We start from the raw sequence: 57,671 nt of genomic DNA, 5'->3' as shown, positions 1-57,671 counted from the left end.
ACAGCAAAATAAAGATATCGCTTTAACTATCAGTAGGATAGTAGACGAAGAGATTAGAGCATTAACGATTAAGGGTTTATCTTTAGCAGCAAATTTAGATATGGATATTACCATCTCGCCGGATTTAAGTGTATGTAGAATAGGAAATCATCAAGCTGTAAACTACGTTTCAGTCATAGCAAGTGTAGCTAGAGAAAAGGACAACATAAAATCAACAAATACTCAAAGTATTCCATTGCAAGTAAATAGCGATTTGTTGGTTGCGTTTAATGATTGGAAAACTACAGATTTTCAATTGAACATGGTTCCTTTTTAAAATACGTTACGGGGATGCGACGTTACTGATCACTCGTCACTGATCACTTGTACTTTTGTAGTCAAATTCGGTAAAGGAATTCATTTATGGTTCACTGGTTCAAAGATTGCATTTAGCACAAAAAAATATTCATTACCCGGTGAGGACTCGGTATTTTAAGTGTAATATGGCCAGATCGACCGCCGGTTCATATGTCGGTATGGTATCACGTAATGTCTAAATAGTATTAGTCGTTGCTATCAGTTCTATTTTAAATTTGGCTTGAATTGATAATTTATTGAAAATAGACAAACAATAATCCTGATTTTTGATAGCTAAATTGATAATCATTATGCGAGGAATGCAGTTCAAATTATTTTTTACTCACCGGGTAACGGATATTTTTAATGACAATATCGATATTCATATTATACTGAGTAATGACGATGTATATGTTGCTACTTTGTTTACGTTAAAAAACATTGACATGTTGATGCGGCGTGATGATGCTTCCTATTTCTGGGCTTCCGATATGATTATTGTGCCGGATTTATCCCATTTGACGATCCGTAAAGCTATTCAAGAGGCATTGGATGACGGGTATTTTGAAAATGCCTGCTCAAAAATAGGCACAGTTAAAACAGTGTTTGATTATGAAGGATGGCAATCCTATTCCAACGTTGATAAAACTTATATATAACTGAATGATTTTAAAGCAAGACATAATCATAGCACTCAGCAAAAGGTTGTCTCTGCCTTACACAGGGACAGAGCAGGATTGGGATATCGAAATGGCAGACTCCTCGCGGATAAATGAATTTATTGATTTGTATCATGAATATGATTTAGCATTTGAGGAAAGGATGACATTAATGTCTCTGATTGTTGCATCCTATGATGATTATCTAAATGAGTATGACGTATCTGTAGATTATAGATGGGATAAAATTAGAGCGATGTTATCAAAGGATAAAAGATATTTTGTCGAACTGATAGATTATTGGTCATTGGATAATGAACACGATGAAGATCACATTTTTAAAATAACACCCCTTATGAGAACTGTCTAATCAATATGGATGGCATTAAATTAAATGAAGAGTTTGGAGACTTATTCGCTTACAATCTAAATGTGAATTTTCAAAACAAGGTCACGGAAATATATTATGGTGAGTATATCACAGAAAATGCAGCGCCAATTAAGAAGATGATCTTTGAAAATGTTGTCTGGCAGGAGTTTTCAGAGTTTGATTTTGTCAATATCTTCAATGTAATAGAAGTCGAAAATAGCTTTGAAGTATTTTTGAATAGCCATTTGCGCTATTTTAATCGCATGAAAAATTATATTGCTGAGGATAAAATAAATGCAATGAAAATGCCAGACTTGTTTTATTACACCTTTCGTCAAACGAGTGGTTTCAACTGCTTCATAATTACCAAAACAGCATTGAGAATCGAATTTCTATAATGCGATTATCCTAGCATATTGGAACATAAAATTCTTGTCATCCTCAATATCTAAATTCTTGAATAGAATACCAATTGCATTGGTGTTTTCTAGTTCTAAACCCATTGAATTCGACAGGTTTAAAATTAGGGGCAGTACAGGGAAATAACATTCATTCCTCATCTGAACGTTGGGCATCGGATATGAGCGGCGTGCTCGGACACCCTGTTGAAATGCTTAGGTCTAAAAGCGGTTTATAATTGTTTTCTGGAAATATATTATGCTAAAAAAATCATTAAAAATTTTCTATTTTCGCATTTGGAATTTAATCCGAAATCTAAGTTAAACTATACCCCCTGAACATATAAATTTATGAGATTAGCATTTCTCACTTTAGCCTTGCTATTAAGTGGACAATTGTTGTATGGACAACAAAATTATTTTACTATTGAAGGAAAGCTGGCCAAGAAAACGGCCTATAAATATATTTATCTCAACTATGAAAGTACGGAAGGTTTTAAACAGGATTCATCACTTATCAAAAATGGAGTCTTCTATTTTAAAGGCGTTCCCGTGTATGGAACACATGCCTATATTCAGCTAAAACATGCAGGTACAGCGGATCCGGATGATGGAAATCAGTTCGATTTTATGATTGAGCCCGCTAATATTAAAATTCATGTGGATGGAAATTTTAATGAGTCCCGTATTGATGGATCGCAGATCAATAACGATTTCCGAGAACTTAAACAGGTATTAAAACCAGCAGAGCTAGCACGATCAAAATGGTACGAGAGATATGATCAATTCAAAATGACAGCGAATCCCGATAGTAACGAATTGAATAAGTTTAGCATTGAATATCAAAAAATCCAACAGGAAGAAAGAGATTTGGGAATTGAATATATAAGCAAACATCCCGGAAGCTTCTCCAGTTTAATGGCATTAGAATATTTTATCCGTCGATTCACATTAAGACAAATAGAAGACTTATGGGACAGTCTGGATGAGCCTCTCAGACAAACACCTTTAGGCAAAAAGTTTCACACACAGGTCGATCGTATGAACGCGGTTCAAATTGGAAAAATAGCACCTGATTTTAGTGCTAGGGATACATCCGGAAATTTGGTATCTCTGAGCAGTTTAAAAGGAAAATATCTGCTGTTGGACTTTTGGGCAAGCTGGTGCGGACCCTGTAGAGAGGAAAATCCTTATGTGGTAAAAGCCTATCAAAAATTCAAAGCTAAAAATTTTGAAATTTTAGGGGTTTCTTTGGATGATGAAACTACAAAAGAAAAATGGCTTAAAGCCATTAAAGAAGATCAATTAGTGTGGAAACAGGTTTCCGATCTTAAAGGCTGGCAAAGTGAGGTAGCTGAATTATATCATGTGAGAGGAATTCCCCAAAATTTTCTTTTGGATCCGAATGGCGTGATTATAGCCACTAATCTTAGGGAAGAGGAGCTTTTAAAAACATTGGAAGGTATTTTAGGGAAATAACTGAATGCATTAAGAAAGCTATTACTTTGGTGGGAAGGCTCATGTTACTTTCCGTTATGCATTTTTCTAGGCGGCTATAAATAACATAAAAAATAGGTATAAATAGCTGTCTGTCCTAGGGTGATTTTTTAATTTCTGCTGAACAAAAGGTCTATAAACGATACTGTTTTAACATGGATGAGTTTCTGAAGAGTACAGCAGATACTTTATTGAACTTTCGCTAGATCTTAATTTCATTATCATCCAAATTCCTATACCTATTCGGTGTAACACCTGTTTTTTGTTTGAAAAGACGGGTAAAATGCTGCTGATATTTAAAGCCGAGCTCACTGGCGATTTCGTTAATGCTTTTTGACCTATCAAATATGCGTTCTTTTGCTTCATCTATGAGTTTTGATTGGATGTAATCCAATGCTGTACTGCCAGTTTCCTTTTTGATGAGGTCGCCAAAGTAATTAGGTGAAAGATGCAGTTCATCGGCGCAATAAGCTACGGATGGAAGTCCTAGCACAAACGCTTTATCTGATTTAAAATAATCATTCAATAATTTTTCAAACCGTACCAAAATATCGCCATTGACATTACTACGTGTAATAAACTGCCGGTCATAAAAGCGCTGGCAATAATTTAACAAAAGTTCAATATTGGAAACAATCAGCGTTTTGCTATGCTTGTCAAGATTTTGGGCAATCTCTTCCGCTATTTTTTCAATATAGTCCACAATGGTCTTGCGTTCCTTTTTGGATAAATGCAGGGCTTCATTCACCTCATAAGAAAGAAAAGTATAATTTTTTATATTCTTTCCCAAGTTGGTTCCCTTTATGAAGTCGGGGTGAAACACCAGCCCATATCCAGATGGTTTTATGGCGATACCTTTACTGTCAATCCCATAAATTTGCCCAGGTGACACGAATACGAGTGTTCCATCCTCATAGTCATAAGGTTGACATCCATACCGCATGTCACCGCATTTAATATTCTTCAAAAATACGGCGTAAATGCCCATAAAACGCCTGAAATTTTGAACCGTTGGTATTTCATTGAAATTTACCACACTGACAAGGGGATGCAAGGTGTCCACCCCCATACTATCATTGTACTGCTTGACCGTATCATATCTTTCGACCTGTTTCATAACACAACAAATTGGAATTCAAATCTACTAAACCTGAATCTGTTTTTACCATGATGAGGCTGAATCTGTAAAAGTGGTAAATAAATCCGTATCCTGTATAAAAGATCAATCTGGTTAAAAGCTGAAATTTGTATAACCATCTTGGAAGTAAACTCTCCCTCCTTATAATGGTGTTTATTTTAATTACATTAATACATGAAATCAAACGTCACAGACATTTTTCAGCGGTTACGAAATGGAGAAACTATATTGTCCAATGATCCGCAAGCCTATAAGATGCGTGAAGCCGCGCATGCGACAAAAGAGCTACTCATTCAGATGAACAACAGCACTGATCCTGCGGAAGTTAGAAGTTTTCTAAGCCAGATAACGGGCAGAAAGATCGATGAAAGCGTTACCCTCTTTACTCCACTCTATATCAATTATGGTAAAAATACCCGCATCGGTAAAAACGTATTTATCAATTTTGACTGCACCTTCCTGGATTTGGGAGGTATCACGATTGAAGATAATGTGCTCATTGCCCCTAAAGTCAGTATATTATCGGAAGGGCACCCCACAGCAGCGGAGCATAGGCAATCCCTTGTCCCGGGGCATGTCCATATTAAAAAGAACGCTTGGATCGGTGCAAATGTAAGTATTCTGCCGGGCGTAACCATCGGCGAAAATGCGATAGTGGCCGCAGGTGCGGTAGTCGTAAAAGATGTTCCCGACAATACGATAGTGGGCGGAGTACCGGCAAAAACTATTAAATCAATCTAAGATAAATGAAACAAAATGAGACAAAGTTTGTGAAAGATTATCACTACTATTATCGCATAGCAATAAGGTTCCATGGGCGTTACCTTAATTTAACTGGAGCATATATAGCAACAAATGCATTATCGTTTATGAATATGCGAATATTAACCTATAGCAAAAAGATATGAGAAGATCCCTTTTGGCAATTCTATTGTTGATTTCGGTACTGTGTGGCAGTGCAACTTCTTGTGATAAAAGCGGTGATAAGGTTCACCACACAGACAGCGATAATATTACCAATGATAAAATGGCAGACAATAAAATAAATATAAAAGTTGGTTCGGAAGTCTTTGTAGCAACACTTTCAGACAATAATACCGCAAAAATATTTAAGGAAATGTTGCCCTTAACGATCAATATGACAGAGTTGAATGGCAATGAGAAATATACTGAATTACCGAAAAATCTTCCGACAAATTCATCCAATCCCGGGACAATAAAAAACGGTGATTTGATGTTGTATGGCTCCAGTACGTTGGTGCTGTTTTACAAGACTTTTTCGACATCTTACAGCTATACAAAGCTGGGCACGGTCAATGATGCAAAATCTTTGGCTTCTGCATTGGGAGCGGACAATGTAACCGTTACTTTTGAATTGGCTAAATGAAACATCTTATCCTAACAATTGTTGTACTGTTTGCTTGTACACAGGCATTCAGTTAGATAAAATCAAATGGAGACTACTGTACCAAAAATCAGTGATTTCCCAACGGGAGAAGAAAACACAGGCTATGCTATTTCCCCAATAAAAAGATATTAAATAGATCGTGATATGACTAAGATTACTTTTCAATACCGTATTTCGGTGAGACGCGCGTTTCAGGTTTTACTTGTAATGGCAACATTTTTTTGCATGACAAACATTGCTCAGGGACAACAGAACGAAATCATGGTAAGGATTTCAGAAATTGAAATACATCCTGAGCATTTGGAGAAGTATAAGGAGATACTTAAAGTGGAGGCCGAGGCATCAGTAAGGCTTGAAGCAGGTGTTATTGCTATCTTCCCGATGTTCCAAAAGGACAGCCCAACACAGGTAAGGATACTAGAAATGTACAAAGACAAGCAAGCCTATCAGGCACATTTGAAAACCGAACATTTCGAAAAGTATAAGACTGGTACGCTACACATGGTCAAATCATTGAAACTTGTGGATATGGAAGCGTTGGATATGGAAACAGCAAGTCAGATTTTTAGAAAACTGAAAAATTAGCGATCTGTTACTCTCTTGAATTAAGGTTTACAAATCCAGAATTGTTTACTTGTAAACAGGCACTTAGTCAGATAAAATCAAATCAAATAAAATGGATACAACAGTACCAAAAATCACTGGTTTCCCAACGGGAGATGAAAACACAGGCTATGCACAATATTTTAGTGGAAAATCGTGGAACGCACCGCTTACGCATAACAAGGACCTGAATGTTCCAATGAACAATATTACGTTTGAACCCGGTTGCCGGAATAATTGGCATAAGCACACAGGTGGTCAGATACTTATTTGTGTAGGTGGTGTAGGGTATTATCAGGAGCGAGGAAAAGAAGCCCGCCGATTAAATCCCGGAGATGTAGTGGAGATAGCGCCGAATGTAGTGCATTGGCATGGAGCAGCACCCGATAGCTGGTTTTCACATATCGGTGTAGCCTGTAATCCGCACATAAACGAGAATATTTGGCTGGAACCAGTTACTGACGAAGAATATTTGGAAGTCGTGAAATGATCGGTTGAGTGAATTCTGTGATAATGGTAGAAATATCAGTGATATGTATAAAAATAAAAAGCAGGTTCTTAGTATCTTTAATCAAATGATAAACCAATAGAACTCTTTGGGTAAGCTTTAGATTTAATATACATACATTTAAGATAAATGATTAAGATTATACTACCATTAAGTATGCTTTTGTTTGGAATGAACTGGAGAATATAATTCAGGACGTTACAGTACAGTATATGGGGTTACTACTTCTCCATTTGCTGTTTTTGGTTCGAGTGCTACAGCTCATGTTTGGAAATGGTTCTCAATTGAGGCCGGTGTCAACAATTTATTTGACCGTAATTATGCTCTTGTTGAAGGCTATCCGGAAGCCGGTAGAAATTTCTTCGCTAATTTGATTTATCGTCTTTAATGAATAGATTGAAATATATCTTTTGCCTGATTATTCTAGGTAGTGTATTGATAGCATTAAATGCTGCGGTGTCGATTGATTTTTTCAAACCCGAGCCGTATCAACTGACCTATCCTAACTATTTTGGTAATCGTTACCTGATACCAAATGATAATCCCACTACGGTTGAAGGTGTGAGCCTTGGAAGGATGCTGTTTTATGAAAAGGCATTATCTGCAGGAAACAAAATATCCTGTGGCAGCTGCCATAGGCAGGAACTGGCGTTTACCGATGGCAAAGACTTTAGCCAAGGCGCCAACGGTACGCCACAGCCACGCAATACGATGGCATTGGTGAATCTCTTGTGGACAAGAAATCTCTTCTGGGATGGAAGAGCAAAATTATTGGAGGTACAGGTGAAAGAACCCCTTTCAAATATTCACGAAATGAATCAACCGATAGCCACTTCAATCCGTAAACTTGAAGCCTTAGGCATCTACAGCGAAAAATTCGGGAGGGCCTTTGGAGATACAAAGATTACGGAAGACAGAATCGCTAAAGCCCTGGCACAATTTGAGCGTACGCTGATTTCAGCTGATTCAAAATACGATCGGTATCTTCAGGGGAAATATCAACCTACAGCTTCCGAAGTAAATGGCATCGCCTTATTCTATGGACGTCCCAATGCGCAGGGAAACATCCGCAGTGCGGCCTGCAGCCATTGTCATGGCGGTCCTCAGACCTATAGTGAATTGTATATGAATAACGGTTTGGATAGCGTTTATAAGGATCCTGGACGTGAAGCGATTACAGGTCAGGACTATGACAAAGGAAGATTTCGAACCGTTACACTCCGCAATATTGCACTCACGGCACCTTATATGCACGATGCGCGATTTAAAACCTTAGAAGAGGTTGTCGATCACTACAGTGATCATCTGGTTAAGAGCAAATATTTAAGTCCCTTTTTACAGAATTTATCTGGAGGGACAGCAAATAATCAAATGAATTTGACAATAAACGAAAAGAAGGATTTGATTGCATTCCTGCACATGCTTACAGATTCGACTTTTATTCAAGACAGAAGGTTTTCTGACCCTTTTGAAAAGGGAAGCAATTATAAAAAAGTTAACTTTAACTAATGAAAAAAATTGGAACACTACTGGCTGCTTTGTTATTAACCACAAGCATCTATGCACAACAGGCTTTTAAATTAAAGGTTTCGGGTGAAGTCGGTACACCACTCGAACTTTCGCTTCAGGATCTAACAAAATTACCTCGGAAAAATGCCGCATTGACGGATCGAGACGGGAAAGTTCATCAATATACGGGAGTTCCGGTGTATGCAATTCTTCAAAAGGCAGGAGTCACATTGGGTGGAGAATTACGCGGAGCAAACCTTTCAAAATATCTGCTGGTGAAATGTGCTGACGGTTATGAAGTTTTGCTTTCACTGGCAGAAATTGACAACGGTTTCACAGACAGGGAGGTTATTCTCGCGGATACGATTGAACAGCAGCCGTTGGAAGCCACAAAAGGACCATTGAGACTTATTGTTCCTGGTGAGAAAAAACCGGCACGAAGCTGTTTTCAGGTCATCGAGATGGTTGTAGGTTATGGTAAAGAATGACCTGATTTATATATTTGCTTATTATCATCTGTTTATATAAGACCTGTATCCGGATAGGGTAGGCATGGGATAAAGCGCTATGTACGATAATCCCTATACTTTTGAAGGTGAATATATACATTTGTAATAATTTGGATTTACTTGTTTCGCATCAACTTTAGCCTGTTGAAACAGAATCAATGCTGCATCAATAAATATTAAATAAATGGACAGTATAAACTCAAACTTTATCTATCTTGATTATAATGCGACCACCCCGGTAGATGAGCGTGTTTTAAATGAAATGCTTCCATTTTTTAGGACGGAGTATGCCAATCCAAGTGGTTCACATCTATTTAGTTTAACCATACAGGATGCTATGGATCAGGCGAGCGAAGACATCGCTGATAAACTGGTTACACAGCCAAAAAATATCATTTTCACTTCGGGGGCCACAGAATCAATTAACTTGGTCCTAAAAGGACTCCAATTTTCATCCAAGAAACATATCATCAGTATTTCCACAGAGCACCGAGCTGTTTTAGATAGCTGTGCTTTTATGGAGCGATTGGGATTTGAAGTTTCCTATCTAAAGGTAGATCCTCAAGGCATGCTCGATCTCAGATTGCTTAAGGAAAGTATTCGCGAAGATACGCTGTTAATTTGTACCATGCTGGTGAATAATGAAACGGGTATTATCTTACCGATAAAGCAGATCAGTGAAATAGCGCATCAGGGCCATGCACTTGTTCTATGTGATGCAACACAGGCGATTGGGAAAATGGACATAAGCCTCCAGCATCTTGATGTTGATTTTATGGCTTTTTCAGCACACAAATTTTATGGACCGAAAGGGATCGGGGGACTATATATCGCCAGTCGAATTAAAGATCAATTGATACCTCAAATCCATGGCGGCGGACAGCAACAGGGCTGGCGCAGCGGAACTGTCAATACAACCGGCATCATTGGGATGGCTGCAGCTTTGCGAATTGCGCTCGAAGATTTAAAAATAGATCAAGCCCGTGTAGAACAGCTCCGAGATTATCTTGAAAGCGAACTTCTCGCCATACCAGATACATTTATAAATGGAAGTAAAACCCATAGACTTTTCAACACGACGAATATCTGTTTTACAGGCGTGCTGTCAGAGCAGCTGATTACCCAGTTAGGAACAATTTCGGTATCCAGCGGTTCGGCCTGTTCAGCAGTGACCTCAAGGCCCTCACATGTACTCAAGGCCATGGGGTTATCAGATTTGGATGCCTTATCGTCCATTCGATTTAGCCTGGGCCGATTTACGCGTGAAGTGGAAATCAGCCAGACCATTTTGCGGATCAAACAGCTTGTCGAAAAGCTGAGGACCTAATGTCCAACGTTTTCCCGCACTTGAAAGACATGCAGCACCTGTGGAAATAATGCGCCTATACTTTCGCGTACACCATTCGGTGATCCGGGCAGGGTAAGCACCAACATGCGATCGACAAATCCTGAAATACCTCGTGACAACATCGCTGTTTTAACACGCAGCTGTCCGTATTGTCTTGCCGTTTCCATAATTCCGGGAATATTTTTGGTAATATATGGCGCCACAGCATCTGGTGTAATATCTCTGTCCGAGAGTCCTGTACCTCCCGTGAATACCAGAAGATCTATACCAGCTTGCCCATAGTGTTCCAGACGTTCTTGTACTGCGCTGGTTTCGTCAGCAATTACCGCATAGGCAATATCGTGCAAGCCTTGCTGTTCCAAAAGATCGCACAGAAGCCTGCCTGAGATATCTTCTTTTTCTCCTCGGGCTACCGAATCGCTACAAACTACGACTGCAGCTTTAAGCGCTGCGACCCAAGGCAAGGATTCATTGCTCTTACCACCTTTTTTCTCAAGTAATCGGATACCACCTATCTCCACCTGTTTGTCTATGGGCTTTAGCATATCATAAATAACCAGCGCTGCAACGGAGGCGCCGTGCATGGCTTCAACCTCCACACCGGTTTTATAGATCGTATGTACTTCAACCTCAATATGAATTTGCAATCCCGCTACGGTATACCGGATCGCTGCATATTCTACTGGCAAAGGGTGACAATCAGGGATCATATCGCCGGTTTTCTTGATCGCCAGTAAGGCGGAAGCACGTGCAAACTCAAATATATCACCTTTTGGAACCTGTCGCTGTTCAATAATCTTGACGGTATTTTCAGAAGAAACAAGTACCGTGGCCATTGCGATTGCTTTCCTCAAAGTCGCACTTTTATGTGTAATATCAACCATATTATCTATTAATTTTCCATTGATGCGTATCGTCTTCAAATAGTTCTTTCCCCCAGATGGGCATTTCTTTTTTTATGCGTTCAACAAGTTCGTCACAAGCATCCATCGCTGCACGTCTATGTGCTGACGATGTGAATACAAAGAAGCAAATTTCGCCAACCCGTACTTCACCTTCACTATGATAAACATGCATACAGGCTAATGGGTACTTATCAAATATTGCTTCGCGGATCTCCTCCATTTTTAGCAAGGCCAGTTCCCGGTTTGTCGTATAATCAATAGCCTTTACGATTTTTCCATCGATCTGATCAGCCCTGATCTGTCCCAGGAAGATGCTATGTGCACCAATTTCAGGTTTATTATGGTGCTTTGAGATAGCTTCCGCAACCAAAGTAGCCGGAATCGGTCCTTGAAAAAATATGTCGTTTTTTTGTTTAGTCATTTAAATAGTTTTCTAAGGCGATCATGCCGCCGTCCAAATGGAATATTTGTTGTCCAGCATCTGTCTGCTCGTAAAAATACTGGGCAGCTATCAGGCTCCTTTTTCCGCTCTGACAGATAAAAATAACCCGTGTGTTATGTATATTTTTAATTTGTGCTGGTAATGTTGAAAGCGGAATGGATAGATGCGGCTGTGACAGACGCGGAAGTTCATTTGGATCGCGTACATCGACAAGGACAACATCCGCTGCAGACCATATTTCAACAAATTCTTTTGCAGCTATGGCCTGTATAAATTGGCTCTCCGAAGCACAATATTGCTCATAATTAAACGCACTCAACTCAGCTAAAGTTTGTGGGTAAATGGTTTCTGCGGATGTCGTTAAGGGGATTTCAAAGATATAACTGCTATTGTCAAGCATATTGACCGTCATTAATTTATTAATCAAAGCGGTACCAATACCAGTTAATAACTTGATGGCTTCGGTTGCTTGTAATATTCCGATCATACCGGGCAATACCCCTAATACCCCTGCCACATTACAATCTGGCGCTTCCAAGGACGTGGGAGGTGTCGGGAACAAATGCCGATAATTTGTCTTTATCCCTTCTTTGTCGGCTACATTGAATGCAGCTATTTGTCCTTCATATTGGTAGATTGCAGCAAAAACCAAGGGTTTATCCAATAAACGGCAAGCATCGCAAAGCAGATATCTTGCAGCAAAATTATCTGTACAATCCATGATGAGGTCGTACGAACGGATCAAATCTGCGACATTGTTCGAATGCAATTGTTCCACCCAATAGTGGATCTCAATTTCAGGATTCTGCTGCTTGAGCTTACCTGCTGCTACCTCAGCTTTAGCTCGGCCGATATCGTTAGTATCATACAGCACCTGGCGGTGCAGATTGCTCAAATCGACATGATCATGGTCTATGATACCAAGAGTTCCGACCCCTGCAGCAGTCAGATATTGGAGTACAGGGCAGCCAAGCCCGCCGGCGCCAACGACGAGCACGCGTGCAGCTTGCAGCTTTTGTTGGCCTAACTCACCAAAACCAGGGAGGGCATAATGCCTCGAATACCGCTCATTCCGCATTGCTTATCCTCCTGAATAAGGTGGCATTAAGGCAACAATATCATTTTCCTGAAATGTTACCGCTGTCTTAATAATGGTATTGTTCACGGCTATCAATAGGCTACGCTGTGCCAATTCGGCGTGGTCGCGCGATAATGTTGCCAATAACTCTGTCGTATCGTTAGCTGTTATATAAAACTCCTTTGCCAATATATCGGTCAGGGAGCCAAAGGTCTTTACTTGAACTTTCATTTTTTATTCATTTTTTGTCAAAGTTTCGCCTCTTTTTATCCTACTTTGTTCATCTCACAATTGAAAGATGTGTTCGTTTTCTTTATGTTATCCGATTTGGATAAATAGATCAGTCCTATTTTTTTGAAATTTATTAAGCTGATGTAAACAATAATTTATAGGCTGCAACCAAAAGAACTGTAGCGAGTACATACTTTAGTGCATCCTGTTTTAATTTTTTTGATCCAAGATAGGCTCCGAGTAGGCCTCCAAGGAAAGCTACCACAACGTATCCCCACATATGAGCATTGAACGAAATACCTTTTGTGAGCATACCCCCAAGTCCCGACAATGAATTTACAAAAATAAATGCAGCACTAATAGCCGCAGTTTGTTTTTGATCGGTCCATTTAAGTAGGATCAGAAAAGGGGAGAGGATAATTCCACCACCAATACCGATCATGCCTGACAACAACCCGACAACCCCACCGATTGCCAAGGCGCCAAAACTATTATAAGGTTTGAGCTCATCTTCGGCAGGACTCTTAAAAAAGAAAAATCGAAAAATAGGAAAGAGTAACAGTAGTCCCAGCAACCTCTTGTACAAATGATCTTCCAAGGTAATCATGCCGCCTATAAAAGCCATGGGAACAGAGGCGATGGCGACCATCAAAAACAGATTCCTTTTGAAATAATGGCCCCTATAGTACTGTATAAAGGATGTTAAAGAAACAAAGAGGTTAAGCACCAGTGCTGTAGGTTTCATTTCCTGTGGTGCAATTCCATAGATTGCCATCAATGCCAGATAACCACTTGCACCACCGTGCCCAACTGACGCGTAAAGAAAAGCCAGCATAAAAAGGAAAAAATAAAAAAGCTCAAATTGCATGGCTCGATCAGGTTAAAAGATGGATATAGACTTCGTCGCCAGCGGCACAGCCATTGCTATCCTCTTCGAGAATCAGCAGGCAATTGGCTTGTGCGTACGATTGGAGGCGATAAGATTCTTGCGCGTGTAAGGGTTCAACAGCATGTCCGTCGTATCGTGCCTTAAGGAAATGAGTCAAACCGGGCTTTTTACTATAAGCATGTGTCGTATGGGTTTTGATGGAACGTATTCGTTGAGGAAGCTCCATCATACGTTCCAATGCGGGGGCCACATAGAGGTAAAAACAGGTTAGGGCAGAGGACGGATTGCCGGGGAGCCCAAAGACCAGTTTTTCATTTTGTGTGCCGAAAAAGAGGGGTTTTCCCGGTTTTTGGCGGATACGATGAAAACGCTGTTTAATACCGCAGGTCTTAGCCACATCCACGACATAGTCATAGTCACCTACGCTGACACCACCAACTAAAAGAACAATATCCGCTTCATCCAATGCATTTTCCAAAGTTGCCCGGAGCTGGCTCCTGTCATCCGGCACATGCCGACTTTCAACATGCAGTATGCCTTGCTGCCGCAGCGCAGCTTTTAGCTGGTAGGAGTTAGACTCATAAACTTCCCCATAGCCAAGTGTCGTACCAATAGGTTTCAGTTCGTCTCCGGTGAGAATAAGTTGTATTCGTGGTGGCGCGGTAACAAGAACATCCCTGCATCCGATGCCTGCGAGATAGCCAATAGCAGCCGGAGTCAATGTTGTTCCTGTGAGCATGGCGATACTTTCTGCCCTAACTTCTGACCCTTCGGGACGTACATTGTCTCCCAATTGGAGAGCTTCATCGCGAATCTGGATTGTATCTGCATCGCTCAAATCTACTTTTTCCTGCATCACTACTGTATCTGCGCCTTGAGGCAGAGGGGCTCCAGTATAAATGCGCATTGCCTGTCCTTCTGTCAATATTTTTTCGACCGTGGTGCCTGCAGGAATTTTGTCCACGACAGGAAGTTCCCGCTCTTTGTCGCTATATCGAATGGCATAGCCATCCATCGATGACTGGGGAAAAGCAGGAATTGACTGCTTCGCAATAACAGTTTGGGCCAGCGTGTAGCCCAAGGCTTCCTCGAGGGGAAGCCGTATCTGTTTTGGTGCAGGCAGATAATGATGGATGATATCTTTGGCCTGTTGAACACGGATAAACTGATGGGGGAGATTGAAATAATCGTCTTGTGTATCGATATCATACTTTGCGTCCTCATAGGAGAATATGACCCGATCCTCCGAAAATTGTTCGGCTACTTTTTTTGCTCCCTGTTGTCCCTCCAAGCACATCAGATGCTCAAAATATTTTCTGTCAAATAGTACCGGAGCACCCCATATTCCTGAAAAACCGGTTGCTACAATACCTTTATCGGTACTATCGGCCAATTGGATAAGCTGCTGAAAGACATGTCGGTCAACGAAAGGTTGATCGCATAGACTGATTATACAACGATCCAGATGGGGATGATGTTTTAATAAATCCCTTAAGCCCACAACAATAGAGGTAGACATTCCGGTTGCCCAATGCGGATTGCTTACTACAGAGACGGTACTGTCCTTTAACGCCGAGTTGATGGGGTCAGGATAAGCACCTATCACGACAGATACCTTGGCATCGGGAACAGCCAGCGCTTCCCTGCTGATACGTTTCAATAAAGTCTCACCTTCAAATTCGAGCAGCTGCTTCGGGAGGCCTAGCCGCGAAGAATTTCCCGCCGCCAATATGACTATACCTGTTTGCTTTATCATCCACCAATCGTTATCATACTCCGATTCTTTAGAAAATCGGTGTCTATATGTTCAAAATCTGTTGTTAATTGTCCCCCCAATTCCTTTGCTTTGGCGCTAATGGTCGCTTGGATCAATGGAAGCACTTCATCACCTGCGCGTAATGCTGTCAACAGATCGGTTTCACCTGTAGAGAATAGGCAATTTTTGAGTTTACCATCTGCTGTAAGCCGTATCCGGTTACATCCTGCACAAAAAGGGGCGGTCATTGTACTTATAATCGCAATACGCCCAGCATGTCCGGCAATCGAAAATGCCTTAGCGGTATCGTGTGGACCTGCAGTGATCGGTTCTATGGGATAGCTCCGCTGAATAGTCGCTAGAATATCAGCCTGTGTATACACCTGGTTGCTGCTCCATTTGTTCCCACTGAATGGCATAAATTCGATAAAACGGATTTCTATTGGCTTCCTCGCTGTCCATGCAACAAAATCTAAAATCTCATCGTCATTGATGCCTTTCATTACCACCATATTGATCTTGGTATGAATTCCATGTTCGAGCAAAAGGTCTATATTGGCACGTACACGGTCAAAATAATCCCTTCGTGTGATCTGAAAAAATCTTCCGGGTTGCAAGGTGTCCAGGCTGATGTTGATACTTTTGAATTTTGCGTCCACAAGCTGAGGCAACATATCATTGATACGGATTCCGTTGGTCGTCATATGAAGTTCAACCGGAAGTTTGGACAAACGCGCTATAATATTGGCTGCATCCTTGCGAACCAAGGGTTCACCCCCTGTAAGGCGGATTTTGCTGATTCCTTGATCGACAAACAATCGAGCCAATTGCTCAATTTCGTCCACCTGCATCAATTTGTCATTCGGTGTAAAGCTATACTCTTCCTCCGGCATGCAATAGAAACAACGGAGGTTGCAATTATCGGTAAGCGATATTCGCAGGTAGTTGTGTATCCGTCCAAATGTATCCGTTAGCATGATGTCTTCTAAATTATTGTGGGGTACTCAGTATGTATTTTCGTTTTGAGGAACTTTAATGAAGTTGCTGGTCTATTATTCAACACAGCTTTAATCTCTGCAATGATTGCTATAGCGATCTCTTCGGAAGTTTCAGCACCGATATCGAGTCCTACTGGGCCGTAGATAATGCTTCGTTGACTTTCGGTAACGGTCATACCAGCCTCTTGCATATCGTCAAACATGCGTAGTAATTTGGTCTTTGGACCCAAAGAGCCAATATAACGTGTCGATGTGTGCATCAGGTCTTTAAGGAGTGTGAGGTCGTAAGCATAGTTATGTGTCATCAACACAAAAACAGTCCATGGATCTATGCTTAATTTAGCTGTGATATCAACTGCTGGTGCGGCAATAAGCTGATGAGCTCTTGGAAAGCGTGCGGTATTGACATGGCTGGCACGTCCGTCGACCACCGTAATTTTCCAGCCGAGCAGGTGCGCTGTCTCTACGACCAGTTGCGCATCATTACCGGCACCGGCAATAACCAAGTGGACGGTAGGAACCAGGTACTCAATGAGTACTTCACTGCTTTGCCCGTTCTCCTGAAAGGAAGTGAGAACCGATTTTCGTTCTCTTTTTGCAAATTGGATATGCTCATTCAGTGGCGAATAGTGAGCGTCTAGGGCAAAAGCCTGCTCCTTCAGATCTTTAATAAGTAAACGGGTTCCTTTTTGTTCCCCCTGTCTGTCCGTAGAAAAGAATGTAATCAACAAGCCTTCTTCACGTTGTTGAAGCAAGCGTTGCAGCAACGCGATTGGATGATCCGTTTGTTGTAGGTCCACGTATTCAAAAAGGATATGCACTATACCATTGCATCCAAGTTGTAATCCGATTGACGAACCTTCCTCCGTATTCGTATCATAACTAACGAGGCGGTTTTTCTGTTGATGGATAGCTAAGAGCGCTTTTTTTAGGGCATCTCCTTCAAGACATCCGCCGCTGATGGCTCCCGTCATTTGCCCCTCTTCTGTTACTAGCATGCGGGCCCCTGGTCTTCGATAAGAGGAACCTTCAACCTTAACCACAGTGGCAAGCACCATCCTGATATTTTCGGAAGCAGCTACACCGGCAGCTAAAACAATGTCGTTAATCTCTTTCATGCAAATACGGGCAAGACAGTGGAACGCGGATATAATGATTAAATCAATAGCAATATAATACAATGCCGTTTATCAAATTTAATGAATTACACGTTAAAAAACACCAAAACTGTAATAATGGTAAAAACATCCGTAAAATGTATAATTATTTGATTAATTTAAATAACGATTTTGTACCACTGAATAAACTGAATGCTAGCGTATAAGTAAGAAAGCTTATCCCATTTGAACCGATAAATATCGCTTACATAAACAAGAAAAAACAAAGATTATGGCAAAATATTCAATTTTAGTAAATGGCAAAAAGCACGAAGTTGATGTGCTTGAGGATATGCCCTTGCTTTGGGTACTCCGTGATATCATTGGTCTTAAAGGGACCAAGTTTGGTTGTGGAAAAGCGCTATGTGGTGCCTGTACCGTACATCTCAACGATACCGCAATCCGATCCTGTTCATTTCCGGTCTCTGCGATCGGTGAGGGCAAAATCACAACAATCGAAGGGCTTTCAGAGGAGGGGGATCACCCTGTTCAGGAGGCCTGGGAAAAATATGTCGTACCCCAATGCGGCTATTGCCAGACCGGACAGATCATGAATGCAGCAGCTCTTTTGAAGAAAAACGCGAAACCTTCGGTCGCGGAGATCGAGCAAGCGATGCAGGGCAATCTCTGTCGCTGTGGTACATATAATAGAATCAAAGCAGCCATTTTAGAAGCAGCCGGTACACCCGTTACAAACGGCTAGGTATTGATCAAAAATATAAACAAGATGAAAATATTAGCTCCTTTTCAAAAAAGAAAAACCGAGAAGGTCAATTCGGAGATTTTTTCCGTTTCTAGACGCGACTTTTTAAAAGCCAGCGGCTTGCTTACTGGTGGCTTGGTTCTGGGTGTAAGCTTCTTTAGCTGTGATGACAAAGGTAAAAAAGTGGCCACTGTGGCTCCAAATGTATATTTAACAATTGGTTCAGATGGTAAAGTGACCATTGTCGCACATCGTTCAGAGATGGGACAAGGTATTCGTACCTCTCTTCCTCTGATTATTGCCGACGAATTGGGTGCCGACTGGACGAAGGTGGAAATCATCCAGGCTGAAGGAGATGAAAAAAAATATGGTAACCAGAACACGGACGGTTCCTTTTCAGTACGGATGTTTTATAAACCCATGCGGGAAGCCGGTGCTATAGCCCGATTACTCCTTCTTCGTGCCGCAGCCAAAGAATGGAACGTTGACGTAGACCAATTGGATACCAAAAATGGACAGGTTATCCAACGGGACTCCAGCAAGAAAAAAGATTTTGGAGATCTGGTAGAAACTGCAAAAACTCTTCCTATTCCGAAAGCCAGTGAAGTTAAACTAAAAGACAGAGAGCAGTTCAATATGATCGGCAAAGAAACACCGATCATTGATCTGCACAATATTGTCACCGGAAAAGCCGTGTTTGGAATTGACGCCGTTGTCGAAGGAATGAAAATTGCGGTCATTAAGCGGTGCCCGGTGGTGGGCGGCAAAGTAAAAGCCGTAAACGACAGTAAAGCCCTGGCTGTTCCGGGCGTTCTCAAGGTGATTACGATCAAAGGTGCCGGACTACCGGCCACCTTATCCAAACCATTGAGTGGCGTAGCTGTCATTGCCGAAAATACCTGGGCCGCCATAAAAGCAAGAGACTTGCTGGAGGTGGAATGGGAGTTGGGACCCAATGCCGGCTACGATTCAGCCAAGCAAATCGAAGAACTTAAGCAGGTGGTAGCACAGGAGGGAACCCTTCGACGTAAACGTGGCGATTTCAACGCCGCAAAAGCGAATGCAAAAAAAGTTATTGAACACACGTATATTGCACCTTACCTGGCGCATGCAACCATTGAGCCGCCCTGTGCTTTGGCTGTCGTGAAAAACGGAAGCTGCGAAGTGTGGGCCTGTACACAGAACCCGCAGGGAGCACGTGATGCGGTAGCCACCGAGCTGGGTATGGCAGTGGAGAAGGTGAAAATGAATGTAACCCTCCTGGGGGGCGGATTTGGTAGAAAGTCAAAGCCAGACTTTATCCTAGAGGCAGCCATATTGGCCAAAGAATCTGGTCTGCCGATCAAGGTGCAGTGGACACGTGAGGATGATATTCGTCATGACTACTACCATGCGATGAGTGTACAGCGCATTGTTGCCACCATCGACAGCCAAAATAAATTGAGTGGCTGGGCCCATCATATTGCTAATCCATCTATCTCTGCGACAGAGGATTTATCGGTGGTACAGCCCAGCGACGGCGAATTAATGTTGGGCGCCTCAGATTTCCCTTACAATGTTCCAGCGATCAATATTGCTACGCATGATGCAAAAGCCCATCTGCGGATTGGCTGGTTGAGGTCTGTGCGTAATATTCCACAGGTTTTTGCCGCTGCGACAATGCTCGACGAAATTGCTGAAGCAAGGGGTATGGATGCTGTTTCGAATGCCCTGGAGCTCCTCGGTGAAGACCGCCACATTACCTTTGAGCAGGAACTGATCAAAACAAGCTATCCCAATTATGGTGAAAAGATCGAAGATTACCCCTGGGATACAGCACGCATGAAGAAGGTGATTGAGCGGGTAGCCAAGCTTTCCGGATGGGGTAAATCCATGCCAGCGGGGACTGCACTGGGCTTTGCGGCACATAAAAGCTTTTTAACGTACGTTGCCTGCGTGGTAGAGGTCAATGTGGATCAGAACAAGAAAATCAGTATTCCCAATGTCTACTATGTGGTGGACTGCGGACTAGCCGTCAATGTAGACCGTATCAAATCACAATTTGAAGGTGGCGCACAATTTTCCGCAAGTCTGGCACTCAAAAGTACGATCACGGTAAAAGACGGTCAGGTAGAGCAGGGTAATTTTGACGGGTATCAGATCATTCGAATGCCCGATTCCCCCAAACAGATCCATGTGGATATTATCGATAGCGACGCAAAACCGACCGGAGTAGGAGAACCTCCTGTACCGCCATTTACACCTGCACTCTGTAATGCGATTTATGCGGCAACAGGGAAGCGGATCTACACCTTGCCAATTGATCTAAGTATTTAAACACAATGCATTAAAGTAAGCACCATAAATTTAGTATATTTAATCTATGTGAACTGGCAACCATGGAATCCAACGCATTGCTCAATACGACTTTAAAACAGATTGACCTTGTCAAAGTGAGGGATCGTATCCCGGCGCATGTCATGGATAGCATATCGATCGAAGAACCGCTGGAAATCAGAATATGCATGACAGTTGACGGAAAGGCCGAATATAAAAATATTTCAGTCACGATGCGGACACCCGGCCATGATGCCGAACTTGCTACAGGATTTCTATTTACCGAAGGCCTTATTTCTGCGATCAGCCAGATAGCAGCTGTGGATCGTTCGGAAGCGCCCTGCACGAGAAATAACGACAATATTGTTATTGTGAGACTGAACGACGGATTTGCCCCCACAACAAGCGCCTTAGATCGAAATTTTTACACCACTTCAAGTTGCGGTGTTTGTGGAAAAGGTTCCATTGCAGCAATCAAAACGGTTAGTATTTTCAAGGATCTTGCGCCTATACCCTGTGCAATTGCATTAGATATACTCTATCGCTTGCCGGATCTCCTCCGTGCCGCACAGGGAAATTTCTCAGCCACCGGCGGTATACATGCTGCTGGTCTTTTCAATTTACAGGGGCAGCTCATCGCCTTACGGGAAGATGTAGGACGGCATAATGCACTGGACAAACTTGTTGGGCATGCATTGTCCGCTGATTTATTGCCGCTTCAAAAACATATCTTGGTTTTAAGTGGCCGGGCGAGTTTTGAATTGGTACAAAAGGCAGCTATGGCTGGGATACAGATTATCGCAGCTATCGGGGCGCCATCAAGCTTAGCGGTTGAACTGGCCAAGGAATTCGATATCACCTTACTGGGCTTTTTACGCGAGCATAGATGTAATATCTATAACCTGGCAGACCATGTTAAAATTGAAGGATTAGCGGGGATGCTTGACTACACTACAGCATTAGATCAAAAAATAGAAAGATGAAAATAAGGATTAAAGATAATTCCGTTAGACTGCGATTGACGATGTCCGAAATTGATAAATTGGGCAATACAGGCGAAGTAACCTCCCGAACCGAATTTATCAACCAGCCCTTTGTATACCGCATCCTGCAAACAGATACTGACGGGCTCATTGCTTCTTTTGTTGAAAATGAAATTGTGATCGGACTGTCTGCCAATATGGTAAGGGAATTGGTGGCGACAGAGCGGATAGGTTTCGAAGGGCAGTCAGGACCAGTTAAAATTCTCGTGGAAAAGGATTTTGCCTGCATTGACAATACCCTGGAGGATCAGAGCGACAACTTTCCGAATCCCAATCTCAAATGCTAGGCACATCGAAAAATAGTGTGAACTGTCCCAAAATCTAATGGTTATGGAAGAGAACAATAAGCAAAAATTGGAGCAATCAATCCATAAGGAGCCACAGGCAGAAAACCCTTATAAGCTCTTAAATTTGAAATTGACACCCGTTGAAAAATCAGCGGCTGGAGTACCGGCTGTATTGGCGGCCTTTGCCGATCTTATCGAAGAAAAAATACTAATTCGGGGTACCAAGGCGCTGTTCAAAATGAATCAGGTCGGTGGCTTCGACTGCCCGAGTTGCGCTTGGCCTGATCCAGACGATGAGCGTTCGCCGGTAGGCGAGTACTGTGAGAATGGAGCAAAGGCACTGGCAGAAGAAGCCACAACAAAAAGGGTCACTCCAGAATTTTTTAAGAACAATTCCGTGTACGATCTCTCGCAGCTCAGCGATTATGAGATCGGTAAGATGGGGCGGCTGACAGATCCGATGTATCTGCGCCCGGGAGGAACACATTATGAACCGATCAGTTGGGAAGGTGCTTTTCAAAAAATAGCAGAACAGCTCAATGCGCTGGAATCGCCACATCAGGCAGCCTTTTATACCTCAGGCCGTACTTCCAATGAAGCATCATTTGTCTATCAACTGTTTGCCAAGGAATTGGGCACCAACAATATGCCGGATTGCTCCAATATGTGCCATGAAACCTCAGGCTCGGCACTTCGTCCGACTATTGGAATCGGCAAAGGAACCGTCAAACTAGATGATTTTTACGAAAGTGAACTTATCGTTATCATTGGTCACAATCCGGGGACAAATGCCCCTCGTATGATGAGTGCACTGGAAAAGGCAAAAAAGAATGGCGCCAAAATCATTGCAATCAATCCCTTGCCCGAAGCTGGATTAATGGGATTTCATAATCCGCAGCAGGTTAATGGGATCATCGGCAAAGGCGTGAGTTTGGCCGACCTTTATCTTCCTGTGAAGATCAATGGCGATATGGCGCTTCTAAAGGCACTGGAACTTATTCTACTGGACCTCGAAGCTAAAAATCCGGGTCTGGTTGTTCATTCCGATTTTATTAACAACAAGACAACGGGTTATACGGACTTTTTGGCGCAATTCAGCAAAGCGGACTATAACCTGGAGCATCTGAGCCAGCTAAGTGGCATTGCAATTCCCGATATACAAAAAGCGGCGGAACTGCTCGCTTACAGAAATAAAATTATCTTTTGCTGGGGAATGGGGTTGACCCAGCAGCCCAACGGTGTTGATATGATCCGCGAGATACTCAATATTTTGTTGATGAAAGGAAGTATCGGTATTAAAGGGGGCGGTGTCTGTCCGGTTCGGGGGCACAGTAATGTACAGGGAAACCGTACCATGCTTATCGATGAAAAACCCACCGACGAACAGTTAGATAGGCTGCAGCAGTATTTTGGCTTTGATCCACCCCGGGAACATGGTTATGATGTGGTGCGGGCAATTAAAGCGATGCACGCCGAAAAAATCAAATTCCTGTTTTGCATGGGCGGGAATTTTTTGTCCGCCACACCCGACACAACATTTACGGCAAATGCGCTTCGGAAACTGAATTTATTGGTCGCTGTGTCCACCAAATTAAACCGTGGCCATCTGATCCATGGCAAAGAGGCGCTTATTCTGCCGACCTACGGACGCAGTGACAAGGATATTGTCAACGGTGAAGTTCAGATCGTCAGCACGGAAAACTCCATGGGTGTCGTTCAATCCTCTAAAGGGGTATTGGATGCCGTTTCCAAAAATCTGGTCAACGAAACACAGATCGTTTGCCGGATGGCCATGGCAACTTTAGGTGATCGGTCGGTAGTCGACTGGAAACGTTATCATGACAGCTACGACGCGGTACGTGATGCAATTGAGCAATGTATACCCGGTTTTGAGAATTACAATGTGAGGGTCCGTCAGCGCGATGGATTCTATCTGCCGAATGGCGCCCGTGATGCGCAATCTTTTTCGCAGGAACTCGGCGGGCGAGCACCCTTCACATTAACAGATATCCCCGAAAACCATCTGGATGCCGATGAGTATATGATGGCAACAACGCGAACCCACGATCAGTTCAATACCACCATCTACGGTCTTGACGACCGCTATCGGGGGATAAAAAATGAGCGACGCGTGGTGTTTATGAATCAGAAAGATATTGATAAAGCTGGTTTTAAGGCTGGAGACAAAGTGGACCTTTATAATTACGATGATGGTATAGAACGCGTAGCTCCCTTATTTTTGATCGTTTCCTACGCCATTCCTGAAAAAAATACGGTCACGTATTTCCCGGAGACGAATGTATTGGTTTCGGTCAACAATGTGGTCAAAGAAAGCAATATGCCGGCTTCCAAATATGTGAAGATCAAAATTAAAAGACATGACCCTGAGGTATATAAGAAAGTGGATGAAATGCTTTACCGTGGCGCACTTCAACGACCTTAATCGTTGTTGTTGATCATGGCTTTTACGCTGTCGGCCTCGGCAGGGGTATTGACATTGACAAGGGTATTGACATGCGGGGCTTCAATACTTAGGGCCTGATGTTGTATCAATGCCCGGCGTGGTGAAAGTTTATGTTGAGCCTGCATCTGCTGGAGTATGGGCAAACTACTGGATTCCCAGATTGCGAATAAGGGTTCGGGCAGGCTGTCCTGTGGGTTTTTAAATGCGGTGGCGATCCTTTGCGGATCACGATGTTGTATTAAATAGGCGAGAGCCTCTGAGTCGATCAGAGGTAAATCACAGGCCACAACCAGCCAGGCTCGGTCGGGGCGAAATTCAAAAGCGGTCAGTATTCCACCCATAGGGCCAATGTCTGTATAACGATCGGAAAGCCATGCGTAGGCTGGAGCTATATCTTCGTCGCCCGCTATTTCATCAAGCTGTTCCGCACGACAGGAAATGTATACCTCATCGCAATAATTCCCTAACATATCGGCCAAATAATAGACTTGTTCTTTACCATGCCAACGCATCTTTTCTTTCGGACTTCCCATGCGCAGGCTTCTGCCACCGATAAGCACCAGGCCGTTTAATGGGGGTAAGCGATTATCATTAGAAACTATCATGTTGTATTCAATCGATCAATCGTATTGAAGTTACGCATTTCAACGCGAATAGGAAACATGACCATCAACTATTACCTCACCCGCATGGCTATGAATGAGAGACCATTCATAATCACGCTAAATTAACCCGATATTGGGGCTTGTTAAAACTTTCTGCTGCAAACTATACTTCTACCTGTAATAATGGTAGTTAATTCAGGAATTTGTATACAGTAAACAATTTTTTTTTAAAGCATATTTGTATAATGCTGATTGAAAGCGGAAGATAGCGATCCTGAATGCATTCCCTTTATAAGCGAAAATTTATAACACTTATTTTAAATACAAGCATGGCAACTATAAATCTAAAAATCAACGGTAAGCAACATGCACTGGATGTCGATCCATCGACACCTTTATTATGGGTTTTACGGGAGCATCTAAACCTTGTCGGTACCAAATACGGCTGTGGAGTAGCGGCTTGTGGAGCCTGTGTTGTGCATCTGGATGGCGAAGCTGTACGTTCCTGTGTAACCAAAGTAAAGCGGGCAGCGGATAAGGAGGTGGTCACGATTGAAGGTCTCTCTGAAAAAGGCGATCATCCACTCCAGCAGGCATGGCAACAGGTTGATGTACCGCAATGTGGTTACTGTCAGTCCGGGCAGATTATGTCTGCGGCTGTCCTGTTACGGGAAATTCCCAATCCAATGGACGAGGAAATCGATCTGGCAATGGCCGGTAATATCTGCCGCTGCGGCACTTATCTCCGGATCCGTAAGGCCATACATTTAGCCGCCGGGATTCAACAGGAAACGAAGTAAAAACTAGCCTAAAATATTTTGGTTATGAGATATAACACCCGACATAAAAAGGAAAAACGGCCTTATAAAATAGTGGTAGCATTAGCCGTTTTGGCGATTATTATGACATTCATGGTGTCGATCGCCGCAAATTCCGGAACAGCAGCATTACGGCCTACGGAAGACAAAATAACGCATGAATTGATGAAGCGTGACAGTATGAAGTCTGTGGCGGCATTTTCCAAAGTTTACAGCGTATTGATGAGTCCGCGGTGTGTGAATTGTCACCCGGCAGGAGAAGTACCGCTACAAGGAGATGACAGCCATTTACATGCCATGTTACCCCAGCGAGGGAAGGACGGAAAAGGAATCCTGACCATGAAATGTGCCAACTGTCATCAACCTGAAAATACCCCCGGTACGCATACCCCTCCGGGTAGTCCCAACTGGCACCTTCCTCCGGCGGATATGAAAATGGTTTTCGAAGGTAGAAGTCCCCGCGAGCTCGCCATGCAAATCATAGATCCGGAAAAAAACGGAAATAAAGATATGAAGGCATTAATAGCCCATGCCGACGATGAGCTGGTAAAATGGGGCTGGCAACCTGGAGAAGGCCGGACATTGCCGCCATTAAGCCATAAAGAGTTTAAGGAAGCCTGGATTACCTGGTTAAAAAATGGGGCCTATGCACCTTCGAATTAATTTTTCATTGTTGTCGAATAATACGGTAAGATATGACCAGCGCTAATAACAATATGGGAAGAAGATCCTTCCTGAAAGCCGCCCTACTCGCTGGTGGCGGTATGATCCTGCATTTTCATTGGCCAGCCGATGTAAAAGCCACAGGTATAAAGGCAAGTGATATAGCCGAAGAATCATACGAATTAAATAGTTACATCAAGATCGGCAAAGATGGCCTGGTCACTTTGTTCAACCCCAATCCAGAGTTTGGACAGAATGTAAAAACCTCCATGCCCATGATCCTTGCAGAAGAGCTCGATGTGGCATGGGAGCAGGTGGTCGTCGAACAGGCCGATTTTTATCCCGAGCGATACAAAAGGCAATTCACAGGAGGAAGCCAGTCCATACGGCAGGGCTGGTCACCGCTGCGTACGGCAGGCGCCACCGCAAGGCAGATGCTCATCTTGGCAGCAGCAGCACGGTGGAATGTTCCTTCCGATGAAATTACCACGCAGCAGGGTACCTTGCTGCACGCCAAAACTGGACGAAAAGGAACCTATGCCGAATTTGCTTCCGCTGCAGCCAAGATTCCGGTGCCCGAAAACGTCAAGTTAAAGGCAGTAAAGGATTTCAGGATTGTGGGCACCTCCAAGAAAAACGTTGAACTGAACAACATTCTAACAGGTAAACCGCTGTTCGGTATGGATTATAAAACCGAGGGCATGCTGATCGCAATGATTGTGCATCCACCAGCATTTGGCCTACAGTTAAAATCATTGGATGATCGGATAGCAAAGTCAATGCCCGGCATCAAATCTATCTTTGTGATTGACTCCCTCACGGGAGATATTGTACAGAACTTTTTCGATACGACCAGTTTCACACGTTTTGCTGTTGTCGTGGGTAAGAGCACCTGGGAGGTGATGCAAGCCAAGAAAGCACTCAAGCTGGAATGGGAAGCGGAGCCTGGGCGCAGGTTTAAAATGGGCAATCCGGGGCAGCCGAATGCAAAAACGACCGAAGCAACCTATCCCGCAGGTCTGGAAAGCAGCGATGTGCACCGTAGGCAGATGGAAGAGTTTTCTAAAAAGCCCGGCAATGTCCTCCGCAAGGATGGAGATCCGGAGGGAGCATTTAAAATTGCTGCCAGAATCATCGAACGTACTTATACCGCACCGTTCCTGGCACACAATACCATGGAGCCGGTCAACTGTTTTGCCCATGTTACTTCCGACAGCGCCATCTTATATGGGCCGTTGCAGGCTCCTGAGTTTACCGTTGGTACCTTATCCCAACGGCTTGGTTTGCCAAAAGAAAAGATACAGATCAATCTTGCGCGCATGGGAGGCGGATTTGGCCGCCGTGCCTATGGACATCATTTTATAGAGGCTGCCGCAATCTCCAAACACCTTAATGCACCGATCAAGCTTGTTTATACACGTGAAGATGAAATGACAGCCGGAATCTATCGCCCGACTTACAGTGCGACCTATCGGGCCGCTTTAGATAAAGACAATAAATTGCTGGCGCTTCATGTCAAAGCTGGTGGGATTCCCGAAACGCCCATACATGCCGATCGTTTTCCGGCAGGTGCATTAGACAATTACCTCGCCGAGGGCTGGCAGATTCCGTCCAATATTACCATAGGCGCATTCCGTGCACCGCGGTCAAATTTTATTGCCGCTGCTGAGCAGTCTTTTCTTGATGAGCTCGCCATGGAAATGAAAAAAGATCCTATCGACTTTCGTCTTGAATTATTGGAAAGAGCAAAAACAAATCCAGTCGGTAAGCGCAATGATTACGATGCCAGTCGTTATGCAGGTGTACTGAAACTTGTTCGTGAAAAATCAAACTGGGATAAAAAAGCACCGGGAATTCATCGTGGTGTGTCCGCTTATTTTTGCCACAATTCGTATGTGGCACAGGTTGTGGACCTCGTGGTTAAAAATAATGAACCTAAGGTTCAAAAAGTGGTGGCTGCCATAGACTGTGGGATTGTGGTGAACAGGGATGCCGCGACCAACATGGCCGAGGGAGCAATTATCGATGGGATCGGAAATGCCCTTTATGGCGAGCTTCCCTTTAAAGATGGTGTCCCGCAGAAGAATAACTTTACCACCTATCGGCTCATACGGATGAATGAAGCGCCGCAGCAGATTGAAGTGCATTTTGTGGAAAACGAACAAGATCCTACCGGAATGGGCGAACCACCGTTTCCGCCCACATTTGGGGCAGTGGCCAATGCATTATATCAGGCTACAGGAAAACGTTTTTACAACCAACCCTTTATTAATCAGATGACCGGAGGTTGAGTTTACAGTAACCGAGGTCTACAAGAAGGAAACCGATGGGTGGAAACTATTGGCACTAACGTTTAGCAGTGTTCGCGATACGCACGAGATCAAGCATTAATATTGATGGTAATCAATTAAAAGTAAAGTGATTTAAGATAAATGTAGTAATGATATGAATAAGAATATCTTTAGACACAGAACTTGGCTTAGATGGTCATTGCAAACGGTATTGGCAACGCTAATGCTTTTTTGTATGAGTAACTATGCCCATTCTCAACAGGCAGAAATAATGGTACGGATTTCAGAAATTGAGATACACCCCGAACATTTGGAGAAGTATAAGGAGATACTTAAAGTGGAGGCCGAAGCATCCATAAGGCTTGAGGCGGGTGTTATCGCTATTTTCCCGATGTTCCAAAAGAACGAGCCAACCCAAGTGAGGATACTAGAAATGTACAAAGACAAGCAAGCCTATCAGGCACATTTGAAAACTGAGCATTTCCAAAAGTATAAGACTGGTACGCTACACATGGTCAAATCCTTAAACCTGGTGGATATGGAAGTGTTGGATATGGAAACGGCAAGTCAGATTTTTAGAAAACTGAAGAACTAAATTGAATGATTAATGAATAGTTTTCTCTCATAGAAATACAAGCACTTTCCACAGGCTATAGGAAAGGGAGACCAATTTGGCCGGAGTTTTTTTTTGTGGCATTTTTTGCCTGTACAGATTTTGTAGTAGCCATAATAAAAAATTTATAGTTGTTATCTTATTTAATAACCGATCCTAGACGCTTTTAGTTCAATAAAAGAAATCAAGTGCTTGACTTAGTCAAAAGTCAGCCGTGTTTTCTCAAATCCTGTCCTCAACGGACAAATGTAAATACCGACCAAACCTTTCAGACTTTGGCTTTGTTCACATCATGGATATTACAGCTTATAAGAATTAATGCCTACCAATAGGAAAGAGGATAGGCTCCTATATAAATTTTTGTACGAATTAAAAAATTACTTCCCCTTACGAGTATAAACCAAAACAGAATTGGATATGAAAAAAGAAAAGAATTTAAAAACCGCTGAGATTGAGCAGCATTTAGTGGACAATTCCGAACAGATTATGACCACCAATGATGGCGTGCCTATTTCCGACAACAACAATACATTAAAGGCGGGTGAGCGGGGACCATCATTACAGCAGGATCATATCTATTTTGATAAGCTGATGCATTTTGACCGTGAGCGTATACCAGAACGTGTCGTTCATGCGCGTGGATCAGGAGCCCATGGTATTTTCGAAGCAACAGCTGACCTATCCCAATATACAAGCGCAGCATTTTTGAAAAAAGGAACAGTAACGCCTCTTTTTACAAGATTTTCGACAGTAGCGGGCTTCAAAGGCTCTACCGACCTAGCCCGGGATGTACGCGGTTTCTCTGTTAAATTCTATACCGAAGAAGGTAATTACGATCTCGTGGGGAATAATATTCCGGTTTTTTTTATTCAGGATGCGATGAACTTTCCAGATCTCGTCCATGCCGTAAAGCCAGAGCCGAACAACGAAATGCCGCAGGCGGCATCTGCACATGATACCTTTTGGGATTTTATATCGCTGATGCCCGAATCTGCGCACATGATCATGTGGACTATGTCAGACCGTGCGATACCCCGAAGTTTAAGGATGATGGAAGGTTTTGGCGTCCATACGTTTAAATTTGTGAATGCTCAAGGAAAAGGCACGTTCGTTAAATTTCATTGGAAACCGAGATTGGGCGTACATTCAGTGGCATGGAACGAAGCCCAAAAGATCTCAGGATTTGATGCTGATTTTCATCGAAGAGATCTCTATGAAGCTATTGACAGGGGCGATTTTCCCCAATGGGATCTTGGCGTCCAATTGATTCCTGAAGCGGATGAATTTAAATATTCGTTTGACATTCTGGATGCGACAAAGATTATCCCAGAGGAACTGGTGCCAGTTCAGATTATCGGAACGATGACACTAAATCGCAACCCCGAGAATTTTTTTGCAGAGACCGAACAAGCCGCTTTCGACCCCGGAAGGTTGGTGCCGGGTATAGATGTTTCGGATGATCCGCTTTTGCAAGGACGGATATTTTCATACATGGATACCCAAAATTACCGATTAGGTGGGCCAAATTTCCATGAACTTCCTATCAATCGTCCGGTGACGGGTAAACACAATAACCAAAAAGATGGTTTCGCGCGATCTGATATTCCTAAAGGTGCTGTGAGTTATTTCCCTAACAGTAAGGCTGTGGGTTGCCCTTATCATGCAATGCTTAATGATGGGGTAGGATTTGAATCCCACAAGCAGCCTATCGAGGGGGCAAAAGTTAGGGCCCGCTCAGATTCCTTCGCAGATCACTTTACGCAAGCAAGACTATTTTTTAATTCACAGAGTCCAGAAGAACAGGACCACATGGTCAATGCCCTGAGTTTTGAGCTTTCGAAAGTGAACGATGTCAATATACGAAAGCGAGAACTGGCTATTTTGAACCAGATAGACCAAGGATTAGCAAAAAATGTTGGTAAAAACCTCGGGCTTACACCGCCAAAAGAACTTGATCCTTTAACCCTCAAATTTGCACGTCAGAACCATCCCGAATATCCGCTTAAACCAGTCAAACCCGAAGTTGAAAAGTCTGCTGCTTTGAGTATGAAAGTAAAAGACGGCGAGGGTACGATCAAGAGTAGAAAGGTTGCTTTTCTTGTTGATCATGGAGCTAGCAAATCCTCCATAGATAAAATGAAAACAGCACTCGAAAGGGAAGGGGCGCAAGCAGTGCTAATCGCATCTCATGTAGGAAAGATCCGGTTCAAGGAAGGGACAGAAGAAGATATCCAACATTCCTATCTTACGGAGGCATCAGTTTGTTACGATGCATTCTACACAGCAGCAGGCGAATCGGTCAAAACTCTTGCGGAAAATGCCGATTACCTTCATTTTATCAATGAAGGTTACCGACACTGTAAGGCCCTGGCATTTGCACAAGGTGCTGAAGAGTTAGCTGAAAGATCATTTATTAAAAAAGATAAAGGCGTTATTTTCGAAAGCAAGGACAATTTAACAGAAGATTTTATAGCGGTAATGAAAGGCCACCGTGTTTGGGAGAGAGAAAAATCCAGAAAGGTACCTTCTTGATATACAACAAATAGTTCTTCGGTAGAAGGACTATTTGTTTCTTACATATTCTGGAAATCGCATATTGTTTGTTGTTATTTAAAGGAAGTAGCATGAAAAAAGTAGCAAGTAAAAAAATTAGACCATTGCAAAAGCAAAAGCGACCGGGATTGGAAATAAATATGACACCAGTTCCTGACACTTCTCCATTAAGGTATCCTATAGAAGGAAAATTAAAAAATAAGGTAGCGTTAATTACCGGAGGAGATAGCGGCATCGGGAAAGCCGTAGCTTTGTTATTTGCGAAGGAGGGAGCTGATATTGTTGTAGCCTATCTTAGTGAAACAAAAGATGCAAAACAAACCCAGAAGGAGGTTGAATCCTTCTCTAGAAAATGTACGCTGATTAAAGGTGATTTGGGAAAAGAAAATCACTGTAAAAAAGTAATTGAAATGGCGATAAAAACGCATAAGAAAGTTGATATTATTGTTAATAATGCGGGGCTTCATTGGGAAACAGGATCAATTGAAGAAATTACCACTGAGCAGTTAATCAAGACTTTTCAGAATAATTTCTTTTCCTATTTCTGGATTACGAAATATGCCCTACCCTATCTTAAGAAGGGAGCAAGCATCATTAATACATCCTCGGTGACTGCTTATCGAGGTAGTCCAAAGTTGATAGATTATTCTGCAACAAAAGGTGCAATAATTTCTTTTACACGAAGTTTGTCAGCGAATCTTATCGCTAAAGGAATTAGGGTCAATGCTGTTGCTCCAGGTCCGGTATGGACACCATTGATAGCATCTTCATTTGATCCTAAAAAGAACTCCGAATTTGGAAGCGACTCTCCCATGGAAAGGGCAGGGATGCCAAATGAAATTGCACCAAGCTTTTTATTTCTAGCTAGCGAAGATTCACATTTTATGAGCGGTCAAGTTTTACATCCCAATGGTGGAGAAATCGTAAATGGTTAGTCAACGAATAACTTATATTTTGGATGTTCCAGTCTGTGGCTCGCATAGAATTTTTAATGGCAGTTAATTCAGGGATTTATATACGACGAGAATGTTTTTTAAAGCATTTTTGAATAATGCTGATTGAAAGATGAAGATAATGATCTTGAATACATTCCTTTTATAAGTGAAAATTTATGACACTTATTCTGAAAAAAATGTGGTCCCCAGTAGTAAACAATTTTAAGTACAAAGTCGTTATATATCTATCTTAAAATTTTCGGAGGAATGATGACTGAAATTCTTTTAGTTGACGATCACCATTTAGTTCGTAATGGCATACGTCTGATATTGGATTCTTGTGATGATCTTTCTGTCGTAAAGGAAGTCGGTAGCGGCGAAGAAGCTTTGGACTATCTCCAGAAAAATAAAACACCTGATCTGGTACTCACCGACATCAATATGAAAGAAATTGATGGTATTGCATTAATACATATTGCCAAAAGAAAATTTCCCACAATAAGGACTTCGGTACTATCCATGGTTGAAGACAGTACCGTCGTCGTAGATGCATTCAATGCAGGTGCCGATGGTTATCTAACAAAAGGAACGGATTATAGTGAGTTGTTGTTTGGTATATCCCAGGTTTGTGCTTGTGCGGTTTCAGATCCGGATGCTCTATAGTTGACGACAAGTGATGTTTTTTAGAATTTAAATAATTTAAACTAAAATCCAATTGAAACACTTCTTAATAGTAATACTGTAATTTACTCGAATTATAGGTTGATACGAAAATTAACCTTGGATATCAGGGATCAATTCCCTTCTACAATAATTTCGATCAAGCTATCGAGCAATGAAATCTTTAGTCGTTGCCCAGTATAACCCTTGCACTCGTCATCGATGTGAAATTCTGTTCCCTGCCACTCCATCGTTAAGCGGCTTGCTCTGATAGGTTTAATATTAAATATCACGTCCTTTTTCTTCAATAACCCATCTATATAAGCAACCAGTTCCTGGCGTTGATCAGCGGTGACGACGATGATATCAAATTGTCCATCTCCCGGATCAGCATCTACTGCGAGTACCAGTCTGGGGCCCATGCTCGAGATGTTCATAACTTCAACCATAATGCATTCTTTTTCAATGCTACCCGTAGCGGTTACGAGTTTGAGCACTTTGGCTGGGAATGTCAGTGCTAGTTTTCGAAGTTGCTCGAGCGCGATCCTAATTTCATCTTCTGCATTGGCGGCATTCGTATTTTTTTTATCCATTTTCTCCATCAGTATAGGAAATACACCGAAGCCAATAGATTCGATAAAATGTAAGGGCTTTCGTCCTAGACCTGTTACCATCCCGACATCGAATTTTTTAAGCTGGAAATGACTCCATAGATTCATGGCCTGTTTACAGTCCAAAGGAATACCCAAAGAAATGGCAATGTTGTTTGCTGTCCCTTGGGGCAAGATTGCTATCGGTCTTTTAAATCGTAGTTTTTTTTCTAAGAGCGCCATAATAGTCATTTTTATGGTGCCGTCACCGCCGGCTAAGGCAATGATATCGGTCTCTGGATCGATCTTTTTGACTGCATCTTTTTTAGCTACTACTGTGCAATGGTGTCCCAGTTCTTCAATAAGCTGACATAGTTCGTCTTTGTCGCCATTGTCTTCATCCCCAGCAGCTGGATTGTGTACTAATCTTACTTTTTTGCCATGTTCTTTCATATCAGCTGAACAAAGCCTGCGTGAGATTGGTTTTCATAGAAAAGGTACAATTATTATGAATATACTTATCACCAATGACGACGGTATCTATTCGCCGGGCATAGCAGCTCTAGCAAGGACCGCGAGGCAGTTTGGTACCGTTAGGATTGTTGCGCCAGATGTCGAGCAGTCGTCCATGGGACATGCTATTACTCATTCTCGCCCCCTGAGCTATCGTACTGCCCCCATTTCATTTGAGGGAATTGATGCCTTTCGGGTGAACGGGACACCTGCGGACTGCGTGGCGCTGGGCTTGCATATGTTTCCCGATACGCAGGTTGTGCTTTCAGGCATTAACATGGGTCCCAACCTTGGTAATTCCATGTGGCATTCAGGTACCCTTGCTGCGGCAAAGCAGGCCATGCTCCTCGGTATCACCGGTATCGCGCTGAGTACCCCAGTCGGCAAGACGGAGCCAGATTTTGAAGGACTATCCCAATGGACCGGCGATGTACTCAAGATCTTGCTCAATGATAAAGGCCCTGCGCTATATAATGTAAATTTTCCTCCAAAACCAGAGGGAGTCGTATGGACAAGGCAATCGGTACGGCTCTATGATGGCAATGTCGTACCTGGTCAGGATCCTATGGGAAGAAAAAACTATTGGATTACGGTAATACCACTTGAGCCGGCGGAAGAAGGGACAGATCGTTGGGCGGTAGAAAATAAACTGGTATCCATTACGCCGCTACGGCTGGATTTGACTGCACATGATGAACTTTCTACCAGACTAAAAAGCGGGCGGAAATTAGACCAATAGCATCAGACATATGAAAAGAAGGTAATTTTTAGCAGAGACAGCCCTTGCGGGTGCGGGTTTTGCACTGAGTGCGGCGACACCTGATATTTTATCAACAACATTAACAGAATATAAAATGGTAACAGCTCAAAATTTAACAGAAAAGAAACGATTCCGTCCCGTTGATAAAGCTGGATTTGGCGGGGTCGCATTGGGTAATGGATTTCAGCAAAACTCAGATCTTGAATGTCTACAAGCAATAGAGGCAGCATGGAATGCAGGGATACGATTATTTGATACCTCCCCATGGTATGGTCTAGGGATCAGCGAACGTAGAATGGGCCTGTTTTTAAAAGACCAATCACGTGACAGTTTTACACTGTCGACTAAAGTAGGGCGACTGATGGAGCCGAAGGAAGACTTTACGATGGAACAAATACTATGGAAGGGGAAACTAAATTTTGGTTATAAGTACGACTATAGTGCTGCCGGTGTCAGAAGAAGTGTGGAAGATAGCCTGCAGCGTTTGGGATTATCGTCCATTGATATTGTTTTTATCCATGATCTTTCACCCGATAACGGCGATATGAAAGATAGTTATGCACACTATTTTGAGGAAGCAGTGAAAGGAGCTATGCCCGAGCTGACTAAAATGAGAGCGGAGGGAATTATCAAAGGCTGGGGACTCGGTGTCAATACCATCGAACCTATATTGCAGACATTGGATGTTGCAGATCCCGATATCTTTCTTTCTGCCTGCCAATATTCATTGATCAAACATGAGGATGATCTGAATAAGGTTTTTCCGAAAGTGGCTGAAAGAGGTGTGTCCATTGTGGTAGGTGCACCATTATGTGCTGGATTTCTGTCCGGTAAAGACCGTTATTTATATGATGGAAAGTTTCCTGCCGGTGTTAAGGAAAAACTGAATGCTCTACAGCGCGTAGCTGAAAATTATGCTGTGGATTTGCGAACAGCAGCTTTACAGTTTGCAGCAGCCCCAGCCGAAGTGTCAGGTGTTATACCCGGCGCACATACCGTTGAGCAGGCCGTACAAAATGCCCAGTCCTTCAAGACAAAGATACCAGCTGATTTTTGGAGGGAATTAAAGCATGAAAAACTTATTGCAGAAAATGCTCCAGTACCGAAGGCTTAGATGGTGAATCTCAGTTGTGGATTTATAAATAGGGAACACTCACCGCTAACCCTGAGGTATTGTGGGTAAGCTTTTTATGTTATCCCAAAAAGACCATTTAATAAACAATTATGCAAACTTTCCTAAAAATAAGTATACATGTATGATCTTCTATTTTAATTTTTTAACAGCCTTATTTTCTACGAGTGACCGCATTTGTGTCATAGCAACCTTATTGAGTTGCTTAAGTCTTTCATTTTGCGGTAACCCCTGTTGAATTAATAGCGCGTTTATACTCTCCATGTTACTTAATACCACCAATTGTTCTATAACAGCATAGTCTCGAATATTACCTCTCTTATCTGGATTTGAATCTCTCCATTCTTTCGCTGTCATACCAAATAATGCAACATTAAGCAGATCGGCTTCACTAGCATAAACGGAACTCGCTTGTTGTTTGGTAATTTCTGTTGGAATAAGATTTTCTTTGATTGCATCGGTATGGATTTGGTAATTCACCTTGGCTAAAGTTCTTTGTAAACTCCAGTTTAACTTCAAACGGTCGTTTTCTTCATCTTTTAGGCGTTGAAATTCTTTGATTAGGTAAATTTTAAAATGGGGGCTAATCCACATACCGAATTCAAAAGCTATATCAGGATGTGCATATGTCCCGCCATATCTTCCTGCAGTCGCTTTTAAGCCGATGGCGTTTGTCTTCTCAACCCAATCTTTAACACTGATTTTATAACTGTTAAGTCCGGCCTGACTTTTAATTATGGCGAATTCGCCATAATTAAAAAGGGGGTTATAAATGCTTTCCCAAATACCTAGATATTCAACTGTGTTTCTGTTTCGAAGCCAATCAGAAATGAAAAAGTCTCCATCTTTAGCTTTTAGCATATCAGTAAGTGAAATAAACTCTTTGTCATTGTCGAGAATGATTGTTATTTCCTTCCCCTGTACATTAATCTTTTTATTCTTTGCCATACATTTAGATTTGATAAATTATTCTTTGTCAGTTTGAGAAAACTAGACCTAATAACTGGCTATTACAGTTTTTATTTACTTTTTATGAGTATAAATATACTAAAAAAAATAGCAATATATAAATCATCATAGATGAAGATTTAAAATAAGAACTCAAGAAAGTCTTAAAATTCCTGACTTTTCGGTATCTCGCCACTACCGCTTACATACCCCTTCTTTTCCTCAAATAGCGGTACCAGCCCGCCTACTTTTGCTATACACTTTAAAAGAAAAGAAAATATGGCAAATCAGATTTTAATTAAAAACACGATGGTAGAGATGAGGAGCCTCTCCTCAGATGAAATTGCAGGACTACAAGGAACCACACCAATCTATTCAGGGGTAAAGCTACTCGGCTACTACAAACAAGGAGATACACCGGCACCAATCCTATATTATTACGCTGCTACCGAACCCGGAGGAGATGATGGCGGAAGCATAATTGCTGTCGGTGGTATCAAGCTTGTTCATCATTTTACTGATGGAGTCGATGTTTTATATTTCGGAGCCCATTGCGATGGCCTGACCAATGACTTAGATGCTTTTTACTTCTCAAGCGTCTATGCCGGAAAATATAAAAAGGAAGTCATACTCAGCCGTGATACATTGATCCAGGCGGCAGGGCCACGAGCTACAATGGGCGGATCTTCACTTAGAGCGATCAACGGTGCCAAACTGATCGTTGATGGTGACATTCAGATCAACACCACCAATGTGAAGCGATTGCATGTTACAGATCTTGAGATCGAACTTCGGAATAATTTTGGGAGCAATACCACAGCACACAACTGTCGTACCCTTTTCTATTCCTCAGGTACAAAGACAGATCGATACATCTATTACCGCAATATTATTTGCCGGGCAATAGTTCCCGAGGAGAATGGTAAATACCGAGCAAAAGGACTGATTGAGGAATCTGGAATAATGGGCGGCGAGATCAACAATATTATCACTTACAACATCCATGCAAGTATTACGACTGATCGGAATGTTGGCGGTAATCTGTCACTTTCCAAGGGCTTGCTTATCGCGGACTGCAAATTCTACAATGCTGCTTCCGGTGTGGTAAATAATACCTGGAATAGTTACATCCAGAATATCGAATTGATCAATACGCAGGAGCAAAGCGCAAATTTTGTTCAAAAAGAAGTGCCCACCATACCAGAGCCTTACGGAATGGACTGTGTCCTGAGTTCAGGGAGTTATACCACCTATAACAATATCCGGGCGATCAATCCTATTGAGCGATGTATCTATGTGCAGGCAAGTCATGTCTATGCCGAAAACCTCTACTCGGTCAATGGCGATGGATTTAAGTTTGTGGGCTATGACGAAAATAAGCTCGTTGAAAATATCAGAGTTAAAAATACCACCTGGGTCATCACTGATGAATACGCCGATCTACGAAAATTTATGTCGCATACACAGTTATATTACGTCAAAAACATCTGGATCGAAGACGTCAAAATTATCAATCAGTCATCCGCTTCAAAAGCCCTATTAAAAGAATTTGGCAGTATCCGTGGCTATGCCGAGAATGTGTATATCAAAAACGTGCAGCATGTCGGTACCCCTATGGCCGTAGGGTTTATGCGAATGGCATTGCCAGACGAGCCTGTAGCCGGATCTTGGGAAGTCTATAAAAATATCAATATTGAAAACTGTAGTTTTTCTATCTACCGAAATAAAGTCAACGGAACCATATTGCGCACCGGAAGTGAAACAGGGGAAGTAAAGAATAGTTGGACAGGCTACACAAAGGCTGATTACATCGCCAACGGAGTCAATATCATCAACTGTAATGTAGAGAATAGCCAGCGAAAGGATAAATCACCTTATTATTACCGAGGGATCAAAAATTTCCATGCAGCAGGTAATACGGCTATTTCAGTGCTTGAGCATGCCTCGGGTTTTATTGATCCAGCTTTAGCTGCCGAGCTAAATAAACAGTCTCAATCTGTTTCTATTCAGGATACTTTCCGAACAGATGATATCGGACTTGCACTTAATGCTGCTGATGGGTTTAGATTCAAGGATCTGTCAACGATAACATTTAATGAAAACAAGACGAATGCGCAATTGGTTGTCAGTAATCACAAAGACGGATTGGTCTCCCTTTGTTCCCTTAAATCTTGGTCACCAAGTAAAGCAGTAAATTCGGTACTCAATATCGGTACTCACAATGCAATTGTGACTTCAAAATCTGCCTATGGCCAGTATACTGGAGAGATTAAATCAGGCGTTTTGGCAAATAGGCTAGGGGATATTACACCGGCGGGATTTATCGCTTTCGATCCACAATCCAAAGAGCTTTCCATTAATTCCTTTAATGCAGACCGAATTATGGATGTCGAAGTTTTATTGACCGCCGATCAGAGCCCTTCGAAGGTTATTCCGTCCTTGACAATGTCCGCTATGATCAATGCGTCTGGAACGACTTCAGCTGCAACAGCGCTTTGGGGTGTCAGTAGCTATGTGGATCTGATGGGGGCGAAGAAGATCCTTTACAATGGCCGATTTGGTAATCAGGGCAGTAGAATTGCATTTTATAGCAATAATGGTGCTGCAGCCTTTCTATCAGCTTATCCGCAGACGGATATGGTTATCACCAATCAAGAAATAACTGTTCCCGATGGGGCTTTGTATGCAAGGATCAGCTGTTATGATCCGCTGTCCACTAATTTTTATCTGATCTTGAAAGATGAGAATGAGAGTATTCTTTTGTAGTTTATTTTTCGATGCTTGTAGAGCAGTATTTAAGATTAAGCCCGTCAGGTTCGACGGGTTTAATTCTGTATTTACTTAAAGTTAGTTGGACAAAATTTTCTACCCACGTTTTCTAGATCACCTAAACTTATGATATTTTACGGATTCTTGGATCGTTTACATAAATTTATCTTTCTGTTGAAATAAAGTTCACAATAAAAAAATAAATTTGGATTTGTACGTTGATATTTCATGTCAAACTGTTGCTGAACGATTAATTTATTTGTTCATACTGTCATTGGTAATGACATATCTTAGTTAAAAAATAATACCCTAGATTTTTATTGAAAATTTACTTTTAAAGCCAAAATGCCAAATCATATTTTAAATTGCTTGTTATCCGTTTCTAAACTTTTAGATGATCTAGGAATTATCTGGTTTTTAAATGGAGGTTGTTGTTTGGGATATGTGAGAAATGGTGAAATGATAAGCCATGATCTAGATATAGATATTTCAGTTTATGTCAATAAAAATGAAATACATGATATTATTGAGTTACTTCCAGTTTGTAAAGTAAGATATTTTAGAGGAAATATATGCGAAGCAACTTTATATTTAGATGATGGCCAGGTCGATATCTTTTTTCTATTTGAGTTTGGAAACTATATTGTTGAAAATATGAGTAACGAATTTGAGAATAAAGTTAAGCTCTTAGGTTACGAAAAAAGCATATTTATTGAAGGAATAAAAAGAGATACAATAAGTGGGATAGAGGTGAATGTTTTGAAAAGAAGTGTTGATTATTGTAAAGCTCTGTATGGTCCAAGCTATTTAACACCAAATAAAAGCTGGAATTCTTGGTTAGATCCCTTTAATTGTATCTATGAAGAACCAATAATAGATTTATCTCAGCTAAAAACTTCTAAAAATAGAGCGTATTCGGATCAAATTGAGAAAGAGCTTTCTTGGATTAATAATATTCTTTTGTTTGGTGCGAGCTCATTTAAAAATGAGGAAATAAGCTTGAATTCCTCAATATCAAGGGTGATTTTTTATTACGAGTATTCCGCAATTTTTAAATATAAACCTAATCATAATTTTGCTGATTATTGTATTGAACGTATTAGTTGTTCTTTGAGTAAGGATATCTCCTTGTCCATGAAATCCGGTCTTACAGGGATATCTTGGGGCTTGACAGAGTTAATCCAGCAAAAATATATAAATATTAGTGAAGATGACTTATTGTCAGAAGTTAACGCTCATATTAGTATGTTGGTGGATAATAATAAAAATGATATTAATATCTTAACAGATGTAGGAATCTATTTTAGTAAAAGAGGATTTTTGACATCAAATGACAAGAAGATTTTGATGTCAATACTAAGTTATATTGATTTTTTTATACAAAATTTCAAAAGTAATCACTTTTTGAGTTACGATCTCATACTTAAAATCGCTTTTGTAAGCAGTAGATTAAACATTATTCTCGATAAAGTTCCCTCTCTCGAGCTCCCTTCTTCGTTAAATTATCTTATAAAATTTTATAAGAACAATTCTCCCTCGAGTGTAGAAGACATTTTAGGGTTTCTTTCAATAGTTGTTTCACTAGGCTTAATTGAAGGATCAAAAAGCTTACGAAATTTTTTGATAGAAAACGATTGGATCATCAATTATGTTGCATATAATTTAGAACTAAAAACATCCAATAGTAACAATCTTAGAACTTTGCTTAGAATTATACATCTTTGTAATTGGATTATTCAAAATGTATTTTATCCTGCATTCGAAGTCTTAAAGAAGAAATGTATTAATTTGATAGTCCAAAAGGATATTAAAAGCGCTAACCCATTTATTGAGTACCGTGGATATCAAGTATTGACTTTGGATGACGGCATTATTGGTATAGGATTTATGATGTTAAACGAATACAAGCAAGAAAAAAATAAAGACTTACATTTTGCGCTACTTTTGTAAATAGTGTATTTTTATTTGGCTATCTTACCATATTGTGCATGACCGATCTTCCAAAACGTTGAAGAAGGCTTGAGTTGTCAGTAACGATATTTGCAGTTCCCGTCATCCCCGTTTTAAGTATAATTTTGGCATTTTTATTAGGTGAAAGTTTCACTTTTGAAAGATATATGCTATCTTGATAAGGAATGTCTGTTATCTTTTCTATTTCCCCTTCGACTGCGCCGTATTCCTCAAAAGGATAACTTGACATTTTTAGAAGAACCTTTTGCCCCATTTTAACTTTTCCCATGTTGTTCTGTTTGACATACATTTCGCAAAAATATTGACTATTGCCTGGGTCGATATAAAATAATGGTCTGTTTGCTTCGACATACTGTTTTTCTTGTATTATACTCGCAAATGATATTCGACCAGATTGGCTGGCTGTTATCGTGTGTTGTTTTTTCCATAGTTCAGCTTCACTGATCAAGCTATTAAGTGCCTGTAAAAAGGTTTTTCTTTCTGTAGTTATTTTATTGTCCAATTCAGATAACTCTTTTTGTTTAGTTACTGTGTTTGCATCATTGGAAAGTATCGTTTGCACAATTTGCTCAACAGGTTGTTGTTTTGACAGTAGTTTAGACTCCTGTTCTTGCATCTCCATTGGAGATATCACTTTCTTGTCAGCTAGTATTTGATATGAATTGTGTTGTTTCTTTGCGAGTTGATAATCTCTTTCATAAATTGTTTTTTGGTCGAATAACTTTTTTTGTTCTTTCTTTTGATAGTCCATTTCCTTTAACAAAAAAGCCCGTTGTTTTAAATAAACACCGCCTACAAATGCCGATTTATAGGAAAGGTAACTTTCGTAAAAAGTCTGATATGCATTTTGTAATTCACCCAAATCCAAGTCATCAGGTGCATTAAAATTAATAAATTGGTCGCTATTTTGACTTTTTCTTAAAAGCCTTAACTTTTCTAAGAGATCAAGAATTTGTTGGTGATTGGCAGAACTTTCAAGCCAAGCAATAACATCTCCTTCTTTTACCTCTTGTCTGTCTTCCACAAAAAGCCTAACAATAGATCCCGATATCTTAGGGACTAATGCTTTTGGTGCGTTTAATGTATTGATTTTAAAATTGGCTTGTATAATGTCCGGATACCTCAGAAAAGCTGATATTGCTATTATCGCCGATAGGATCAGAAATATTAGTGTAAGGCCCCAACGTAGTAACCATGAAGGTGGTTTAGCTACTATATCGTGCATATCTTCTGAATATATATGAGCTTCATTGCTATTTTTATTCATCATATTTTATTTTTAGACTATCTTATTAATTTCCTAATTCAAGTTGATTTTTTATTAACTGGTAGTATTCACCTCGTTGATCAATTAATTCATCATGTCGTCCTTGTTCTACGATTCTTCCTTTATCCATGACTATAATGTTGTCTGCCTGACTTACTGTACTCAATCTATGAGCGACAACAATAACCGTTCTTCCTATAAAAAACTTATTAAGATTGTCGATTATTATTCTTTCATTTTTTGCATCTAACGCATTGGTAGCTTCATCAAAAAATATAAATTTTGGATTTTTATATACAGCACGAGCAATTAAAAGACGTTGTTTTTGACCTTGACTTATTCCTTTTCCTGCTACTCCAATTTTGGTTTTCAAACCGAACGGTTGTTCTGCTATAAATTCTTCTAAATTTGCCATTTTGATCGCATGCTCTATTTTGTTAGTGTCAGGTCTTTCTTCGCCAACAGCTATATTATTTTCTATTGTGTCAGCAAATATGAAACCCTCCTGCATCACTATTCCACAGTTTTCACGCCAGGTCTTGTAAGATATTTGGTCTAATTTAGTCTTCCCAATAGAGATTTCACCTCTTTCAGGTGTATAGAATCTCATAATTAATTTTAAAATAGTTGTCTTACCACTTCCGCTCATCCCTACTATAGCGGTGGTCTTACCTTCTGGAATTAAAAGATTGATATCATAAAGTGCGGGTTCATTTCCTGCACCATAATATGTAAATGTAATGTCTTTTAAAATTATAGAACCATCTTTTGGCAGCTTTGTGATCCAATTTCGGTCGTCAGGTTCTTCGTCCTCTTGTTGATAAATTTCGTTAATTCGTTCTAGACTAATTTTGGCATCTTGATATTGTTGAATAAAAACTAGAAGTTGTTCAATAGGGCTGCTTATCATTCCTACAATATATTGTATTGCCAACATCCCGCCAAAAGTCAAGTTTCCTTCTATGACAGACTCGGCGCTTAAAAATGTTATAAAAATACCTTTTAACTGATTGATTGCTAATCCTCCAGCTTGTTGATACTGTGAAAGGGCTAGACTTTTAACCTTAAACTTAAAAAGGCGTGCCTGAATAGCTTCCCATATCCATCGTTTTTGTTTTTCACTATTAGTCAGCTTAATTTCCTGTATACTTTGTATAAGTTCGGTTGTCACTGTTTGGTTATCAGAAGATATGTTAAATCTCTTTTGATCGAGATCTCTACGTCTTTTCATAAAGAGCAAGATCCATCCAGTATAGATAATGGTTGAAATAAAAAATGTGAAAAATATAGCGGTGTTATAATATATTAATATGATGCTGAATACAGTAAGATTAATCAATGAAAATAATGTATTTAATGATGAACCTGTAAGAAATGTTTCAATTCGTTGTTGGTCATACATTCGTTGCATTATATCCCCATGGGTTTTCAATTCAAAGAAACTCATTGGTAGCTTCATGAGTTTTATAAGCATATCAGTTACAACAGCGATGTTTATTCTGGTGCTGATATGTAATAAAATCCAAGAACGAATAAAAGTAACTCCTGTCTGTCCGACAAAAAGCATTAATTGTGCAAATAGGATAAGATAAACAAACCCGATGTTTTTCGTATTAATTCCTGTATCTACAATGGACTGTGTTAAAAAAGGAGGTATTAGTTGTAAAAGTGTTCCTATGATAAGTCCAAAAAAAAGCTGGATAATCAACGATTTGTATTGACTAAAATATTGTAACAGCACATGCCATTGTAAGCCTTTATTTTTCTGTGAGTTGCCCTCAATATCATCTTCAAAAAAATCGGGACTAGGTTCTATTAAAAGGGAAATACCATTATTTAGTTCTTTAAAAGAGAACCAGTCTGAAATAAGCTCTTCATAACTTAATTCTCTTAGCCCAATAGCTGGATCAGCCAAGTAATAGATTTGCTTTTTTACTTTATACAGAATGACAAAGTGACTCTGTCGCCAATGCAGAATACAGGGTAATGTTATCTCTTCTAATTGAGTAACACTAAGACGGACTCCTTGTGTCCTAAATCCCAATTTTTCAGCAGCTTCACTTATTCCTAACAGGTTTACGCCAGCTCCATGAGTTTGTGATAGTTTCCTTATTGTATCAATATTAATATTTTTTCCATAGTATTTGCAAATCATACGTAAGCATGTTGCACCACAGTCCATGACATCAAATTGGCGGTAGTGAGGAAATTTAGGCATCTATAGAAATATTAATGTTTTATGCGAATGAATCAGTTTGATATACCTTTTGTAATGCATCAATCATGCTTTGACAGTGATATTTTTCGTTGAATGTTAAAAAAGCATTGCTCCCCAGACGGAGCGCTAAGCCTTTATTTTTAATAAGAGTTACTATTTTTTTGTACAGATCTTCCTCATCTACATTTAGATCTCCATTTTTATTTATATTTATTTTTGAATGAAGACAATTAAAACGATCAGTTAAGAGTTCATTTAATCCGATGGTATCAGTTGCGACTATTGGTAAGCTATAAGACATAGCTTCCAACACACTATATGGACAGCCTTCAAATAGAGAGGGGATGACGTACAAATCAGCAATTGAATAAAATCTCCTAATTATATCTTTATCAATGTGCCCTGTGAATATAACCTTGGATTCAATGTCTTTAGCTGATAAAACAAATGTTTTATCCTGTAAATCCCCTATTATAAAAAGATAGGTATTAGGATGGACATGTAGAATCTTTCTGAATGCTGATATTAGTTTATCAACTCCTTTTTGGTAACTAAGACGACCCGTGAAAATTATGACAGTGTCTTCTTTGGTGATATTATAATGCTGCCTGAGCATCGTATTATTTTCATGAATATTGTCCTCTAATTTAAGGCCATTCTCAATGACAGAAATTTTAGTTTTGGGTACATTATAGTACTTAACCAACGAATTGAACAAATACTGATTTACAACAACGATATGGTTAGAATTAAAATATAGATCTTCTTCCATATTAAAAATCGCTATTAAGTTTTCGTAATTATTGGATGAATAAATTTTCTTTTTTCTGTCTTTCCATATTTTATCAAGAGTGGTTAAATTGCCATTTAAATAGAGGTCCCTACTCGAGAAATGTATAACACTTATCAATCGAAATGTTAATTTTTGCCTCAAAACTTTAATATATTCATAGGCTGCCAGATAATTAATATGAAAAACCAAGTTTTCTAGTCTAGTAAGTCTATTTAATAAAAAGTGCGAAATAAATTGTATTGATTTTTGTTTATTTGCATTGGTATTCCCATCCGTTAGGAGATTTATAGGCAAATAGTAATGAAATGAACCGAATTTTGTTAGGGACATTTCGAATTCCTCAAAACTTGGTTTAATATAAATTAAGTGCAGATTAAACTGATTATGGGGGGCATTTTTTTCGATACTATCTATATAACTTCCGATTCCATAATTGAGTGCTTCAGTTTCAGGTAGAATCATTACGACATTGGGACGGTTAGAACCAATTTTATTGTCGGTCTCTTTTGTTTGAATTAGACATTTTGACGAAAGCAAATAATGACCGAGCCCTATCAATATTTCAATATTTTTATTTTTAATTGCTTGGTTTGCCTGATATTCGATTGTATTTGGATCTATTATGACATTATCAGTTGTTGATGGAAATTTTCCGTCAAACAAAATACTATGGGAGTAAAGATTAGCAAGGACGTTTAATTTAGTCCCCGGGCTGCAATTGTTAAACGCATTTTTTAAAGCAGTACATATGAAACTGAGTTTTTCTTTAGATATTTGTAGAATATCTCGTTGATACATCTTCTCCAATTGATTGAGTAAGATAAGTGAGTATGAGAGATATTCGTGACAATGAAGATTCCTTTCGATAATGTGTAAACTATTTATAGCATTGGTAAGGATGTCCTCATATTTGATATTCAGGCGATGAATATTTAAAAGACATTCGTTGATTTTAACTAGTATTTTCGCACTTTGATAGCATTCTCCCGAAATTGAGAATAAATCGATTTTGCCATTAATTTTTTCTTTAATAAGTTCACACGTGTCGTCCTGTTGAACAGATGTTTTAGCTTTAAATAAGAGATATAAAAGATTATCCACGAGAAACGAGTTCGATTGGGAGGGATGATCGAATATCATCTCGTCAATTTCTTCAAAAGATTCGTCTATATCGTCAAATTCTATATTTCCTCTCTCATTTAACGACAGCAATCCCACTCCGATGCCCGTAATTCCAGATTCAAAATCATATAGATTGTTTGTGCCTAAAGAAGAATAAGTTTCCTCGACTAATAGATCCGATAGATCATTCAGGTATTGATATTCTTTCATTTTTCCCGCTTCATACAAAAAGATTGCAATCCCTAGCTTTCCATTAAGACCATCTACATTCTCAAATGCCCCACATAGGGTTAGATAGTTGATGATTCTGTCCAGGGGCGAGTATTCGAAATTTATTTCTCCCATAATCTAAGTATCGTATCTATATCGTTGATCTTGTATAAGATTTTGATCTACTCCTGTCCATTTTTAAGTGATTCTCTTAAAATTGTTGTTGAGATACCTTTTGTATATGGGATTAATAGGAATTTATTGAGAGATTTAGCTGTGCCATAATAAAAATGTATCAGCTCCGGAGGCCAGTTTAATACATCATCACCATGGATAAGATAATCAAAAGGAGATATAAAATTGTTGTCAAAGATATCTGGCGCAGTGATAACATGGTCTACATAGCGGCATGATAAGAGCACTTCCTTCCGACATTCAAAATCCATAATAGGATATCTCTTTTTGTATGAAAAAATTTGTTCATCAGTATGCAATGCTATTGTTAAATGCACGTCATCTGGTTTAAAATAGTTTTTTACATTATGTAAAAAATTTACATGACCTCTGTGAAATAAATCTGCAGTCATGTCGGCTACTACTTTGTAAGTATTCATGATTATTTTTTTTAACTAAAATTAGTAGAATAGAGTCGTTAATAAATGAATTGATTTTTATCATTTTGACCTATTGTGCTTTGCTTGCGTCCAATAAGTCTTTTTTGTACCGCTTAATACTCCAGATTATATTAAATTTTTTTAGGTATTCGCTTATTGGAATGAGTCTGGCTTGTGCCCTTCGTTCATCCACATTTATTGGGTCAATCATAGGTAGCACGTAAAATTTGCCGTTCCCCAATTGTGCGATTTGACTTCCATAAATTTGTTCCTTTCCTTGTTGAAGGGCCACCCTGTCCTCGAAAATTGCAAAGCTTGCAGATGACATTTTTCCTTCTTTCATCGCATTTCTCATTATTGGCAGGTACTCAATTTGAGTGGCCAGATCGCTATGCTGTATGACCAAAAACAAGGTTTGATTACCCTGTTGTCCTACTTCGTTTTTTCCTAACCAACCAAATTCGCTGATAATTTTTTTTACTTTTTCTCTATTTATTGAATCTTTTTGATGCATGTAGAGATTAATCGACTGTATTTGAGGATCAGATTCTCCTTTTTGAGCAATAATCTTCTGCAATAAATTTCTGGGATTTTGGTCATCATGATAAATTGTATCCAAGATCGCCATTACCGGTTTATTAAGTTTTTTAAATTGCCATCTGACATCTTTATCCTGATTTATGAAATTTGATTTAATGCTGTCAACAATTTTTGGCCATCTAACATCTTTATTAAAAAGGTTAAATGCGGTGTCCTGAATAATTTCGTCAAATTCGGTAAACCCAGCTTGAGAAATTTTGGTCAGGTATAGAAAGGCCGAATCAGGTATTCCGGCTAGCGACCAACAGCGCGCTGCTTCATAACGATCACGAACTGTACCACGATTTCCATTCGCGGTAAATGCCGTGGAATAAAGATTGGCGGCACTTCTATATTCTTTTTCTAAATAAAATTTTTCAGCTAATCTTATATTCTTATTATAATCCGCTATATTCTGGGCCAAACTGATTGAGTAAAAGAGAGACATCAGAATGACCAAAATGGATGACAAAATCAAATTTATTTTCATATATTTTATTTTCATTAATCCCAGGTTTCTGTGTAAGGATTATAGCCACATTTGGCGGGTTTTGAGTAGAGGTTATTATTAGATGTATAGGCCCTGCAATCTGTACATATATACCTAAATTCGCAATCTTTACAAATTTCAATTTGGTCTTTATTAATTTTCCAATAGGAGGTAAATTGTGCTGAGTCTATCACACTTGACAGGGAGTCATTTTCTGTGTGTCCATACGTGATATTCAAGGAAGGACAATTCTTTATGTAACCATATTGGTCGATCGATATTTTTCTATTTAAACAGCTGTTATAATTCAATGATTCAGTAAATGATTCTATGTTTATCGTGAAGTATTCTTTTGAGATGACTCCACAATGGGATTCATCATTTATTTTCTGACTTGTTACAATTACTTTTGCATTGAATTCTTCTTTTACATCAAAATAATTTTCCCTGGGAGCCGAATGGAAAACGAGCATATTAATTCGAAGATTGGAAAGGACTAGCTGGTATAACTCGGTATTATTTAAGTTGAATATAAAAGGTAGGAACAGTTCAATTGAAATAATTGATGTTTTTTCCAATAATTTTAAAATATCAGCAACCTCAGTCAATTCAGTTGGTCGGAAAAATCGTATTTGGATAGCTTTACAACCCAAAGCTTCAATCTCTTTAAATAATTTGACGAAATTGTGTTGAAAATTTATACCGACATCGATAATTGCGTTAGTCAAAAGCGAGGGACTGTGCCAACTGAGATCCAAATCTGGAAATAAATCAAGTTCATGAGGATCACAAAAAAATATATATTCCCTACTATGCAAAAAATCAAAATATTCCAGCAGGACCTCTTCATTTTCATCACCATAGAATGATAAAATATCTTTAATAGGAGCATTTGATTGATCTAATAATATATCATATAAATCATTTGTAATAAAATCATAACTTCCCCTTTGAACGTCACAAATTAATGATCTTGATGCGCCTTTTACGGGGATGCAATTGGCGTAGGTTTTGAAATACTTATCTTTTATAGATTCGTCAAACATTTAGAGATTGGTTTAAAATGGGAAATGACATTATATTGCTTAGTTTTATATCGGGCAACACAAACGACCTTAATTGAGTGCATACCATTGTTTTCTCTATATTCCAAATTCCTAAAACCTACTGGTAAAGCGTTTATAAGCTCGGAATCAACATAATTTTTAAGTTTTTCAAGCTTGCTCATCTGTCTTATTTTTATTCAATAGAAATTCTGCTATAACTTTATCTAAGTGGTAATTACATGGGTAAGAAGTCATGCCAAATTGACCGATAGGATTAACTTCAAAAAATACATATTCCTGATTTGGAGTAACAGCCATGTCAATGGATCCAGTATTTAAATCCAATTTTTTCATTAACTTTATTAGTTTTTTCTCAATATGCTTTGGAAGTTTGAAAGGAACTGTTCTATTAGGTTTTATAAAATTATACTTTCTAAAATCTACACTTGTCTTTTTGTCATTTTGAGAAAAAATTGCCATTGTATAAAAACGGTTTTCAATAAAAAAGATCCGCAATTCATATTTTTTTTCGATCTTTTCTTGAAAGAGCGTCAGAGGAAATGATGCATCTAATTGATCCATATTTTCATCTGTTATTATAGATGTGTATAAACTAAGTATTCCGATATCTATTTTGTGTGCTGTAAAAGCCTCAGAGATTGATTTACATATTACCTGTCCGAATTTTAATCTGAAAGCTTGTAATTCTCGCTTTTGATTTGTGATCAAAGTCTTAGGTATTATAATATTAAGATTTTGAGCTTCTTCTAGTACAATCAATTTATTCAGGCTCGATTTAAATATATTGCCTAGATGACGCTTTGATTTTAACTGATATGCTATGAACTCTTTTAATTTTCGCTCCTCTAATGAAAGATGTTGAGTAAGTTCTGCGAAGAATGGAAAATCATTCGAAAAAACCTGATTATAAGATTGAATTGAAAAATTCCCTCTTCTATGCCAAAAAGATTCTATTTTATCTAGATTAATCTGTTCATTTCCATATGCAAAAGACATTTTATTGCCTTTGGATACTTCTATTTTATTGAGACAGATTTTCTCCGTATTGGTCAGCAAGAGGGCTTCTCCTTTGTAAAAATGAATCCAATCTATTACGTTGAAAGTAGATTGGTCACCGTCAGTGGATACAATTGCAATTGACATTTTTCTTCTTATATTTAAAGATTGTGTAGCGCCTTTGCTGGCGCTACACTACACCGAAATTTAAGCGTAATCCATCTGATAATCGTTAGTTGTTTCATCATCAGTATAATGATCTTGCTTATTCTCTTTACCATCGACAAACGTGATACCTACGATCGTGGTTGAGGAGGTTGTTGAATAAGGACGAGGATCCGTAAATCCACCAGTTACCTGTTTCATCTCGGATTTTGTTAGTTCGGTGAAACTAAGTTTTCTTAATTTTTTCATATAAAGACTATTTTTAGTTTCGCTAAAAATAGTTTACATATATTAAATAGTTGTATTGGTAATGTTATGTTTCTGTTAAGTCAAAATATTTTTATGATTTGAAATATTTTTTTAGATAATTTTATAAATACTGATATTGAGTATGCGCTTTTAGATTGTTTTATTAAAGCAGGTAATATTATTAATAGCAATATTACGTCGAATAATGTCGATCATGCACAACGGTATTCAGATACCGGAACCAATCCGCCTTATAATTCCGGGTCGCAGTTGATGAATATATAGATTTTGATTTAGAACAGCATAAATTCGAGCTAATTGAAATCCGAATCATTACAGCTAAGGTCTCCTATGGTCTTTTTGATGGAATAAATGAGATCCAATATGAACCATCCTTATCATAACACTTTCCAATTTATTCTAGCAGCTTCTCCGAAAAGCGATGGAATTCCTGACAACTCCACCGTTGGTTAATGAGCTGAAAACCCAGTTTAATTTAAAACTGGCATCTGATCGGGTTAGTGGGCGATCGGCCTATTTTCGTTGTTTTACACATGAGTGCTTTCATGATGACCGACTTTTCGGTATCTCGCCACTACCGCTTAGATACCCCTTCTTTTCCTCAAATAGCGGTACCAGCCCGCCTACTTTTGCTATACACTTTAAAAGAAAAGAAAATATGGCAAATCAATTTTTAATTAAGAACATCATGCAAGAGATGAAAGATCTCTCTGCAAATGAGGTTGCATGGTTGCAAGGAACATATCCAGTCTATTCGGGAGTTAAGCTACTGGGCTATTACAAAGAAGGAGATACCCCAGAGCCGATTATGTATTACCTCTCTTCAACTGATCCTGGACCAGAGGATGGCGGCAGCGTAATTGCAACTGGAGGAATTAAATTGATCCATAATTTCGTCGGTAACGTGAATGTGCTATATTTTGGCGCTAAAGGTGTCGAAACAGGCGGACAGCCACCACATCCCGATGATTATCCTTATTTACAAAATGCGTTAAACTATTGTGCAGGCAAGGGGAAATGCATCAGTCTTCCGGGGCGGAAATTCTATACTTCAAAAATACTCAGTGTACCCTATAATAGCCTAGGAGGGGACATTGTTAGCGAACAAGGGAATAATTCCTCTGTTAAATCCTGTATCGAATTGATGGCAAGCTCTACGGACCTATATACCATAAGAAACTACTCACAGGGAACGACATTTAAAGATGTGGCCATTAGGGGGCGATCGGTTAACATCGCAAGTTCTGTGGCCGTACTGTTCAAAAGAGTCGATGAGTACCCAAACTCTGGCGATCCATGGAAAGATGATCTGGAAAATAACATTGATGCGGTGATCGAAGGCTGTGACTTTGGTAATGCCGAGACCCATCTGGAATTTTGGGGACGTCAGGTCACCGTTAAGCACAATACTTTTAGCGGTGGTCATAATGGTGTGGTATTTAAACAGTTCAATACGTTGGGGAAATATGGTGGCAGCGCCAGAGGGTATCGGATATGGAACAATTTCTTCCATTCATTTGATAGTGGCAATGCCAATCGGGAAAATTTTGCATTGATCAATAATAAGACGACAGATGGCTATGGATTTGATATCGTTGGTAACTTTAGCGACAGTTTTAACACATTCTTTATGGGTAATCTCGTCAATAGTCTTGTGACCGGTAATCTTGACTATACACTTTTAGGTTATTTTATTAAAGCAGGTAATATTATTAATAGCAATATTACGTCGATTAATGTCGATCATGCACAACGTTATTCAGATACCGGAACCAATCCGCCTTACAATTCCAAAGGTGCTGTTCATGCCGACAGGATAGATAAAACAATCATTAGTAACAACAATTTCACGACCAGTTCAGGGGCTTCCATCTTGTCAGAGGGAGTAACAAATTCCAAGATCCAGGGCAATAACTTTAATCGGTGGGGAGTAGCGACTGTGGCACCAGTTGCCTGTATTGTATTAGACTCAAGTGCGAATACCGGATCTAAAAGTTATGGCAATGAAATCGATGTAAATACGTTTTATAACTCACTGAAAGTTGGCGGGTATTTATTGGAATCAGGGACCTTCGATACCAATAATTTCTGGGGGAATGGCAATCGTATCCGATTGGAATCACAGGCGACGTTGACAGCTTTGTTCAATACCCCTAATTTTAAGTTGTCCCAATCTGTAAGTTTTAGGCGCAATTTAATCGCTGGGGAAAATATTGGCGATGCAAATCAAGATACTTTCAGCATTCCTGGTTTATATAATATTACAAATGATACCATAGCCGCAAGTATTAATGGTCTTCCAATTGGTGCAGCAGTTGCCGGTACATTGAAAGTTGAGGTTGCTAATCTTTATGCGACACGTTATTATATGCCGTTTAGGTCATCAGGTAACGAGAATATTTATATTCAGAAAATCTCCAATAATATTGCGGGTGAATGGTTAACGGTCATAACATCAAAAAATGAAGCGCAGGTCGATGCTGTTGGTGTAGTGAAACAGTCTGGAGCTATAGCCGATGTTACTTCGCCGAATGCGACGGACTTACCCACGGCTTTGACTTTGGCCAATGAATTAAAAAAACAGTTTAATTTAAAACTGGCATCTGATCGGAGTAGTGGGCAACAGGCTTAGAATAAAAGAAATAGAGGCCGCCCCTAAGTCAGTTATGAAGTGGCCTCTATTGCTCTTACTTCGAATCCTCAGGTTTGTGCTTGCGTGGTTTTCTGATCAAATCGATATTCCCATTTTCCTGTTGTATGCTTTATTGTCTTTGTGATATTGGACTTATCGGTGTAGGTGATTTCACAACTGGTACATTCCACTTCGTAGCCGAATTCATCGATAGGTTCTTCTGCTACTGGTTCTTGCTTTTTGCTGCAACTATTGAGTGATAAGAGTGCGACAAATAATAATAGATACTTTGTTAAACGTTGCGTTTTAAATGAACGACTAAACATAACGAATTAGATTTTTAATAATATTGGGGCAAATCTAATCGCAAATTATCAGCTTATTTTACGGATTCCCTTACCTTAATTTCAATAAATCATGATAGGACTCTCCCGATATTAATGGTCCCGTTGAATAAAAAGAAGAATCTTTTAAGGATAAAAATCTGGCTAAAATTATTATTTTAGTCTATGCAGCCATAAAAATAATCAGAGAAGGAAACAGTAGTGCTGATGGAAAATAAAAATGCCCCGTAGATAGACGAGGCGCTAAATGTTTTCACAACGGAATAATCCTTATTGTGAATTGCTTTCAAATCAAAGATAAAAAATAAAATGATTTTTATAATTACGGGATACCGTAAAAAACAAAAAATATAAGTTTTAATTTCAACTGATAAAACAAAAAATTATGAGTAAGACTATTCTCGGGCTTGATCTAGGTACCAACTCAATAGGCTGGGCTTTAATAAAACTAGATTTTGAAAAGAAAGTAGGTGAGATACTTGGTATGGGGACTCGTATAATTCCAATGTCGCAAGACATCCTAGGGGAATTTGGAAAAGGGAATTCAATATCTCAGACAGCAGAACGTACAGGATATCGTGGTGTTAGGCGGCTCCGTGAACGTTTTCTATTACGAAGAGAAAGATTGCATCGTGTGTTAAACTTGTTAGGATTCTTACCTCCACATTATGCCTCTCAGATAGACTTTACAACAAAGCTGGGGCAATTTATCAATCATTCCGAACCCCAGATCAGCTACAACAGTGGTTTTGTTTTTGCAGAATCCTATGATGAAATGCTTAACGATTTCAGGGATAGTTTTCCAGAATTTTTAAAAGATAAAAATGGTCAAGAACGCTCGTTACCTCATGCTTGGACATTATATTATCTACGAAAGAAAGCAATTCGCTATAAAATTTCAAAAGAAGAACTAGCATGGATCTTACTGAATTTTAATCAAAAAAGAGGTTATTACCAATTACGTGGCGAAGAGGAGGAAGATAACCCAAATAAGTTGGTCGAATTTCATTCGCTGCGAGTTGTTGATGTCATAGCCGATCTTCAAAAAAATAATAAAGGCGAAGTTTGGTATTCTCTCGTTCTTGAAAATGGCTGGGTATACAGAAGATCGAGCAAAAGCCCATTAGACGAATGGAAAGATAAAGTCAAAGACTTTATTGTCACTAGGGATATTAACGATGATGGGTCAGAGAAATTGGATCGCGATGGGGAAGTTAAAAGAAGTTTTAGAGCGCCCGGACCTGATGACTGGACCTTACTTAAGAAAAAAACGGAATCAGAGATAGATAAATCGCAATGTACTGTAGGTGAATTTATTTATGATAATCTATTGCGTGATCCGAAACAAAAGATAAAGGGGAAATTGGTACGTACTATAGAACGTAAATTTTATAAGACCGAACTAATACAAATATTAAACAAACAGGCCGAATTTCATTCTGAATTTAATGATCAAGATATATTGGTGGACTGTGTTAGGGAATTGTATAAACATAATGAACAACATCGGAAAGAATTAAGTAGTAAAGATTTAGCAAACCTATTGGTAAATGATATTATCTTTTATCAAAGGCCACTCCGTAGTCAAAAGTCGGGTATCGGAAGATGTAGTTTAGAGTATAAAGTATATAAAGCAAAGGATAAGTATGGTGAATTGCTGAAAGATGCAGACGATAATTTCATTGAAAAGAGAGCCTATATTCAAGTTATAGCAAAATCCAATCCTTATTATCAGGAATTTAGGTTACTGCAATGGATCGGTAATCTCGAATTTTACCTGAAAGACAATGACGAGCAGGTTACAGCTCTTTTAATTCCAGATATAGAAACCCGTCAGCAACTGTTTGATTACTTGGTTGAAAGAAAGGATATTAAACAGGAAATACTAATTAAATTTCTATTAGGCAAGAAGGGCTTGAAGGGAAGAGAGTTGACTAATGAAAGTGCTAAGTTCCGGTGGAATTATGTAGAAGATAAAACATATCCATGTTACGAAACCAGAGCACTTGTTAATAGTCGTTTGGATAAAGTGACGAATGTGCCTATCGATTTTCTAACCGCTGAAAAAGAGTACGCTCTATGGCATATCTTATATTCTGTAAATGATAAGATCGAATTTGAGAAAGCTTTAACTTCATTTGCTGAAAAGAACCAATTAAATAGACAAGAATTCGTTGAAGCATTCAAGAAATTTCCACCTATAAAAAGTGATTATGGGAGTTTTTCAGAGCGCGCAATAAAAAAAATATTGCCTTTAATGCGATTTGGTTCGTATTGGAATTGGGATACGATTGATCATGATACAAAAATTAGAATAGCCAAAGTAATAACTGGAGAATATGATGATACGATAAAAGAGCGTGTCAGAGAAAAGGCTCAACATCTGGTTGTTGAAAAGGATTTTCAGATGTTACCATTGTGGCTGGCTCAATATATAGTATATGACCGTCATGCTGAAGTAAAGGACTTGACTAAATGGACTTCAGTTGATGATCTTGCACAATTTCTAAATGATTTTAAACAACATTCAC

At 39.8% G+C, this 57,671-nt stretch carries 51 protein-coding genes (2 of these 51 only partly in view); 30 read left to right on the top strand and 21 right to left on the bottom strand.

Annotated elements, in window-relative coordinates; translation table 11 throughout:
• The 5 genes from DFQ12_RS10190 to DFQ12_RS10165 form a co-directional block, all read left to right on the top strand.
• Positions 1–316, top strand: the 3' end of a protein-coding gene (locus DFQ12_RS10190) for a LamG-like jellyroll fold domain-containing protein (protein WP_120258813.1). The gene continues 3,671 nt to the left of window position 1, outside the view; the window shows 316 of its 3,987 coding nt (coding positions 3,672–3,987); the start codon falls outside the window, past its left edge; it ends in the stop codon at positions 314–316.
• 340 nt (positions 317–656) lie between these two features.
• Positions 657–995, top strand: a complete 339-nt coding sequence (locus tag DFQ12_RS10185) for a hypothetical protein (RefSeq protein WP_147420380.1) — start codon at positions 657–659, stop codon at positions 993–995.
• A gap of 4 nt (positions 996–999) precedes the next feature.
• Positions 1,000–1,365 carry a hypothetical protein gene (locus DFQ12_RS10180; protein ID WP_120258811.1) on the top strand — a complete coding sequence of 122 codons (366 nt, stop codon included), beginning with the start codon at positions 1,000–1,002 and terminating at the stop codon, positions 1,363–1,365.
• Positions 1,366–1,370: 5 nt separating this feature from the next.
• Positions 1,371–1,763, top strand: a complete 393-nt coding sequence (locus DFQ12_RS10175; RefSeq protein WP_120258810.1) for a hypothetical protein — start codon at positions 1,371–1,373, stop codon at positions 1,761–1,763.
• 351 nt (positions 1,764–2,114) lie between these two features.
• Entirely contained in the window at positions 2,115–3,242 is a 1,128-nt protein-coding gene (locus DFQ12_RS10165) for a TlpA disulfide reductase family protein (protein WP_120258808.1), read from the top strand.
• Between the two features lie 220 nt (positions 3,243–3,462).
• On the opposite strand, the gene DFQ12_RS10160 is transcribed toward DFQ12_RS10165, so the two are convergent.
• A complete protein-coding gene (locus DFQ12_RS10160; RefSeq protein ID WP_120258807.1) occupies positions 3,463–4,377 on the bottom strand; it encodes a helix-turn-helix domain-containing protein in 915 nt (304 codons plus the stop codon).
• Positions 4,378–4,572: 195 nt separating this feature from the next.
• Between DFQ12_RS10160 and DFQ12_RS10155 the strand changes: the two genes are divergently transcribed.
• The 7 genes from DFQ12_RS10155 to DFQ12_RS10120 all read left to right on the top strand — a co-directional run bounded on the left by DFQ12_RS10155 (position 4,573) and on the right by DFQ12_RS10120 (position 10,262).
• On the top strand, positions 4,573–5,139 hold the full coding sequence (locus DFQ12_RS10155) for a DapH/DapD/GlmU-related protein (RefSeq protein ID WP_120258806.1): 567 nt from the start codon (positions 4,573–4,575) through the stop codon (positions 5,137–5,139).
• A gap of 163 nt (positions 5,140–5,302) precedes the next feature.
• Complete coding sequence (locus DFQ12_RS10150) at positions 5,303–5,785, top strand: cyclophilin-like fold protein (RefSeq protein ID WP_120258805.1); 483 nt, start codon at positions 5,303–5,305, stop codon at positions 5,783–5,785.
• Positions 5,786–5,950: 165 nt separating this feature from the next.
• Positions 5,951–6,391, top strand: coding sequence for a putative quinol monooxygenase (locus DFQ12_RS10145; RefSeq protein ID WP_120258804.1), 441 nt, complete (start codon positions 5,951–5,953; stop codon positions 6,389–6,391).
• A 91-nt stretch (positions 6,392–6,482) separates the two neighbouring features.
• Positions 6,483–6,899 (top strand): cupin domain-containing protein, encoded by a 417-nt coding sequence (locus tag DFQ12_RS10140; protein WP_120258803.1) that lies wholly within the window; start codon positions 6,483–6,485, stop codon positions 6,897–6,899.
• Positions 6,900–7,304: 405 nt separating this feature from the next.
• Complete coding sequence (locus tag DFQ12_RS10130; RefSeq protein ID WP_120258802.1) at positions 7,305–8,426, top strand: cytochrome-c peroxidase; 1,122 nt, start codon at positions 7,305–7,307, stop codon at positions 8,424–8,426.
• Positions 8,426–8,914: a molybdopterin-dependent oxidoreductase gene (locus DFQ12_RS10125; protein ID WP_120258801.1), complete on the top strand. Its 489-nt coding sequence runs from the start codon at positions 8,426–8,428 to the stop codon at positions 8,912–8,914. Before DFQ12_RS10130 ends, DFQ12_RS10125 begins: the two co-directional genes overlap by 1 nt.
• A gap of 205 nt (positions 8,915–9,119) precedes the next feature.
• Positions 9,120–10,262 carry a cysteine desulfurase family protein gene (locus DFQ12_RS10120; protein WP_120258800.1) on the top strand — a complete coding sequence of 381 codons (1,143 nt, stop codon included), beginning with the start codon at positions 9,120–9,122 and terminating at the stop codon, positions 10,260–10,262.
• On the opposite strand, the gene moaCB is transcribed toward DFQ12_RS10120, so the two are convergent.
• From moaCB to DFQ12_RS10080, 8 genes are all read right to left on the bottom strand, one after another.
• A complete protein-coding gene (gene moaCB / locus DFQ12_RS10115; RefSeq protein WP_120258799.1) occupies positions 10,259–11,167 on the bottom strand; it encodes a bifunctional molybdenum cofactor biosynthesis protein MoaC/MoaB in 909 nt (302 codons plus the stop codon). The two genes, DFQ12_RS10120 and moaCB, sit on opposite strands and share 4 nt — an antisense overlap.
• Position 11,168: 1 nt before the next feature.
• Entirely contained in the window at positions 11,169–11,609 is a 441-nt protein-coding gene (locus tag DFQ12_RS10110; protein WP_120258798.1) for a molybdenum cofactor biosynthesis protein MoaE, read from the bottom strand.
• Entirely contained in the window at positions 11,602–12,708 is a 1,107-nt protein-coding gene (locus DFQ12_RS10105; RefSeq protein ID WP_120258797.1) for a HesA/MoeB/ThiF family protein, read from the bottom strand. The genes DFQ12_RS10110 and DFQ12_RS10105 overlap by 8 nt, the downstream gene beginning before the upstream one ends.
• Positions 12,709–12,711: 3 nt before the next feature.
• On the bottom strand, positions 12,712–12,939 hold the full coding sequence (locus tag DFQ12_RS10100) for a MoaD/ThiS family protein (RefSeq protein ID WP_120258796.1): 228 nt from the start codon (positions 12,937–12,939) through the stop codon (positions 12,712–12,714).
• A gap of 133 nt (positions 12,940–13,072) precedes the next feature.
• Positions 13,073–13,807, bottom strand: a complete 735-nt coding sequence (locus tag DFQ12_RS10095) for a sulfite exporter TauE/SafE family protein (RefSeq protein ID WP_120258795.1) — start codon at positions 13,805–13,807, stop codon at positions 13,073–13,075.
• Positions 13,808–13,814: 7 nt separating this feature from the next.
• On the bottom strand, positions 13,815–15,584 hold the full coding sequence (locus DFQ12_RS10090) for an NTP transferase domain-containing protein (RefSeq protein ID WP_120258794.1): 1,770 nt from the start codon (positions 15,582–15,584) through the stop codon (positions 13,815–13,817).
• Positions 15,581–16,561: a GTP 3',8-cyclase MoaA gene (gene moaA / locus DFQ12_RS10085; protein WP_120258793.1), complete on the bottom strand. Its 981-nt coding sequence runs from the start codon at positions 16,559–16,561 to the stop codon at positions 15,581–15,583. Before moaA ends, DFQ12_RS10090 begins: the two co-directional genes overlap by 4 nt.
• 8 nt (positions 16,562–16,569) lie before the next feature.
• On the bottom strand, positions 16,570–17,700 hold the full coding sequence (locus DFQ12_RS10080; protein WP_120258792.1) for an XdhC family protein: 1,131 nt from the start codon (positions 17,698–17,700) through the stop codon (positions 16,570–16,572).
• Between the two features lie 271 nt (positions 17,701–17,971).
• On the opposite strand from DFQ12_RS10080, the gene DFQ12_RS10075 reads away from it, so the two are divergent.
• The 5 genes from DFQ12_RS10075 to DFQ12_RS10055 all read left to right on the top strand — a co-directional run bounded on the left by DFQ12_RS10075 (position 17,972) and on the right by DFQ12_RS10055 (position 24,531).
• Entirely contained in the window at positions 17,972–18,442 is a 471-nt protein-coding gene (locus DFQ12_RS10075; protein ID WP_075993703.1) for a (2Fe-2S)-binding protein, read from the top strand.
• A 24-nt stretch (positions 18,443–18,466) separates the two neighbouring features.
• Complete coding sequence (locus tag DFQ12_RS10070) at positions 18,467–20,758, top strand: xanthine dehydrogenase family protein molybdopterin-binding subunit (RefSeq protein WP_120258791.1); 2,292 nt, start codon at positions 18,467–18,469, stop codon at positions 20,756–20,758.
• A 62-nt stretch (positions 20,759–20,820) separates the two neighbouring features.
• Positions 20,821–21,741 (top strand): formate dehydrogenase accessory sulfurtransferase FdhD, encoded by a 921-nt coding sequence (gene fdhD / locus DFQ12_RS10065; protein ID WP_120258790.1) that lies wholly within the window; start codon positions 20,821–20,823, stop codon positions 21,739–21,741.
• The gene (locus DFQ12_RS10060; RefSeq protein ID WP_120258789.1) at positions 21,738–22,088 is read left to right on the top strand and encodes a DUF7009 family protein; all 351 of its coding nucleotides are present in this window, start codon (positions 21,738–21,740) and stop codon (positions 22,086–22,088) included. The genes fdhD and DFQ12_RS10060 overlap by 4 nt, the downstream gene beginning before the upstream one ends.
• A gap of 43 nt (positions 22,089–22,131) precedes the next feature.
• Positions 22,132–24,531: an FdhF/YdeP family oxidoreductase gene (locus DFQ12_RS10055; RefSeq protein WP_120259304.1), complete on the top strand. Its 2,400-nt coding sequence runs from the start codon at positions 22,132–22,134 to the stop codon at positions 24,529–24,531.
• On the opposite strand, the gene DFQ12_RS10050 is transcribed toward DFQ12_RS10055, so the two are convergent.
• Positions 24,528–25,157: an NTP transferase domain-containing protein gene (locus tag DFQ12_RS10050; RefSeq protein WP_120258788.1), complete on the bottom strand. Its 630-nt coding sequence runs from the start codon at positions 25,155–25,157 to the stop codon at positions 24,528–24,530. The genes DFQ12_RS10055 and DFQ12_RS10050 overlap by 4 nt on opposite strands.
• A 329-nt stretch (positions 25,158–25,486) precedes the next feature.
• On the opposite strand from DFQ12_RS10050, the gene DFQ12_RS10045 reads away from it, so the two are divergent.
• The 7 genes from DFQ12_RS10045 (at position 25,487) to DFQ12_RS10010 (ending at position 33,693) form a co-directional block, all read left to right on the top strand.
• Positions 25,487–25,957: a (2Fe-2S)-binding protein gene (locus DFQ12_RS10045; RefSeq protein ID WP_120259303.1), complete on the top strand. Its 471-nt coding sequence runs from the start codon at positions 25,487–25,489 to the stop codon at positions 25,955–25,957.
• A gap of 24 nt (positions 25,958–25,981) precedes the next feature.
• Positions 25,982–26,638: a hypothetical protein gene (locus tag DFQ12_RS10040; protein WP_120258787.1), complete on the top strand. Its 657-nt coding sequence runs from the start codon at positions 25,982–25,984 to the stop codon at positions 26,636–26,638.
• A 53-nt stretch (positions 26,639–26,691) separates the two neighbouring features.
• The gene (locus DFQ12_RS10035; protein WP_244211708.1) at positions 26,692–28,929 is read left to right on the top strand and encodes a xanthine dehydrogenase family protein molybdopterin-binding subunit; all 2,238 of its coding nucleotides are present in this window, start codon (positions 26,692–26,694) and stop codon (positions 28,927–28,929) included.
• Positions 28,930–29,083: 154 nt separating this feature from the next.
• Positions 29,084–29,524, top strand: coding sequence for a putative quinol monooxygenase (locus DFQ12_RS10025; protein WP_120258785.1), 441 nt, complete (start codon positions 29,084–29,086; stop codon positions 29,522–29,524).
• 435 nt (positions 29,525–29,959) lie between these two features.
• Positions 29,960–32,074, top strand: a complete 2,115-nt coding sequence (locus DFQ12_RS10020; RefSeq protein WP_120258784.1) for a catalase — start codon at positions 29,960–29,962, stop codon at positions 32,072–32,074.
• 92 nt (positions 32,075–32,166) lie between these two features.
• Positions 32,167–33,030, top strand: coding sequence for an SDR family oxidoreductase (locus DFQ12_RS10015; protein ID WP_120258783.1), 864 nt, complete (start codon positions 32,167–32,169; stop codon positions 33,028–33,030).
• A 267-nt stretch (positions 33,031–33,297) separates the two neighbouring features.
• On the top strand, positions 33,298–33,693 hold the full coding sequence (locus DFQ12_RS10010; RefSeq protein ID WP_120258782.1) for a response regulator: 396 nt from the start codon (positions 33,298–33,300) through the stop codon (positions 33,691–33,693).
• A gap of 131 nt (positions 33,694–33,824) precedes the next feature.
• Here the strand turns inward: DFQ12_RS10010 and DFQ12_RS10005 are convergent, their stop codons facing one another.
• Positions 33,825–34,733, bottom strand: coding sequence for a diacylglycerol/lipid kinase family protein (locus tag DFQ12_RS10005; RefSeq protein WP_120258781.1), 909 nt, complete (start codon positions 34,731–34,733; stop codon positions 33,825–33,827).
• 55 nt (positions 34,734–34,788) lie between these two features.
• Here DFQ12_RS10005 and surE point away from each other — a divergent pair, with 55 nt between their 5' ends.
• Together surE and DFQ12_RS09995 are read left to right on the top strand one after the other, a co-directional pair.
• Positions 34,789–35,532, top strand: coding sequence for a 5'/3'-nucleotidase SurE (gene surE / locus DFQ12_RS10000; RefSeq protein ID WP_120258780.1), 744 nt, complete (start codon positions 34,789–34,791; stop codon positions 35,530–35,532).
• 115 nt (positions 35,533–35,647) lie between these two features.
• Positions 35,648–36,667 (top strand): aldo/keto reductase, encoded by a 1,020-nt coding sequence (locus DFQ12_RS09995; protein WP_120258779.1) that lies wholly within the window; start codon positions 35,648–35,650, stop codon positions 36,665–36,667.
• Positions 36,668–36,817: 150 nt separating this feature from the next.
• Here the strand turns inward: DFQ12_RS09995 and DFQ12_RS09990 are convergent, their stop codons facing one another.
• Entirely contained in the window at positions 36,818–37,633 is an 816-nt protein-coding gene (locus tag DFQ12_RS09990) for a KilA-N domain-containing protein (protein WP_120258778.1), read from the bottom strand.
• Between the two features lie 279 nt (positions 37,634–37,912).
• Here DFQ12_RS09990 and DFQ12_RS09985 point away from each other — a divergent pair, with 279 nt between their 5' ends.
• Complete coding sequence (locus tag DFQ12_RS09985; RefSeq protein WP_120258777.1) at positions 37,913–40,399, top strand: hypothetical protein; 2,487 nt, start codon at positions 37,913–37,915, stop codon at positions 40,397–40,399.
• A 348-nt stretch (positions 40,400–40,747) separates the two neighbouring features.
• Complete coding sequence (locus DFQ12_RS09980; protein ID WP_120258776.1) at positions 40,748–42,352, top strand: LicD family protein; 1,605 nt, start codon at positions 40,748–40,750, stop codon at positions 42,350–42,352.
• A 19-nt stretch (positions 42,353–42,371) separates the two neighbouring features.
• Here the strand turns inward: DFQ12_RS09980 and DFQ12_RS09975 are convergent, their stop codons facing one another.
• The 8 genes from DFQ12_RS09975 to DFQ12_RS09940 form a co-directional block, all read right to left on the bottom strand.
• Positions 42,372–43,643, bottom strand: a complete 1,272-nt coding sequence (locus DFQ12_RS09975; RefSeq protein ID WP_120258775.1) for an HlyD family secretion protein — start codon at positions 43,641–43,643, stop codon at positions 42,372–42,374.
• A 22-nt stretch (positions 43,644–43,665) separates the two neighbouring features.
• The gene (locus DFQ12_RS09970; RefSeq protein WP_120258774.1) at positions 43,666–45,858 is read right to left on the bottom strand and encodes a peptidase domain-containing ABC transporter; all 2,193 of its coding nucleotides are present in this window, start codon (positions 45,856–45,858) and stop codon (positions 43,666–43,668) included.
• A 19-nt stretch (positions 45,859–45,877) separates the two neighbouring features.
• Positions 45,878–48,118, bottom strand: a complete 2,241-nt coding sequence (locus DFQ12_RS09965; RefSeq protein WP_120258773.1) for a glycosyltransferase — start codon at positions 48,116–48,118, stop codon at positions 45,878–45,880.
• A gap of 47 nt (positions 48,119–48,165) precedes the next feature.
• Entirely contained in the window at positions 48,166–48,597 is a 432-nt protein-coding gene (locus tag DFQ12_RS09960; RefSeq protein ID WP_120258772.1) for an adenylyltransferase/cytidyltransferase family protein, read from the bottom strand.
• 70 nt (positions 48,598–48,667) lie between these two features.
• Entirely contained in the window at positions 48,668–49,666 is a 999-nt protein-coding gene (locus DFQ12_RS09955; protein ID WP_147420379.1) for a DUF6624 domain-containing protein, read from the bottom strand.
• Positions 49,667–49,680: 14 nt separating this feature from the next.
• Positions 49,681–50,712, bottom strand: coding sequence for a grasp-with-spasm system SPASM domain peptide maturase (gene gwsS / locus DFQ12_RS09950; protein WP_120258770.1), 1,032 nt, complete (start codon positions 50,710–50,712; stop codon positions 49,681–49,683).
• A gap of 168 nt (positions 50,713–50,880) precedes the next feature.
• The gene (gene gwsG, locus DFQ12_RS09945; protein ID WP_120258769.1) at positions 50,881–51,876 is read right to left on the bottom strand and encodes a grasp-with-spasm system ATP-grasp peptide maturase; all 996 of its coding nucleotides are present in this window, start codon (positions 51,874–51,876) and stop codon (positions 50,881–50,883) included.
• 60 nt (positions 51,877–51,936) lie between these two features.
• On the bottom strand, positions 51,937–52,143 hold the full coding sequence (locus DFQ12_RS09940; RefSeq protein ID WP_120258768.1) for a TIGR04149 family rSAM-modified RiPP: 207 nt from the start codon (positions 52,141–52,143) through the stop codon (positions 51,937–51,939).
• A 679-nt stretch (positions 52,144–52,822) separates the two neighbouring features.
• On the opposite strand from DFQ12_RS09940, the gene DFQ12_RS09935 reads away from it, so the two are divergent.
• Positions 52,823–54,796 carry a hypothetical protein gene (locus tag DFQ12_RS09935; RefSeq protein WP_147420378.1) on the top strand — a complete coding sequence of 658 codons (1,974 nt, stop codon included), beginning with the start codon at positions 52,823–52,825 and terminating at the stop codon, positions 54,794–54,796.
• A 68-nt stretch (positions 54,797–54,864) separates the two neighbouring features.
• Here DFQ12_RS09935 and DFQ12_RS09930 read toward each other — a convergent pair whose 3' ends face one another.
• Positions 54,865–55,122 (bottom strand): hypothetical protein, encoded by a 258-nt coding sequence (locus tag DFQ12_RS09930; protein WP_120258766.1) that lies wholly within the window; start codon positions 55,120–55,122, stop codon positions 54,865–54,867.
• A gap of 403 nt (positions 55,123–55,525) precedes the next feature.
• Here DFQ12_RS09930 and cas9 point away from each other — a divergent pair, with 403 nt between their 5' ends.
• A protein-coding gene (cas9, locus tag DFQ12_RS09925; protein ID WP_120258765.1) for a type II CRISPR RNA-guided endonuclease Cas9 crosses the window boundary here: on the top strand, positions 55,526–57,671 show its beginning. 2,249 nt of this gene lie beyond the right edge of the window; only the first 2,146 of its 4,395 coding nucleotides appear in the window; the start codon lies at positions 55,526–55,528; its stop codon lies off the right edge, out of view.

The sequence above is a fragment of the Sphingobacterium detergens genome (assembly GCF_003610355.1).
GTDB classification, from domain to species: domain Bacteria; phylum Bacteroidota; class Bacteroidia; order Sphingobacteriales; family Sphingobacteriaceae; genus Sphingobacterium; species Sphingobacterium detergens.
Note: the sequence above shows the minus strand (reverse complement) of the source record. Positions and strands in the feature narration are given on the sequence as shown.

Bases quoted from the DNA above. Each gene is read 5' to 3' on its own strand.
- DFQ12_RS10120 (WP_120258800.1), top strand. From the start codon at position 9,120: ATGGACAGTATAAACTCAAACTTTATCTATCTTGATTATAATGCGACC.
- DFQ12_RS10050 (WP_120258788.1), bottom strand. From the start codon at position 25,157: ATGATAGTTTCTAATGATAATCGCTTACCCCCATTAAACGGCCTGGTG.
- DFQ12_RS09940 (WP_120258768.1), bottom strand. From the start codon at position 52,143: ATGAAAAAATTAAGAAAACTTAGTTTCACCGAACTAACAAAATCCGAG.
- DFQ12_RS09965 (WP_120258773.1), bottom strand. From the start codon at position 48,118: ATGGGAGAAATAAATTTCGAATACTCGCCCCTGGACAGAATCATCAAC.
- gwsG (WP_120258769.1), bottom strand. From the start codon at position 51,876: ATGTCAATTGCAATTGTATCCACTGACGGTGACCAATCTACTTTCAAC.
- DFQ12_RS09980 (WP_120258776.1), top strand. From the start codon at position 40,748: ATGCCAAATCATATTTTAAATTGCTTGTTATCCGTTTCTAAACTTTTA.
- DFQ12_RS10010 (WP_120258782.1), top strand. From the start codon at position 33,298: ATGATGACTGAAATTCTTTTAGTTGACGATCACCATTTAGTTCGTAAT.
- DFQ12_RS09990 (WP_120258778.1), bottom strand. From the start codon at position 37,633: ATGGCAAAGAATAAAAAGATTAATGTACAGGGGAAGGAAATAACAATC.
- DFQ12_RS10155 (WP_120258806.1), top strand. From the start codon at position 4,573: ATGAAATCAAACGTCACAGACATTTTTCAGCGGTTACGAAATGGAGAA.
- DFQ12_RS10110 (WP_120258798.1), bottom strand. From the start codon at position 11,609: ATGACTAAACAAAAAAACGACATATTTTTTCAAGGACCGATTCCGGCT.
- moaCB (WP_120258799.1), bottom strand. From the start codon at position 11,167: ATGGTTGATATTACACATAAAAGTGCGACTTTGAGGAAAGCAATCGCA.
- DFQ12_RS09975 (WP_120258775.1), bottom strand. From the start codon at position 43,643: ATGATGAATAAAAATAGCAATGAAGCTCATATATATTCAGAAGATATG.
- DFQ12_RS09930 (WP_120258766.1), bottom strand. From the start codon at position 55,122: ATGTTTAGTCGTTCATTTAAAACGCAACGTTTAACAAAGTATCTATTA.
- moaA (WP_120258793.1), bottom strand. From the start codon at position 16,561: ATGCTAACGGATACATTTGGACGGATACACAACTACCTGCGAATATCG.
- DFQ12_RS10185 (WP_147420380.1), top strand. From the start codon at position 657: ATGCAGTTCAAATTATTTTTTACTCACCGGGTAACGGATATTTTTAAT.
- DFQ12_RS10035 (WP_244211708.1), top strand. From the start codon at position 26,692: ATGGGAAGAAGATCCTTCCTGAAAGCCGCCCTACTCGCTGGTGGCGGT.
- DFQ12_RS10100 (WP_120258796.1), bottom strand. From the start codon at position 12,939: ATGAAAGTTCAAGTAAAGACCTTTGGCTCCCTGACCGATATATTGGCA.
- DFQ12_RS10055 (WP_120259304.1), top strand. From the start codon at position 22,132: ATGGAAGAGAACAATAAGCAAAAATTGGAGCAATCAATCCATAAGGAG.
- DFQ12_RS09995 (WP_120258779.1), top strand. From the start codon at position 35,648: ATGGTAACAGCTCAAAATTTAACAGAAAAGAAACGATTCCGTCCCGTT.
- DFQ12_RS10005 (WP_120258781.1), bottom strand. From the start codon at position 34,733: ATGAAAGAACATGGCAAAAAAGTAAGATTAGTACACAATCCAGCTGCT.
- DFQ12_RS10125 (WP_120258801.1), top strand. From the start codon at position 8,426: ATGAAAAAAATTGGAACACTACTGGCTGCTTTGTTATTAACCACAAGC.
- DFQ12_RS10130 (WP_120258802.1), top strand. From the start codon at position 7,305: ATGAATAGATTGAAATATATCTTTTGCCTGATTATTCTAGGTAGTGTA.
- DFQ12_RS10020 (WP_120258784.1), top strand. From the start codon at position 29,960: ATGAAAAAAGAAAAGAATTTAAAAACCGCTGAGATTGAGCAGCATTTA.
- DFQ12_RS10060 (WP_120258789.1), top strand. From the start codon at position 21,738: ATGAAAATAAGGATTAAAGATAATTCCGTTAGACTGCGATTGACGATG.
- DFQ12_RS10140 (WP_120258803.1), top strand. From the start codon at position 6,483: ATGGATACAACAGTACCAAAAATCACTGGTTTCCCAACGGGAGATGAA.
- DFQ12_RS10180 (WP_120258811.1), top strand. From the start codon at position 1,000: ATGATTTTAAAGCAAGACATAATCATAGCACTCAGCAAAAGGTTGTCT.
- DFQ12_RS10105 (WP_120258797.1), bottom strand. From the start codon at position 12,708: ATGCGGAATGAGCGGTATTCGAGGCATTATGCCCTCCCTGGTTTTGGT.
- DFQ12_RS10025 (WP_120258785.1), top strand. From the start codon at position 29,084: ATGAATAAGAATATCTTTAGACACAGAACTTGGCTTAGATGGTCATTG.
- DFQ12_RS10070 (WP_120258791.1), top strand. From the start codon at position 18,467: ATGAAAATATTAGCTCCTTTTCAAAAAAGAAAAACCGAGAAGGTCAAT.
- DFQ12_RS10015 (WP_120258783.1), top strand. From the start codon at position 32,167: ATGAAAAAAGTAGCAAGTAAAAAAATTAGACCATTGCAAAAGCAAAAG.
- DFQ12_RS10145 (WP_120258804.1), top strand. From the start codon at position 5,951: ATGACTAAGATTACTTTTCAATACCGTATTTCGGTGAGACGCGCGTTT.
- surE (WP_120258780.1), top strand. From the start codon at position 34,789: ATGAATATACTTATCACCAATGACGACGGTATCTATTCGCCGGGCATA.
- DFQ12_RS09960 (WP_120258772.1), bottom strand. From the start codon at position 48,597: ATGAATACTTACAAAGTAGTAGCCGACATGACTGCAGATTTATTTCAC.
- DFQ12_RS10095 (WP_120258795.1), bottom strand. From the start codon at position 13,807: ATGCAATTTGAGCTTTTTTATTTTTTCCTTTTTATGCTGGCTTTTCTT.
- DFQ12_RS10150 (WP_120258805.1), top strand. From the start codon at position 5,303: ATGAGAAGATCCCTTTTGGCAATTCTATTGTTGATTTCGGTACTGTGT.
- DFQ12_RS10090 (WP_120258794.1), bottom strand. From the start codon at position 15,584: ATGATAAAGCAAACAGGTATAGTCATATTGGCGGCGGGAAATTCTTCG.
- DFQ12_RS10040 (WP_120258787.1), top strand. From the start codon at position 25,982: ATGAGATATAACACCCGACATAAAAAGGAAAAACGGCCTTATAAAATA.
- DFQ12_RS10160 (WP_120258807.1), bottom strand. From the start codon at position 4,377: ATGAAACAGGTCGAAAGATATGATACGGTCAAGCAGTACAATGATAGT.
- DFQ12_RS10175 (WP_120258810.1), top strand. From the start codon at position 1,371: ATGGATGGCATTAAATTAAATGAAGAGTTTGGAGACTTATTCGCTTAC.
- DFQ12_RS10165 (WP_120258808.1), top strand. From the start codon at position 2,115: ATGAGATTAGCATTTCTCACTTTAGCCTTGCTATTAAGTGGACAATTG.
- DFQ12_RS09970 (WP_120258774.1), bottom strand. From the start codon at position 45,858: ATGCCTAAATTTCCTCACTACCGCCAATTTGATGTCATGGACTGTGGT.
- DFQ12_RS10075 (WP_075993703.1), top strand. From the start codon at position 17,972: ATGGCAAAATATTCAATTTTAGTAAATGGCAAAAAGCACGAAGTTGAT.
- gwsS (WP_120258770.1), bottom strand. From the start codon at position 50,712: ATGTTTGACGAATCTATAAAAGATAAGTATTTCAAAACCTACGCCAAT.
- fdhD (WP_120258790.1), top strand. From the start codon at position 20,821: ATGGAATCCAACGCATTGCTCAATACGACTTTAAAACAGATTGACCTT.
- DFQ12_RS09935 (WP_147420378.1), top strand. From the start codon at position 52,823: ATGGCAAATCAATTTTTAATTAAGAACATCATGCAAGAGATGAAAGAT.
- DFQ12_RS09955 (WP_147420379.1), bottom strand. From the start codon at position 49,666: ATGAAAATAAATTTGATTTTGTCATCCATTTTGGTCATTCTGATGTCT.
- DFQ12_RS10045 (WP_120259303.1), top strand. From the start codon at position 25,487: ATGGCAACTATAAATCTAAAAATCAACGGTAAGCAACATGCACTGGAT.
- DFQ12_RS09985 (WP_120258777.1), top strand. From the start codon at position 37,913: ATGGCAAATCAGATTTTAATTAAAAACACGATGGTAGAGATGAGGAGC.
- DFQ12_RS10080 (WP_120258792.1), bottom strand. From the start codon at position 17,700: ATGAAAGAGATTAACGACATTGTTTTAGCTGCCGGTGTAGCTGCTTCC.